We start from the raw sequence: 57,671 nt of genomic DNA, 5'->3' as shown, positions 1-57,671 counted from the left end.
TACCCGAACTGATACGCGCGCTCCCAGAGCTCAGGTTTAAGGAGCAAACGGTGCTGGTAAAGGGAGCCAGCCGGGAGGGCATGGACCAGGTGGCCGACATGCTGAGCCGGCAGCTCCACCGTACCACGCTGGAGGTCGACCTCACCCGGATGAGCCAGAACTTTCGATCGTATAAAAACGGCCTCCCGCCGGAGTGCAAGGTTATTGTGATGGCCAAGGCCTCGGCCTACGGCAGTGGTGCCCTGCCCGTTGCGCGTAGGCTGGAGGATGTCGGCGCGGACTACCTGGCCGTTGCTTATCCCGAGGAGGGCCGTGAGCTGCGCCAGGGGGGCATCCGGCTTCCGATTATGGTATTGAACGCTGAGGCCTACAGTTACCCCCTGCTGGCCGAGTACGACCTGGAGCCGGTGGTACACCGCACCGAACAGCTCCGGTGGGCGGCTACCCTGAAGCTGCCCGTCCATATCGAAGTGGATACCGGTATGGGGCGCCTCGGTTTCCCGGAAGCGGAATTTCGTCAGCTCCATAGCGGGCAGCCGGGGCTCTCCGGAGTACAGGTTGCCAGCATCTTTACCCACCTGGCGGCCAGTGACGACCCCGTACACGACGCTTACACGGTGAAGCAGCTTAGCGACTTCGACCGGCTCTACGAGGAGTACCTGAAGGGCGGCGGCGCGCGGGTGCAACGTCATGCCCTGAACAGCAACGGCATTTCCCGCTTCCCCCAGAATGCTTACGATATGGTCCGCCTGGGGATCGGTCTCTACGGCATCGGCGACGAAAGCATGCGCATGCACCTGCAGCCGGTACTCACCCTGACCACTACGGTCACCGCCCTGCAGAACCGCAGCGCCGGGGAAACGGTCGGTTACGGGCGCCGGGGCGTCATCGACAGCGACAAGCGCCTGGCCGTACTCAGCATAGGCTACGCCGACGGGTTGCCCCGCCTGGCGGGGGGGGGGCGCTTCGCCGTGCGGATCCACAACCGCTACGCCCCCACGATCGGAAGTGTCTGTATGGATATGTGTACGGTGGACGTCACCGGGATACCCGATATCAAAGTAGGCGATGAGGCCGTCATCTTTTCTCCCGACCACCCAATCGAGTTACTGGCCGGGGCGGCGCGCACCATCCCGTACGAGATACTTACCGGGATCGGCAGTCGGGTCCACCGGATCTACGTAGGGGAGTGATCCGCTCGCCCGCCTGCGTACCTTGGGGCCATGAAAGTGATATTCCTAGACCCCGACGCCCACCCCTTCCTGCGCGAGCAATTACGGGCGGACGGGCACACGGTCGACGTTCACAGCACCTGCGATCGCGCCACGGCCCTGCGGTTGTTGCCCGACTACGACGGCCTTATGATCCGCTCCCGCTTCGATATTGACCGCGAGATGCTGGACGCCGGCGGCGACCGGCTGAAGTTCGTGGCCCGTTGGGGAGTGGGTACCGACCACATCGACCTCGCATACGCCCGCGAACGGGGAATAATCGTTTTCAATAGCCCGGAGGGCAGCAAGCATACGGTCGCCGAGCACGCCGTCGGGATGTTGCTCATGTTGCTTAATCACCTCGGACGGGCCGACCGGCAGGTCCGGGCGGGGGAGTGGGTCCGCCGGGGTAACGTGGGGACCGAGCTCCAGTACCTGACGGTAGGCCTCGTCGGTTACGGCAATATGGGGCAAATGACGGCGCGACGCCTGCAGGGCTTCGGCTGCCGGGTGATCACGCACGACAAGTTCCGTACCGCGTACGGGGACGCGTACGCCGAGGCGGTTTCCCTCGAGCAGTTGCAGCGAGAGGCGGACGTGGTGAGCCTGCACATGTTTCTGGAGGGCAACCGGTACTACGCGAATGCCGACTGGTTCGCCGCCTTCGCCAAACCGGTATACCTGATCAATACGGCCCGCGGCCTGCTGGTAAATACCGCCGATCTGGTCGACGCCATGGAAGCCGGCCGCGTACTGGGAGCCGGACTGGACGTGAACGAATACGAGGAGCAGAGTTTCGTGAAACTGGAGCCCGACGCCCTGCCCGAGCCCTACCAGTATCTGCGCCGTAGCGACCGGACCGTGCTCACCCCCCACATCGCTGGCTGGAGCCACGAGGCCGAAGAGGGCCACGCCCGCACCTTATACAAAAAGATCACTGAGGCGTTTACGGGGGTATAATCCCCTCCGTCATGCGTCATATGCTCGTCTTACTGCTTTCCTGTCTTTCCCTGACTGCCCTGCGCGCGGGTGGCGGTATGTGGCTTCCCCTTCTGCTGGAGAACCTTAACGAGCAGGAGATGCGCGATATGGGCATGGAGATCACGGCCGAGGACATCTACAGCATCAACCGCGGAAGCCTGAAGGATGCTATCGTCCACTTTGGCGGCTTCTGCACGGGCGAGGTGATCAGTAACCGGGGACTGGTGCTGACCAATCACCACTGCGGTTACGGGGCCATTCAGGACCACTCCACCCTGGAGAATAACTACCTGCAAGACGGTTTCTGGGCTATGCGGGAGGCAGAAGAACTGCCCAACGAGGGACTCTTCGTTACCTTCATTGAGCGCATCGAGGAAGTGACCGACCGCATCCTGGACGGCGTCACGGATGCGACGAGCGAAGCGGACCGGGCACGGATCGTGCAGCGAAACACCGAAGCCCTCCGCGGCCAGTTTCCGCTCGGCACCTTCGAGGAAGTGCTCGTCAAGCCCTTTTACGCGGGCAACCGCTACTACGCCTTCGTGACCCGGACCTACCGGGACGTCCGGCTGGTCGGAGCGCCGCCCTCCTCGATCGGTAAGTTCGGAGCCGACACCGACAACTGGGAATGGCCACGCCATACCGGCGATTTCAGCCTGTTCCGCATCTACACCGCACCGAACGGAGATCCGGCCGAGTACGCCGCGGAAAATGTCCCCCTGCACCCCAAGCAGCACCTGGAGATCAACATCGGCGGAACGAAGCCCGGAGACTTTTCCATGATCTTCGGATTCCCCGGTACGACCGACAGCTACCTGCCGGCGGGGGCGATGGAGCAGCGCACCGAAGTGATCAACCCCATCCGGATCGGCCTGCGGGACCTGAGCCTGGCCGTGATCGACAGTGCCATGCGGGCCGACCCCCAGATTCGTATCGACTACGCCAGCAAGCAGGCGCGCATCGCCAATGCCTGGAAAAAGTGGCGCGGGGAAAGCCAGGGCGTGGAAGCGGTCGGGGCCGTGGAAGAACGCCAGGCGCTTGAGCGGGAATTTCTGCAGCGCGTTGCCGCTAAACCCTCCGCAGTAGAGAAGTACGCTCATCTGCTCCCCGGACTGGATTCGCTGTACCAGGCCCGCGAGCCCCTGGAAATTGCCCGCGCTTACGTTGGGGAGATCAATTACAACGTCGACCTGTTTCGGCTGGCCAACGTGCTGGCTGCCCAGCTCAAGCGCGTCGACAACAACGGCCTGGAAGATTTTCGGCAGCGGGCGCCGGCGCTGATCGCCTACCTGGAGAACTATTTTCAGGGGTACAGTGCGGAGGTGGACCGCGAGGTCGCACGGGCCCTGCTGCCCAGCTACTTCGAAGAGGTAGAGACGGAATACCAATCCCCGTACGCCGTTGATCAACTGGCCTTCGCCGGTTCCTACGACGCCCTGGTGGAGGACCTGTTCCAGGGCAGCTACCTCACCCATCCCGACCGCATGATCGACCTGTTGCGAATGGATCCGGCAGCCTTCGTGGAACACCTCAGCGCCGACCGTTCCCTCCAATTCGTTCGCCAACTCAACGGCTATAATGAGGTGCGTGTGGTGGACCCCTACAACGCCTACGCCGAGCGCATCAACGCCCTGCAACGGGAGTACATGGACGGCCTCCTCCGCTTCTTTCCCGAGCGAAACCTCTATCCCGATGCAAACTCCACCCTGCGCGTCAGCTACGGGAAGTACGAAGGCTTTACGGGTCTGGACGGCGAGCGCTACGCGGACCAGACCTACCTCGAGGGGGTGGTGAAAAAATACGTGCCGGGCGACTACGAGTTTGACGTGCCCGAACGGCTGCTTGAGCTGTACCGCGCCGGGGATTACGGTCGCTACGCCACGCCGGAGGGCAAGATGCCGGTCTGTTTGCTGGGCTCCAACCACACTACCGGTGGCAACAGCGGGAGCCCGGCGCTCAACGGCCGGGGCGAGCTGGTGGGGCTGAACTTCGACCGTACCTGGCAGAGTACGATGTCGGACGTCTACTACGACCCGTCCATCTGCCGCAACATCATGGTAGACATCCGCTACGTCCTCTTCCTGATCGACAAATTCGCGGGGGCCACCCACCTGGTAGACGAAATGACGATCGTCGGGGATAATTAGGGGGTGACGATCACCCGGCGGGTGAGCTGGCGGCTGTCGAGTGTTACTCGGACCAGGTAGATGCCGGCCGGCAGGTCAGCCGTGGCAAACTCCAGCTCGAACGAGCCGCTGACCCGTTGCCGGGGCTGCTCGGCCCGCACCCGGCCGGACAGGTCGATCAGCTGGGCGCTCAGCTCCCCGGATCCGATGCCTGCCGCGCTGAGGCGCAGGGGGTGCCGCGCGGAAACCGGGTTGGGGGAAAGCCGCACGGCCGCCGCGAGTAGGGCATCCTGCCGGGTGGCAGTGGAAAGCTCCCGTCCGTTGACGAACTCCCGCACGCCGGAGAAGTCGCCGGTGACGTCGTAGCGGTTGACCGCGCGTACCCGCCAGTAGTATTTGGTGCGGGGAAGAAGAATGTCGGTAATCGCCACGGAGGTGTCGGAGGTGAAGAAGGAAGTGAGGGGGTTGCCGGAAAAGTTAGCGCCGCGGTTGAGCTGGACGAGGTAGAAATCGGCGTTGGGCACCTTGTTCCAGATCAGTTGTACGCTGTCCGAGAACCGGACTCGCTCGTTGTTGGCCGGGCTGAGGAGGGAGAGATCTTCCACGCGGGCGGCGGTGAATACGGGCGCGTCCGCGTCGGCCAGGCCGGAGCGGCCGGCCAGGTTGGCGTTCATGGCCGCTACCTGTTCGGGGGAGAAGGCTTCCACGCAGCCGTCCTGTGCGTAGCTCATGATGTTCGCGCCGTAGACGGCAAAGCGGGTCGAGTCCGGGTCCAGCAGGCTATCCTTGTAGATGCCCCCCGTTTCGCAGTTCCACCGCTCGGGAAGGTAGTCGGGCGGCGTGTCGCAGAACCCGTCGGCGGCATCCGCGCAGTTGCTGCGGTCGACCCGTTCCACGGCGACGGTCCGCCCCGCGTACCGCAGGCTGGTGGGGGCGGGTTTGTTAAAGGCTTCCACCTTGGCGATGTCCCCGACGCTCTCCCATCCGAAGAAGGTGTGCGGCAGACTGAGGTAGTGGCCCACTTCGTGGCTCCAGGTGTGGTTGCCGGCGTTGATGCAGTTGATGCCCAGGGCGATAGCGTCGCCCCGCGGGCTGTAGTACCCGCAGGCCTCGCTGGGGTTGCCCACCACGTAGCTGTTGAGGGTGTTGCGCCGGTTGAAGTTGCGCATCAGGTCGTAGCCCCCGTCGAAGTCGTGGTCATAGTAGAAGGTACTGCTGAGGTAGTCAATGTCACTGTCGATGTAGAAGCGGACGTTCACCTCGGCGAAATCGTCGTTCAGCAGTTCGAAGCTGTTGAGGAGGGTCAGCGGATCTGCGTAGCCCGCCCCGTTGTCGTCGCCCACCAGGGTGAGGTGAATGGGCACGAAGCGCGTCTCCAGCGACTTGGGCACCGGAGCGATCTTCCCGGCCTGGTAAGCGTCGAGCCAGGCCGAACGCCCTACCGTGGCGCAGCCGCGATAGTCTTGGGCGGTAAGGAAACAGAGGGGAGCGAGAAGAAAAACTAAAGTGGTGAGTAGTCGTGCCGGCATCGGAAGGCGTTGAGGTGGACCGTAAAAGTACCCAACGTTTGCAGGGCTGCGGGTCATTACCGCGGCATTTCGGCGGGTACCGCGAAATTTGGCTACTTTCGCCTCCCCGATATTTTACCAACACCCAACTTCCCCCGACCGCGTGCGGCTCCGGCCGGAAGTCACTTAAACGAACCGTATACATGAGTAAAGTAACCGTAGTCGGCGCCGGAAACGTAGGCGCCACCGTAGCCAACGTGCTGGCCCATAACGACCTGGTCCGCGAAGTGGTCGTGCTCGATATCAAAGGCGACATGGCCCGGGGCAAAGCCCTCGATTCCTGGCAGCAGGCCAGCATTGACGGGTACAGCACCCGCCTGACGGGAACCGAGAACTACGCCGACACCGCCGGCAGCGACATCGTCGTCATCACCGCCGGTATCCCCCGCAAGCCGGGTATGAGCCGCGATGACCTCATCTCCACGAACGCCAAGATCGTGACCATGGTGACCAAGTCCATCATGGAGCACTCCGACAACCCCATCATCATCGTCGTCTCGAACCCGCTCGACGTGATGACCCACGCGGCCTTCAAGGCCAGCGGCCTGCCCAGCAACCGCGTCTTCGGCATGGCCGGTATCCTCGATACCGCCCGCTACCGCGCCTTCCTCGCCACGGCCCTCGACGTGAGCCCCAAGGACATCCAGGCTATGCTCCTGGGCGGTCACGGCGACACCATGGTGCCGCTTCCGCGCTACACGACCGTAAGCGGCATCCCCGTCACGGAGATGATCTCCGACGAGGACCTCGACGCCATTGTCGACCGCACCAAGTCGGGTGGGGGAGAGCTCGTCAAACTGATGGGTACCTCTGCCTGGTACGCCCCCGGTGCCGCCGCCGCGCAGATGGTGGCCAGCATCATCCGCGACGAGAACCGCATCTTCCCCTGCTGCGCCCACCTGAGTGGCGAGTACGGACTGTCGGACCTCTTCCTGGGCGTTCCCGTCAAGCTCGGCAAGGAAGGCATCGTCGACATCATCGAGCTCAAGCTCAACGACGCCGAAATGGACCTCCTCAACACCAGCGCCGATCACGTACGTGAGGTGATGGAAGTGTTTGAGGGCATGGACATCAACTAGTTCGTCCGTACCCTATAAGGTGCCGCGCTGCCCGTCGGGCAGCGCGGCATTTTTGTGTCCCGGCAACCCAATCCGCCCCGATGTTGTATACTAGGCTCCACCCACCGCCCCAGTATGGAACCTATCAAGCCTACCGTAATCAATCCCCAGGAAGCCGAAAAGCTGGAGCGGATCGCCTTTATCCTGAAGACCGTCGCCCACCCCCTGCGCCTCGGTATCGTGCACCTTCTGGAGCAACACCCGCGCCTCAGCGTCACCAATATCACCGATGCGCTGGAGTCCGAACAGTCCCTGGTCAGTCACCATCTGCAGACGATGAAGCTGAAGGGGATCCTGAGTGCCAAGCGCGACGGACGCTCGGTCATGTACTCGCTCAAGGAGCGGGACGTGAGCCTCATCATCGAGTGTCTGGAGAATTGCCAGTGTAATATGTAAGCCCGAATGGGTGAGGGTATTATCTATATTTCGTCAATATTAAAGGTTATCCCGTATAACAATATATTGCCCCGAACACCTCCTTTTTCCGGTACATTTTACCGGAAAAAAGAGCCATGGAAACTTCAACCGTTTTTATTCCCAATGCCGCTACCAGCGGGCTGATTGCAACGGTCACCTGGTACTTTATGGTCGTCGCGATGTTCGCCTTGCTGGCGTCGCTGATTTTCTCCATGCAGACACGAACCCACGTCGCGCCGGAACACAATACCAGCCGGGTACTGACCGCCTGCATCGGGCTGGTGGCGGGCATCTCGTACTTCTTCATCCAGAACTATTACCGCTCCTTCCTCGCGACCATCAATGGGGTGCCGAGCTACGCGGAAAGCAAGCAGGCCTTCCTCACGATCGGCCAGTTGCGGTACATGGACTGGACCATCACCACGCCCTTGCTGCTCGTCAAGATGTTCATGATGGCGGGCGTACGCGGGCGCCGCGCTTACAGCCTCCTTGCCATTGCACTGATTGGGGACTTCTGGATGATCGTAACCGGCTACATCGGTGACCAGCAGCTGTCGGCCGCCGGCGAAATTCTGGTAGGCCCGCGCCTTATCTGGGGAGCCATCTCCACCATCGGTTACCTGGCTGTCGTGTACGCGCTCTACCGGGCCTGGAAAGAACTGGCCTCGGCCTCCCTGGCCATCGAGCAGCGGGGCTTCCGCTGGATGGCGGGTACGGTAGTGACCCTCTGGGGCGTCTACCCGATCGGCTACATCCTCATTGCCGTAACGGGCATCGACGGCAACATCCTGCAGATCGCCTACTCGGTAGCCGACGTGATCAACAAGGCCGGAGTCGGCATCATCGTATACCTCGTAGGTTCCCACGTGCTGATGCACCGCATCGACACCAAGTCGAAGGAATACGCCATGAACGTCGGGTAATCCGTCCCGGCGTACCCGTCCTGCAGGCGCCCCGCGGGCGAAACTTTGCACCCGCGTCCGCGCCCAAGGGCGGGTACGCTATATTTGCGGCATGACGGAAAAGGTGCTCATTCTCGACTTCGGCAGCCAGTACACCCAGCTTATCGCCCGCCGCATCCGGGAGCTCAACGTGTACAGCGAGATCGTTCCCTACAACAAGATTCCCGAGCTTGACGACACCTACCGGGCCGTCATTCTGAGCGGCAGTCCCTTCAGCGTGCGCGAGGAGCGCGCCCTTCACCCCGACCTCGAGCGGGTCGTCGGCAAGGTGCCGGTCCTCGGTATCTGCTACGGTGCACAGTACATTGCCCAGCACTACGGCGGCACCGTCAGCCGGAGTTTGAAGCGAGAGTACGGCAAGGCCAATCTGGGGCGGGTACGCAGGTCCGATGGTCTCTTCGAAGGGATTGAAACGGGCTCACAGGTATGGATGTCCCACGGGGATACCATTCAGGACCTCCCCGAAGGCTTCGAACTGCTGGCCTCTACCGCCGACGTAGAAGTGGCGGCCTTCGGGGCCATCGGCGACCGCTTCGCGCAACCCGTATTCTGTATCCAGTTCCACCCCGAGGTCTACCATAGCCTCGACGGCAAGCAACTGCTGGAGAACTTCGTCATCAACATCGCCGGCTGCACCGGCGACTGGACGCCCGCCCACTTCATTGAGGAAACGGTGGACGCCCTCCGCGAGCAGATCGGGGAGGACCGCGTACTACTGGGCCTCAGCGGTGGGGTGGACAGTTCCGTAGCGGCCATGCTGCTGCACCGCGCCATTGGCGACCGGCTGTTCTGCTTCTTCATCGATAACGGACTGCTGCGCAAGGGGGAGTTTGAAGAGGTGGAACAGAGCTACGAAGGCATGGGGCTGAACGTGACGGCCATCGACGCCAAACAGGATTTCTACTCAGCCCTGGCCGGGGAGTCCGACCCTGAAAAAAAGCGCAAGGCCATCGGCCGCGTCTTTATCGAGGTATTCGAGCGGGAGGCCAAGAAGCTGACCAACATTACCTGGCTGGCCCAGGGTACGATCTACCCCGACGTCATTGAGAGCGTAAGCGTGCACGGCCCTTCGGTCACCATCAAGAGCCACCACAACGTAGGGGGGCTTCCCGAGAAGATGGGCCTTAAGATCGTGGAGCCTCTGCGTAACCTGTTCAAGGACGAGGTACGTCGCGTCGGGGGCGAGCTGGGCATGCCTGCCCACCTGATCGGCCGCCACCCCTTCCCCGGTCCCGGCCTGGCCATTCGGATCCTGGGCGACATCACGCCGGCGAAGGTCCACCTGCTCCAGGAGGCCGACGCCATCTACATCGACAAGATGCGGGAGTACGGCCTCTACGACCAGGTCTGGCAGGCTGGAACCATCCTGCTGCCGGTACAGTCGGTCGGTGTGATGGGCGACGAGCGCACTTACGAACAGGCGGTCGCGTTACGGGCGGTAACGTCCACCGACGGCATGACGGCCGAATGGAGCCACCTACCCTACGATTTTCTGGCCGCCGTCTCCAGCTCCATTATCAATAACGTAAAAGGAATTAACCGCGTCGTTTATGACATCAGTACCAAGCCGCCGGCTACCATCGAGTGGGAATAGCCCCCTGTTATACTGTCTGCTGGCGCTACTGCTAACGACGGTCACCACCTCCTGCGAGCTCTTCAAGCCGGTGGACACCACCGGGCCCACCACCACGACCCGCCCGGGCCGCGGCGACGACGACCTCGATCCCGTACAGAGCCGCCGCGTCTTCGACGAGGAGACCGGTACCTACATCGTCATCAACGCCCCGACGCAAACGATGGATACCATCGTCTGGCAGGACGGGCAGGGTGCCGCCCCGATCACCGAAGACGGGCAGTACGCCTACGTACCCCCGGCACCGACCGCTCCCACGGCTCCGGGCCTGCCGCCCGTCACCCAGACGGGCACCGGCCGCAACGGATCGCGGCTACTCAGCGGTTACGGCGTAGACTTCGTCCTTCCCTTCCTTTCGGATCGCTACGCCGAGGGTGCCACCGCCATCGACCCCAATTCCCTCTGGGCGCTGCACTTCTACAGCGGGGCGGAGCTGGCCCTGGACGAAGTTCGGGAGGGCCGGGTAGCCTTCGATGTACGGGTACAGGACAGCCGGGCGAACGCCACCAAGGTGAAGGCCATCCTCAATTCTCCCGAGTACCAGCGGTCGCAACTCGTGATCGGCCCCTACCTCAAGGATAACGTTACCCTGGTAGCAGATGCCGTGCGCGGGCAGGAGAAGGTGCTCATCTCCCCCTACAGTGCCTCTACCGGCGTCAGCGAACGCAATACCAACTACGTACAGGTGAACCCTACCCTGGAGACCCACCTGCGGCAGTTGCTTGCCCACGCCTACAACACCCAGGGGGCCGACCGCATCGTGCTGGTGGCTCCCGCCGGCGAGCGCGAGCGGCTGGCTTACTTCCAGGACGAGTACCGTCTGCTGAGTGGCGACCCCGACGTCGAGCCCCTGGAAGAAATGATCATCAGCGGGGAGGTGCCCGACCTGTCGCTGTACCTGCAGGGTCGGCGCACGGTATTTATGGTCCCGGTGTACCAGGACCAAGTGTTCGTATCCAACTTCCTACGGCAGGCCTACATGGCCACCCAGGCGGAGAACGGCGACAACGTGGCGATCTACGGTCTGCCGCAGTGGGCCGACTTCGACCGGCTAAACGCCGAGTTCGTGCAGGCGACCAACGTGCACATCAGCAGCAGCGTATTCATCGATCCGCTGGATCCCCAGGTGCGGGAGTTCCGCCGCAAGTTCTACGACCGCTTCGCGACCCTGCCCCGCGACGAAGCCTACATCGGTTACGACGTCACCCGCTACTTCCTGCGCATGATCGCGCGTTACGGGACCCGCTTCCAGTTTGAGCTCGAGGATCACCCGGAAACGTTGATGCACACCAGTTTTCGTTTCGCGCCGGTGGCCGTCATCCCCGCCGACGCCACGAACCTGGAGGAGGCCGTGATCGATCGCTTCGAGAACACCTTCGTCAATATCCTGCGGTACACCGACTACGCGTACCAGCGGGTGAACTAGCGCCGGTGCGCGTCGCCTACAGTCCCGTATACCGCTACCAGCTGCCGCCGAAGCACCGCTTCCCGATGGACAAGTACACACTGCTGCCCGAGCAGCTGCTGTACGAAGGCACCCTCACGGCGGCGCAGTTCTTTACCGCGCAACCCCTGACGGAGGAAGCCATTCTGCGGACGCATACGCAAGCGTACTGGGAAAAGCTCCGCGACGGCGGCCTGAGCCGGAAGGAGGCCCGGGCCATTGGATTCCCCATGCGACCCGAGCTGGTGGCCCGCGGGCGGGTGATCGCCCAGGGTACGCTGGACTGCGCGCGCTTCGCCTTCCGCGACGGGGTGGCGCTGAACGTGGCCGGCGGCACCCACCATTCATTCGCCGACCACGGGGAGGGTTTCTGCGTATTCAACGACATCGCGATCGCCGCCAATGAGCTGCTCAGCACCGGAGAAGTAAAGAACGTGCTGATCGTGGACCTGGACGTGCACCAGGGTAACGGTACCGCGCGGATCTTCCGGGAGGAGCCGCGCGTCTTTACTTTCTCCATGCACGGCGCCCGCAACTATCCGGCCCGCAAGGAAAAATCGGACCTGGACATTGGCTTGCCCGACCAGACCGGCGACGAGCTGTACCTCACCACCCTCCACAATCACCTGCCCGGGCTGCTTGACGGTCTTCGCCCCGATCTGGTATTCTACCTGAGCGGGGTCGACGTGCTGGCTACCGATAAACTGGGGCGATTGGCGATGAGTCTGCAGGGCTGCCGGGAGCGCGACCGCTACGTACTGGAAAACTGCCGCAGCCGCAACGTGCCCGTGGCGGTGGCGATGGGCGGGGGATACAGCGACCGGTTGGCCACGATCATCGAGGCCCACGCCAACACCTACCGCGTGGCGGCGGGGCTGTACGATTAGCGGAAATAGAGCATCAGCGCGATGATGGCCGCGACGACAAGCCCGACGGCCAGCAGGGGGAACTGGCTGTTGCGGTACTTGTCCACCAGGCGCTCGAGCGCTTCGTTCCAGTTGAGTCGCGTGCCAATGGCTTCGCGGCAGAAGAAGAGGTACCGCTCGGAAATATTGGCGGCGTTGCCGTGGCGGCGCAGGATCAGAAAGTCGCTGTCGATGAAGGAGAGCTCGTAAAGGAAGCTGTCGCGCATGACGCTCATGCCGACGATGATGCGTGTCCCACTTTCCTCCACCTCGTAGGCCTTGGCGTCCACCTTGCCGTCGACCACGACGCGGATCTCCCCCTGCATATATCCCTGAAAGGTGTAAAGCTCGACCTCGGTGGCGCCGGGGCGGTCGGTCATTTTGACCCAATTGACGGTGTAGAGCGGGCCGTCTTCCTCCAGCAGGTTGGGCTCTCCGAACTGGGCGACGGCCGGCAGGATACCGTCGATCATCGCCTCCAGCGTGGCGTACTCGGGAAGTTGCAGGTTAAAGGGCTCGGCGATTTTATCCAGTAGGCGGTCCTCCATACGCCGCTAAATTACGCCTTACTATCCTGGCGGGCCCACTCCGTGCGCTTGCCGAAGTACTTGCGCGCGACAACGAGAAGGCCGAAGCTTTCGGCTCCGTCCTTTTCCGTGATGGCGTGGTGGTGACCGTGCGCGCGGAGGATGGCCCGGCTGTACTTGTTATCCAGTTGCCGGAACCAGGAGAACCGCCGGTGAATATATACGTCGTGGATGAGGAAGTAGATCGCTCCGTATATGCTGATGCCGACCCCGACGAAGGTGAGCCAGAACCAGCCGTCCGCGTTCAGGCCGATAATGTAGGAAGCGGCGCTGGGCACGGCGAAGACGAGGAAGAAGAGGTCGTTCTTTTCGAAGAATCCCTCCTTATCGTGGTGGGGGCGGTGGTGATCCTCGTGCCAGTTCCACAGCAGTCCGTGCATCAGGTACTTGTGGGCCGCCCAGGCTACGAATTCCATGCCGGCGACGGTAGCAATAGTAATGGCGGTGTATAAAAGGATCTCCATATCGACGAAAACAGCGGGTAGGGGGGATGGTTTACCCACAATTTACCACCATACAGCCCTGGTGAAAAGGTAAGATAATTCAAAACAATTTGCGTTCTTTGGTAAAGGGTAACCAACCCGCATACGCCAAACATGAATATTTGAGGGAGTAACAGCAGATTAATGCTATTGTCACGCGATTGTCAGGCCGGGAGGAGCAAATCGCATCCGTGGGGGGAAATTATGTGGGTAAAAGTGGTAAGATGTGTCACAAGGTGTTACCTTAGCGCATACGGTAGGCAAGCGTGCCCGCCGTCGATCGTTTTATGACACAGCAGTATGACTTACTGGGCGAATATTACGTAGCACTTGATTCCAAGGGCCGTTTTCGTCTTCCGAGTGCACTGTTGAAGGACCTGGGCGACCGCGATACGTTGAAGTTCGTTGTTAACCGCGGCTTTGATAATAGTCTCACCCTCTACCCCAAGCCGGTGTGGGACCGCATCAAGACCGAAGTTGACGGCCTCAACAAGTTTAACCGCAAGAACCTGACGTTCACCCGGTTATTCTACCGCGGCGCCAGTGAGCTCGTCCCGGATTCCGCCGACCGCCTGCTGCTGCCCAAGCAGTTGCTGGCCTGGGCGAAGGCCGAGAAGAACCTGGTCCTTAACGCCATGAACGACCGCATTGAAATTTGGGCGGAAGCCGAATACGAAGCGCTGTTCAGCGAGGAGATGGAAGACTACTCCCAGCTGGCGGAAGAAGTACTCGGCGGTTCGAGTTACACGGGACAGGAGCCGGAATAATGGCCTACCACGTCCCCGTACTGGCCGACGAAAGCGTCGGTTTACTGAACCTCCGCCCGGGAGGAGTTTATGTTGATGCTACCTTCGGCGGCGGCGGCCACAGCCGCTTCATCCTCGAACAGGCCGGGTCGAAAGACCTGCGGCTGTTCGGCTTTGACCAGGATGAAGAAGCAGCGGCCAATGCCCTGGACGATAGCCGGTTTACCTTCGTAGCCGCCAACTTTCGCAGCCTCACCAATTTCCTGCGCCTGTACGGCGTCGAACGAATCGACGGCCTGCTCGCCGACCTGGGGGTCTCCAGCCACCAGTTCGACCAGGCCGAACGCGGATTCAGTTTCCGCTTCGACGCCGAGCTTGACATGCGCATGGGAACGACGGCCGACCGCACGGCCGCCGACGTGGTGAATAACTACAGTCCCGAGGACCTGCAGAAAGTTTTTGGCGAATACGGCGAAGTCCGCAACGCCCGTTCCCTGGCCCAGGCCATCGCCGAAGCCCGGGAACAAGCACCCATCGCCACCATCCAGGACTTCCTGCAGGTGGTCAATCCGTGGGTGCGGGGGCAGCGCCCGCGCTACCTGGCGCAGGTGTTTCAGGCACTACGCATCGAGGTTAACGACGAGATCGGCGCCCTTACTGATTTATTGGCCCAGGCCACCAACTTACTGATACCAACACACGGCCGACTCAGCGTGATCAGCTATCATTCACTGGAGGACCGCATCACCAAGAACTTCCTCAAAACCGGCAACGCGGAAGGAACCGTCGCCAAGGACTTTTACGGGAAAATTGACCGACCCTATAAGATCCTGACGAAGAAACCCGTATTGCCGTCCGCCGAAGAACTTCGGCAAAACTCCCGGGCCCGCAGCGCCAAGTTGCGTGCCGGAGAGCGGAGCAAGTAGCTCCACCCCCGTCCTCCCCGGTTCATTGGAGGCGCCCCACCGGGTGCCTCCAATGAACCGAAGGGGCCGGTTGTTTTGGCCCGTCAGGGTCGCTAAAAGGTGTGAATTAATCATGGCAGCAAAACGCAAGCGCGCCGCGGTCCCCTCCGTGCCCGCCCTCATTCTGGACAACCTCGGCTACCTCTCTTTTTTGGGAGTCTTGGCGCTGCTCTATATCGGCAACGCCCATTACGCCGAATACAACGTCCGCCGTATCCAGGAACTCGAATCCGATATCAAGGAAAAGCGCTGGCTGTATATGTCGCTCGAAAGCGAAAACATGTACAACGGCCTGCGCTCCGAAGTGGTGGACCAGGTCAGACCGGCTGGCCTCCGAATGCACCGCGGTAAACCCAAGAAGATCTACGCTCCCGTAGCGAAGTAACCGCCCCCCGCCCACCACTTTTTCCCACCCTATTCATCCCTTTCCGTGGCCGTCAATTTCAAAGACGAGGTTCTTATCCGCATCTTCGCCATCCTGGCGGTAGCGATCGTGCCCGTGGCGGCGCTGCTGATGTACCGTACCGTGGACATCGCTGTGCTGCGGCAGGCGGAGTTTCAGGAACTCGGGCGGGAGCGTTTCCGGATCGTGACGGTACAGGCCGAACGCGGCAATATCTACAGCCACAACGACAACTTGCTGGCAACGTCGGTCCCTTACTTCAGTTTGCACTTCGACCCCTACGTGGCCAGTCCCCGCGACTACTACGACAACATCGACAGCCTGGCGCTGCTGCTGTCCCGCCACGTCGACCGCGACCATACGCCCGGCGCGTGGCGCGACAGCCTGCTCATGATGCGCGACAGCGTAAGCGGCTCCGCCAACCACTACTTCAAACTCGCTGAAAGTGTCAGTTACAGCGAGCTCTCCCGTATCCGCCGTTTCCCCATCTTCAACCAGGGACGCATGGGCGGCGGCCTCATCGTGGAAAAACGCGCAGCCCGCAAGCGGCCCTTCGGCTGGCTGGCCCGCCGCACCATCGGCTACAGCCGGGAAGAGGGCGCCAAGGTTGGCCTGGAAGGCGCCTTCGACGAGCAGCTCGCCGGCGAGAGCGGCAAGCAGGAGATGTTCAACATGGGCGGCGGTATATGGCTGCCCACCGAAAACCTGGCCATCGTGGAACCCACTTCCGGGGCCAACGTATACACCACCCTCGACGTCAACATCCAGGACATTACCGAAAACGCGCTGGAAACCGGCGTTCTCCGTAACCGCGCCGAGTGGGGCGCGGCCATCGTTATGGACGTCAAGACCGGCGCCATCCGGGCCATGGCCAACCTGGGCGCGGTCAATGCCAAGCGAAACCGTTACGCCGAACAGTACAACTACGCCATTTCCCGCTCCAACGAGCCGGGCTCCACCTTCAAGCTGGCCACCATGATGGCCCTGCTGGAGGACGGCTACGTGGACCTCGACAGCGAAGTGGACATCGAGAACGGCGTAAAGAAGTTCTATGACCTGACCATGGAGGACGCCAGCGCCGCCAGCCGCAACTGGCGCATCGTCTCCGTCCGCGACGCCTTCGAGCAGTCGTCGAACGTGGGGATGGCAAAGCTGGTCGACAGTCTGTACCACGATAACGAGTTCAGCGAACGGCTGCGCGACTTCCACCTCGACGCCGAGAGCGGCATCGAACTGGAAGGCGAGCGGGCCCCCTTCATCAACGATACCAGCCGCAGCGAATTCTCCGGCATTTCCCGCGCCTGGATGGCGATCGGCTACGAAAGCCGCCTGACCCCGCTGCAGATGCTGACCTTCTACAACGCGGTGGCCAACGGCGGCCGCATGATGAAGCCCTACCTCGTCACCCAGGTGGAGCGCGGCGGCCGCGTGATGGAGGAGTACAAACCGACCGTCATCGACCGGCAGATCGCCAGCGCCCGCACCATCGAGCAGCTGCAGTCGCTGCTGGAGGGCGTGGTGGAGCGCGGTACCGCCAAGCGCCTGAAGTCGGACCAGTACCGCTTCGCCGCCAAAACGGGCACCAGCCAGCAGAACTACGGACAGCGGAACCGGAAAAAGGAATACCAGGCCAGCTTCGCCGGCTACTTTCCGGCCGAGAATCCTACCTACAGCATCATCGTGGTGGTCAAGGACCCGACGAACGGGGCGTACTACGGGGGCGACGTGGCCGGCCCCATTTTCAAGGAGATCGCCGACAACATCTACAACAGCATGATCGAGGTGCACGAGCCCCTCAACCGCGGTCCCCGCCCCGTGCTCTACGCCAACGAATTGCCGAGCCGCGACGCCGGCTACCTGCCCGAATTGCTGACGGTGCTCGACTATGTCAACGTTACGGTCGATACCCTCCCCGAATCCGAACTGGCCGTGGTCAGTGCCGGCGAGGCCGCCGTGGAACTCGCCGCCATCAACCCCGCGGGCCAGAAGTTCCCCAACGTGCGCGGCATGCGCCTCCGCGATGCCCTCTACGTGCTCGAAAACGATGGCTACGTGGTGCACCCCCGGGGGGTCGGCCGCGTAGTAAATATGCGCTGGCAAAGCGACGGCAACGGCAACCGGGGCCGCGACGTAGAACTCATCCTCAAGTAATCATGCAGCTCGACCGCCTCATACAGCCCCTGACCCTCCGCTTCCGCTCCGGCGAGACGGCGGGCCGCGACGTGGCAGGACTGGCCTTCGACAGCCGGAAGGTAGCAGCGAGCTTCCTGTTCGTAGCGGTACCCGGTACCCGGGTGGACGGGCACGATTACGTACGGACGGCGGTTGACGCAGGTGCGGTGGCCGTAGTGGCCGAACGGGGCCGCCTGGCTCCGGACGCCCTCGACGGTACCGGTGCCGCGCTTTTCCTGGTGGACGACAGCGCCGCCGCCCTGGCCACCCTGGCCGATACGTGGTATGAATCGCCGAGCCGCGACCTTACGCTGGTGGGCGTCACCGGGACCAACGGCAAGACCACGGTGACCACGCTGCTCCACGAACTGTTCACCGGGCTCGGCTACCGCGCCGGGCTCCTGTCTACGGTGGAGGTACGCATCGGCGAGGAGCGCCGTACGGCCACCCATACCACCCCGGATGCCCTGGCCATTCACGCCAACCTGGCCGAGATGCGCGATGCTGGGGTCGATTACGTATTTATGGAAGTCAGCAGCCACGCGGTGCACCAGCGGCGGACGCTGGGACTGGACTTCGACGGGGGCGTCTTCACTAACCTGACCCACGACCACCTCGACTACCACGGCTCCTTTGCCGAGTACATTAATGCCAAGAAGGCGTTCTTCGATCAACTCGACGCCCGGGCCTTCGCGCTGACCAATGCCGACGACCGCCGCGGCGCGGTCATGGTACAAAATACCCCCGCCCGGATTTACCGGTACAGCCTGCGGACGAACGTCAACTTCCACGCCCGGCTGGTGGCCAACACGCCCCAGGGGCTACAGCTCGACCTGGAGGGGACCGACGTCTTCTTCAAACTGATGGGCCGCTTCAACGCCTACAACCTGCTGGCTGCCTACGCCACCGCCACCCTGTTGGGGGTTGACGGTCAGGAAGCCCTGGTGATCCTGAGCGGACTGCGTGGAGCCGACGGACGAATGGAGCACGTGGCCGATCCGGCCGGGCGCATCACCGCCCTGGTCGACTACGCCCATACCCCGGACGCGCTGCGCAACGTTTTGGAAACGCTGCGCGCCCTGCTGCCCGAAGGACACCGGCTGACCTGCGTGGTCGGGGCCGGCGGCGATCGCGACCGCAGCAAGCGACCCGAGATGGCCCGTATTGCCGCCGAGCTGGCCGACCAGGTGGTCCTGACCAGCGACAACCCCCGCTCCGAGTCGCCGGAGGCCATCCTGGACGAAATGGAGACCGGCCTGACGCCGACAACCGCCGGCCGCGTGCTGCGCATCACCGATCGCCGGCAGGCCATCCGGACCGCGGTTCGCATGGGTCACGAAGTGGTACTGGTGGCCGGAAAAGGACACGAAACCTACCAGGAGGTCCGGGGCGAACGGCAGCCCTTCGATGACCGCCTCGAATTAGCGAACGCCCTTAAAGAATCCGCCCGTGCTAATTGAACTCATTGACTGGCTGAAGGCCAGCTTTGGCGATTTTCCGGGCGCTAACCTGCTCGACTTCCTCAGCGTGCGCGCCGGGGTAGCCATCATTACGTCCCTGCTGCTGAGTATGGTGACGGGGGGGCGGATCATCCGCTACCTGCGGCGCAAGCAGATCGGAGAATCCGTGCGCGACCTCGGCCTGCAGGGGCAACTCGAGAAAAAGGGCACGCCAACCATGGGCGGACTGATCATCCTGCTGGCCATCCTGCTGCCGTGCCTGCTGTTCGCGCGGCTTGACAACGTCTACCTCATCACCATGCTGGTGGCGACGGTCTGGATGGGGGCCATCGGCTTCATCGACGACTACCTGAAGATCAAGCACAAGAACAAGGACGGGCTGGCCGGCAAGTTCAAGGTCGCCGGACAGATCGGCCTGGGCCTCCTCATTGCTCTGATTATGCTCTTCAGCGAGCAGATCGTGGTGCGCATGACGCCCGCCGAGGCGGAATCCGTAGGGATCGTCGATGCGCAGCGGGTAGGGGAGTTCACGGCCGTTACGCTGGAGAACGGTACCACCGTCGAGCGGGCCAACTACCAGACTACCCTCACCAACGTACCCTTCCTGAAGAACGGCGTCATGACCTACGCCGACGTATTTGATATCGGGCGGCAGCTGGTATGGATCATCTTCGTACCGTTGATCATCTTTATCGTTACGGCGGTTTCCAACGCGGCCAACCTGACAGACGGGCTCGACGGACTGGCCACGGGCACCTCGGCCATCATCGCCGGCACGCTGGCGGTATTCGCCTACGTGGGGAGCAACGCCATCGCCGCCAACTACCTGGGTATCCTGCACCTGCCCGGCAGCCAGGAACTCATCGTCTTCAGCGGGTGCCTGCTGGGCGCTTGTCTGGGCTTTCTGTGGCACAACAGCTTCCCGGCCGCGGTATTCATGGGGGATACCGGTTCGCTGGCCCTCGGGGGCATCATTGCCGCCCTGGCTATCCTGCTGCGCAAGGAGCTGCTGATCCCGATCCTGTGCGGAATTTTCGTAATCGAAAACCTATCGGTCATGGCACAGGTAGGATACTTCAAGTACACCCGAAAGAAATACGGTGAGGGCCGCCGCATCCTGCGCATGTCGCCGCTCCACCACCACTACCAGAAGGGAGGGATGTCGGAAGTCAAGATCGTCATCCGCTTCTGGATCATCGGTATCCTTTTGGCCGTTGCCACCATCCTGACCCTCAAAATTCGCTAACCCGATGCCCAAGCAACTCGTCGTCCTCGGAGCCGGAGAATCCGGAGCAAGCGCCGCCCGCCTCGGGCAGCGCGAAGGGTACGCCGTGTTCGTAAGCGACGCGGGTGCCGGCAGCAACCGCTATTTGGCCGAGCTGGATACGGCGGGTATTGCCTACGAGACCGGCGGCCACACCATGAGCCGCCTGCTACAGGCTGACGTAGTAGTGAAGAGCCCCGGGATACCCGATACGGCACCCCCCGTGCGGGAACTCGCCGGGGCGGGGATCCTCGTAGTTTCCGAGATCGAGTTCGCCTACCACCACGCCGACCGGGGCGCCACCATTGTCGGCATCACCGGCAGCAACGGCAAGACCACCACCACGCTGCTCACCCACCACCTGCTGCAACAGGCCGGGGAGAAGGTGCTGGCCGGCGGCAACCTGGGCGACAGCTTCGCCCGCCTGCTGCTGGACGAGGAGCCGCAGGATATCTACGTGCTCGAGCTGAGCAGCTTTCAGCTCGACGGCATAGTCGACTTCCGGCCCGATATCGCCACGGTGCTCAACATCACCCCGGACCACCTCGACCGCTACGGCTACGAACTCGACCGCTACGCCGACAGCAAGCTTCGCATCGGCCGGAACATGCAGGCCGGCGATCACCTGCTGGTACTGCGTGATCCCCAGACCCTGGCACCCGCGCTCCGCCGCAACCCCTCCCGCGCCGCGGTCACCGAGGTGGTTCCCGAAACGGACATCGAGGGCAGCCTGCTGCACGTGGGCCCCTCGACCTTCGACCTGGGCGGCGGCCGCCTCACCGGGCGGCACAACGCCATGAACGCCCTGTTCGCCGTACGCATCGCGAAGCTGCTGGGCGTGAGCGACGAAGAAATACAACTGGCCCTAGACAGCTTCCAGCCGGCGCCCCACCGCATGGAGGTCATCCCGACCACCGACGGACGCACCTGGATAAACGACAGCAAGGCTACCAACGTAGACAGCACCTTCTTCGCCCTGGAGGCCATGGACGGCCCCACCGTCTGGATCGCCGGGGGTACCGACAAGGGCAACGACTACGCCGCCCTCCGCGCGGCGATGGGGGAGAAGGTGCACACCCTGATCTGCCTCGGGGCGGACAACAGCAAGCTGCTTGCGACCTTCGCCGACCTGGAGCGGGTGGTAGAGTGCCGCAGTGCGGAAGACGCCGTGCGGCTGGCCGACGAATACGCGGCCCCGGGCGACCGGGTGCTGCTGAGCCCGGCCTGCGCCAGCTTCGACCTATTCAAGAACTACATGGACCGCGGGGATCAGTTCCGCGACCATGTCCAACGCCTCGCCGCATGAATATCTCTACGCGCATAGCGACCGAACTGCGGGGCGACCGCGTACTATGGGCCATCATCGTGATCCTGTCGCTGGTGTCCATGGTGGCGGTGTACAGTGCCGTGGCGAACCTGGCCTACCGCAACTCCGGCGGGGCCGTAAGCGGGTACCTCTTCAAGCACGCGATCATCCTCGGGTTCGGGCTGGTGGTGATCTACATCGGCCACTTGCTGGCGTATACCAAGTATTCCCGTTGGGCGCCCAGTTTACTGGTGGTGGCCATCACCCTGTTGGTACTGACCCAGGCCTTCGGTACGGAGATTAACGGCGCGCGCCGGTGGCTCACCGTACCCGGCATCAACCTGACGTTTCAGAGTTCCGATTTCGCCAAGCTGGCGCTGATCCTGTTCGTGGCGCGGGCCATCGGGTCGAAGCAGGACGTGATCAAGGATTTCAAGGAAGCCTTCATGCCGATCATCCTGCCGGTGCTGGCGGTGTGTCTGCTCATCGCTCTGAGCGATTTGTCTTCCGCCATCATGCTGTTCGTGATCTGCATCCTGATGATGGTAGTAGGCCGCGTGGCGATGCAGTACATCGTGATGCTCATTCTCTTGGGCATCAGCGTCTTCAGCATCCTGGTCATGGTCGGCGGCAAGTATCCGCAGCTGGTGCCGCGGGCGGCCACCTGGGAGAAGCGCATCGAGACCTACTTCAATCCCGCCGCCGCCAAGGTCGACGACCGCCGGCAGATCACCGGGGCCATGATCGCCATCGCCAACGGGGGCGTGGTCGGCGTGGGACCGGGCAACTCCACCCAGCGGCATACGCTCTACAGTGCGCAGAGTGACTTCATCTACAGCATCATCGTGGAGGAGTACGGGGCCGTGGGGGGCATCCTGCTGATCAGTATCTACCTGCTGTTGTTCTTCCGGGTCATCCGACTGGTGACGCGCAGCAGCAAGGCCTTCGGGGCCATGGTAGCCTTTGGGATCGGCTTGTCGCTGCTCCTGCAGGCCTTCCTCAACATCGCCGTCAACCTGGACCTGCTGCCCGTGACGGGCCTCACGCTGCCGCTCGTCAGCATGGGGGGTACCAGTACCTTGTTCACCTGTATTTCGCTCGGCATCCTGATGTCGGTATCGAAGTACATAGAAGCCGTGACCGCCGATGCAACCTGACCGTGCCCCCAAGTTCGTGATTAGCGGAGGTGGCACCGGAGGCCACATCTTTCCCGCCATCGCCATTGCCGACGAGCTGCGCCGCCTGCGGCCGGACGCCGAGTTCCTGTTCGTAGGAGCGAAGGGCCGTATGGAGATGGAGAAGGTGCCCGCCGCCGGTTACCCGATTGAGGGCCTGTGGATCAGCGGGCTGCAGCGGCGCCTGGCCGTGGACAACCTCAGCTTCCCCGTCAAGGTGCTTAGCAGCCTGTTCCGCTCGCGGACCATCCTGCAGGAATTCCGTCCCGACGCGGTGGTGGGCACGGGCGGCTACGCCGGGGGCCCCGTGCTGTACGCGGCCGCCCGCATGGGTATTCCGACGCTGATCCAGGAGCCCAACGCCTTCGCCGGACTGGCCAACAAGTGGCTGGGCGGCAAGGTGGACAAGGTGTGCGTGGCCTTCGGGGGCATGGCTGAGTTCTTTCCCGCCGATAAGCTCGTCATTACCGGCAATCCGGTGCGCGAGCAGCTGCTTGACCGCGCCCGCGAGCTGCCGGGTGACGCGCGGCCCACCGTACTGCTGATGGGCGGCTCGGGCGGGGCCCGCTCCCTCAACGAGGCTATGGCCGCAAGCACCGACCAACTGGCGGCGCGCCCGCAGGTGCAGTGGGTGTGGCAGTGCGGCAAGCACTACCTGGACCAGTTCCGCGACTGCGCCAGCGCCCGATTGCCGAACGTCACCATCTCGGCCTTTCTGGACAAGATGGACGAAGCCTACGCCAACGCGGACGTGGTCATCGGGCGGGCCGGGTCCACCACCATCGCCGAAATTGAATACCTGGGCAAGCCCGCCATTCTGGTGCCTTCCCCCTGGGTAGCCGAGGATCACCAAACCAAGAACGCCGAAGCGCTGACCCGGGCCGACGCGGCCCTGCTGGTCGCGGACGATCGCGTGAGCCAGGACCTGGTGCGGACCGCCCTGGAACTACTCGACGACGACAATCGCCGGCGAAAGCTCGGCGACAACGCCCGTGCGCTGGCGAAGCCCGGGGCCGTACACCGCATCGCCACGGAAGTCCTGAACCTAATTTCCTCGCCCACAAAAAATTCCCTACATGCGGCTGTCTGACGTCAAGCGGGTATACTTCATCGGGATCGGCGGCATCGGCATGTCGGCACTCGCCCGCTATTTCCGCTACCGGGGCGTGCCGGTGACGGGCTACGACCGTACGCAGACCGACCTGACCCGGCGCCTCGAGGCGGAGGATATGGATATTCACTACCACGCCGCCCCCGAGCTGCTGCCCCCGCCGGCGGACGATCTGCTGGTCGTCTACACGCCGGCCATCGCGACGGACTTTCCCGAATTGATGAAGGCGCGCGAAGGTGGCTATACCCTGCTGAAGCGCTCGGAGGTGCTGGGGCTCATCAGCCGGGACATGCGCTGCGTCGGCGTGGCCGGCACCCACGGCAAGACCACCACCACTACCATCACGACCTACCTGATGGTGACCGCCGGCCTGGATCCATCGGCTTTTCTGGGCGGAATTGCCCGGGACTTTGACGGCAACTACGTGCACGGCGACAGCGACTGGGTAGTGGTGGAGGCCGATGAGTACGACCGTAGCTTCCTGCGGCTCACCCCCGAGATCGCCGTGGTGCTGTCCACCGATCCGGACCACCTGGATATCTACGGAGACCACGGGCAGATGTTGGAAACCGGCTTCCGGGCCTACGCCCGCAAGATCCGGCCGGGCGGGCAGCTCGTGGTCCGCTACGACATCGAAGAGCACTTCAGCGGGCTGGAAAACGTGATGGTATCGACCTTCGGCATTGGCCGCGGAGACTTCTGCGCCCAGAACATTCACGTACGCGACGGCGCTTTTCACTTCGACCTGCGCGAGCCCGACGGCCACCTTATTACCGACCTGCGGACCTCCCTGCCGGGGCGGCACAACGTAGAGAATGCCATAGCGGCCTGCGCCGTGACCCGGTTGGCGGGCGGCGACGAGGATCACCTCCGGGCGGGGCTGGCCAACTTCCAGGGTATTGCCCGCCGCTTCGAGACCGTGTTGAAGAACGGGTCGCTCGTAATCATCGACGACTACGCCCACCACCCGACGGAGCTGACCGCGGCCATCACGGCGGCCCGGGAACTGTACCCCAACCGTACGATCCGCGGCGTCTTTCAGCCCCACTTGTTCAGCCGGACGCAGGACTTCGCGGCGGGCTTCGCCCGCGCGCTCGACCTGCTGGACGAGGCCATCATCATCCCCATCTACCCGGCCCGGGAAAAGCCGATCGAGGGAGTCACGAGCCAGCTGGTCTACGGATTGATGAAGAACGAAAAGCGGCGCCTCCTCAGCGAAGTACAGATGCTGGAGGCGACCGCGGAACTTAAAGATGGCGTCCTGCTGTTGCTCGGAGCGGGCGACATCGACGCCCTGGTGCCGCGCGTAGTCGCCCAGCACCGCAAACCGCAGAAGCATGACCACTAAACGACCGGCCGGCGCGATCAGCCGGTTTTTCGCGGGCATTTTCATTGCGATCCGGGTCTACGGGTGGATCTTCGTAGCCCTGGCCGTCGCGGTACTTGCCGTATCGGCCATCACCGAACGGGAGGCCACGCACATCCAGGCCATCCGGCCCGAGGTACGCCCGCTGGCCGACAACGCCAACCTCGTGGAGGCCGACGAGCTGCTGGCCCTGCTGGCTACCAGCTTTACCAAACCGCTCGACGAACTGCGGCTTTCGGACATCGACGTCGAGCGCGTGGAGGAGGTACTGGAGGAACAGGCCTTCGTCGGCGACGCCGAAGCCTACGTCGATAACGATCTGGTACTGAACATCACCGTCGATCAGCGGGTACCCCTGCTGCGCATCATCGCCGACAACGGGCAGAACTACTACCTGGATCGCGAGGGCGTACGGCTCCCCCTCAGCGCGAACCACACCGTACGGGTGCCGGTGGTGACGGGCAACGTGGTGCCGTGGTCCGACGACTATGCCGAGCAGCCGAACCACCAGCTCGCACAACTTATGGAATTGGGCGGTTTCCTGCGGGCCGACGACTTCCTGGCGGCGCTGATCGAACAGATCAACGTCACCGATTCCGGAGAGCTTGTGCTGGCCCCGAAAGTGGGCGACCAGGTCATTTACCTGGGGCGCTACGACCCGAAAATTACCCTCGAGCGCCTGCAGCGGCTCAAGACATTTTACCGCGAAGGACTTCCCTACGAGGGCTGGCGGAAGTACCGAAGCTTTGACCTGCGCTACGCCGATCAGGTAGTAGCCAAAAAGATCTAACCACCATATTTTAGGAGTGGAATGACCCTACCCACTCCTTCACGTTTCGCTAAATAATTGGATATAATGACTGATACCACTCAAATACAAACCATTGCCGCACTCGACATCGGCACCACCAAGGTATGTGCCCTGGTCGGCAGGCGCGACCAGCACGGTCGCGTAGAAATTCTCGGTACCGGGAAGGTCGAATCGGAGGGCGTCATGCGCGGCGTCGTCTCCAATATTGAGAAAACGGTTCGCGCCATCTCGGAAGCCCGTCGGCTGGCCGAGCAGGCTAGTGGCGCGACCATTGACACCGTCCACGTAGGCATCGCCGGACAGCACATCAAGTCGCTGCAGCACCGCGGCATGCTGATGCGCGACAACACCCACTCGGAGATCGGCCAGCGGGATATCGACCGCCTGATCGCCGACATGCACAAACTCGTGTTGCCCCCGGGCGACAAGATTCTACACGTGATCCCCCAGGAATATACCGTCGACAACGAGCAGGGCATCGTTGATCCGATCGGCATGTCGGGATCGAAACTGGAGGCTAACTTTCACATCATTACCGGCCAGATCACCGCCAGTAACAACATCAACCGCTGCGTGGAGCGGGCCGGGCTGCACATGGCTAACGTGACGCTCGAACCGATCGCCAGCGCGGCATCCGTACTGTACGAAGATGAGAAGCACGCGGGCGTAGCCCTCGTTGATATCGGAGGTGGTACCACCGACATCACCATCTTCCAGGAAGGCATCATCCGCCACACCGCCGTCATCCCCTTCGGCGGACACGTGATCACCAAGGACATCAAAGCCGGCTGTACCGTCATGGAGCAGCACGCCGAAAAGCTGAAGGTCAACTACGGCAGCGCCCTGGCCAGCGAGATGTACGAGAACCGGGTCATCGTCATTCCGGGGCTCCGGGGCCGCGAGCCCAAGGAAATCGGGGAGAAGAACCTCGCCCTCATCATCCAGGCGCGGGCCGAGGAAATCCTCGACCACGTTATGTGGGAGATCCGCCGCGCCGGCTTCGACGGCAGCCAGCTCATCGGCGGCATCGTACTTACCGGCGGCGGCGCGCTGTTGCGGGACTTCGACAAGCTCACCGAGTTACACACCGGTATGAGCGCCCGGATCGGATCGCCCGTCGAGCACCTGGCGCACGGCTACACCGAAAAACTCACCAGCCCCATCTACGCTACCGGCGTAGGCCTGCTGCTGCAGGGTTTCGCTGATATCGACGCCGGACGCGTCACCCCCCGCCCGGTCAAAAAGGAAGAGCCCGTAACGGAGCAGGAACTCGAAGAACAGATCAAGGAAGAGGCCAACAGCCCCAGCTGGTTCGACAACGTATTCAAGCGAACCAAGGAATGGTTCGAAGCTGAGCCGGACCGCGACTTCTAGACCTACCTGCGAGACCATCTATCAACAACCATCCCGGAGTACGCTCCGGACTCAAGAATATAACCATGACTATTGACTTTCCACAGGGGGAATCCCCCATCATCAAAGTAATCGGCGTCGGCGGCGGCGGCAGCAACGCCGTGAATCACATGTACAACCAGGGCATCGTCGGGGTCGACTTTGCCATCTGTAACACCGACCACCAAGCCATGGAGTTGAGCAACGTACCGACCAAGGTGCAGCTCGGCCCCAACCTCACCGAAGGCCGCGGAGCGGGCAGCAAACCGAACGTGGGCAAGCTCGCCTGCGAGGAGAGTATCGAGGAGGTAAAAAAATACCTCGACAACAACTGCCGCATGCTTTTCGTCACCGCCGGCATGGGCGGTGGTACGGGTACCGGAGCCGCTCCCATCATCGCCCGTACCGCACGGGAGATGAATATCCTAACGGTGGGTATCGTGACCCTGCCCTTCACCTTCGAAGGACGCCGGCGTGCCAACAACGGCATGGACGGACTCCAGGAACTGAAGGACAACGTGGACACCCTCATTGTGATCTCCAACGACAAGCTCCGGCAGATCCACGGCAACCTGAACCTCAGCGAGGCCTTTTCCAAGGCCGATAATATCCTGACCACCGCGGCCAAGGGCATCGCGGAGATCATCACCGTAGCCGGCTACGTCAACGTCGACTTCGAGGACGTCAACACCGTCATGCGCGACAGCGGCGTGGCGATCATGGGTACCGCCAGCGCCGACGGCGACGACCGCGCCCGCGTGGCCGTCGACCAGGCACTCCATAGCCCCCTGCTCGAGGACAACGACATCCGCGGAGCCAACCACATCCTGCTCAACATCACCAGCGGTACCCGTGAAGTGACGATGGACGAGATCTTCGAGATCACGGAGTTCGTACAGGAAGAGGCGGGCTACGGCACCGACCTGATCTGGGGTAACTGCTTCGACGAGGCGCTGGGCGACAAGATCAGCGTCACGGTAATCGCTACCGGCTTCGGTGACAAGAAGGCCGCCAACCGTAACGTGGCGCCCGAACGGCAGATCGTACACCTCGACGAGGAAAAGGACGCCCCCAAGGCACCCCGCCGCAGCTCCCTGGAGGAGATTACCGGTGAGACCGATCCCGCGGGCTACGGCAAGCCGGCCCAGTCGAACACCTTCGAATTCGAGGATATGGAAGAAGCCAAGGCCCGGCTGCGGGCCCGCCGCCGCGACGGGGGCAGCTTCACCCAGAACTTCATGCAGGAAGAGGAGGACGCCCGCCGCGAGGCCCAGCGCCGCGAGATGGAAATCCGCGACCAGGAGCGCCGCGAGGCCCTGCGCCAGCGTACCGAGCTGCCCAAGCTGAGCAACCCCAAAGTGGTCAACGAGCTGGAAAACCAGCCCGCCTACCTGCGCCGCAACATTCAGCTCGACAATACCAAGCCCAGCAGCGACCAGCACGACCTGAGCCGCTGGAATATTACCGACGACGAGGACGTCCCGCTGCGCCGCAACAACTCCTTTCTGCACGACAACGTCGACTAATTAGTACTAAAGAGTTTTCGTCTATTATATCCTGTTAACGCTGGTGCCACCTGTGCATCAGCCTTAGCAATTCACACCGTTTTAGCTTTGGAAGCGGGTAGCGAGGGGTCAATCTCGCTGCCCGCATTTTTTTGCCGGTTGGTGCATAAAGACGTCTCTGGCCAGACTTCACGAGCCAACTGCCCTTGACTGAAAAGCCGGTTGCCGGCAATCTACCGGGAGTACTTAGTGACCCAAGGCGGCGGCGCGCAGGTGCAGGGCCTACGAACGCTCCCAAGCTCGGGTGACATCCATACGTACACAAAATTGAAATCAACGAATGTCTGGTTGACTCTTATTCATAGTATTGATGGGTTTTGGCTTCTTTACCTGCTCCGGTGACGACGACCTTTCCGAGCTGCAATCGATTCGCGACGCCCTTACGGCACTGGCCGAAACTGCACTCCCGCGCTAGACAGCGATCCACGGTACCCGCTCCGGCCTTACGGGGATCGGCAGGAATGCTTCGTTTTCCCGGCTAAGGCTTACCTTAGGCCACTCCCCATGAAGAAGAAAGCAGTAACGATATACGACATCGCGCAGCGATTGAACATCAGCCCGTCCACGGTATCCCGCGGACTTCGCAACGACGAACGTATCAATAAGGAAACCCGCCGCCTCATTAGCAAGACCGCCAGGGAACTGAATTACCACCCCAACCGCGTGGCGGCCGGGCTGCGTGGGGGGGCTACCGGCACCATCGGGGTGATCGTTCCCCGCATCAGCCGCAGCTTCTTCGCAACCGCCATCAGTGCCATTCAGCGGGTAGCGCGCAGCCGTGGCTTACAGGTCATCATTACCCAAAGCGACGAGCGGCTGGAGCGGGAAATGGAAAGCGTAGCGGCACTCACCTCCGCCCGGGTAGACGGTATCATTGCGAGTATCTCGGAGGAAACCGCGCAGACCACCCATTTCCAGGAGTTGCTTCGGCGGCAGTTTCCGCTCGTATTCTTCGACCGGGTGGTGCAGGACGTACCGGTCCACCGGGTCGTGCTGGATGACTTCCAGTCGGCGCGCCGGGCCGTGGCCCACCTCGTGGAGGGCGGAGCCAGCCGGATCGCCTATTTCGGGGGGTCCCAGAACCTCAACGTGTACCGCGATCGCTACGCGGGGTACCGTTCGGCCCTGGCGGAGGCCGGTCTCTCGCAGGTAGATGCCTTCGTAAATCACAACTGCCTGACCGAGGAACGGGGCGCCGAGGAGCTGGCGAAGATGTTCACCCACGCCAACCCCCCCGATGCGGTGCTGGCTACGTCTGATTTTGTGGCTCTCGGTGTCCTCACCTACTGCCGTGAGCGGGGAATTTCCATTCCCGAGCAGATGCGGGTGGTGGGGTTCGCGAACGAACCGTTCACCCGCCTTACGGAGCCGGCCCTCAGCAGTGTCGAGCAGTTCAGCGACCGCATGGGTACCCTTGCCGCGGAATTACTGCTGCGGCTGATTGACGACGGGGAAAAGCTTCCGGGATTTCAGGAGATCGTGGTATCCGGTGAGTTGAAGATTCGCACGTCTTCCCTCGTTCATGCCGCGGCAACTACGAACAAAACATAGGCGGGCCGACCTTTAGTTGTAACACCTACTGAGGGATTCATTCCTAAACCCCGCTACTTACCGGGTCAACGACCTACTGTTTTCAACCCGGATTTACTCACCGGATATGTAAAAGCCCCCCGTCAACACGTTGGCGGGGGGCTTTCTGTTTTAGCTGAAGGAAGGATCGCTAGTTCAGCGTGTATTCCAGGGTAATGTTGGTGTCGAGCACTTTGGAGATCGGGCAATTGACCTTCGCGTCGTTGATGATCTTGTCGAATTCGTCTTTTTCGATACCATCTACGCGGGCCTTTACCTTAAGGTGGCTCTCCTTGATGGTCTGATCCTGAAAGTCTACCGAACAGTCCGTTTGCAGTTCGGTAGCGGTGTACCCGGCTTCTCCGAGCTTGGCACTGAGGGCCATCGTGAAGCAGCCGGAGTGGGCAGCGGCGATCAGTTCTTCCGGGTTGGTACCCTTGCCGTTCTCGAAGCGACTGTTGTAGGAGTAGGAGGTGTGCTCCAGTACGGTACTCTTAGTGGTTAGGTGGCCCGAGCCTTCCTTTACGGAGCCCTGCCAGACGGCGGTTGCGGTGCGTTTCATGGTAGTTGTTTTGTACCAGCCTTACGAGTGGATCGGTCCTTTTGTTCATAGCCTTACCTTCGCCGCATGAAGAATGCAGTAGTCACCGGCGGAAACCGCGGACTGGGCCGGGAAGTGGTCCGGCAGTTGGCAGAGGAAGGGTACCGCGTCGTGCTGACCAGCCGGTCGGCGGCGGGTCGCGACGTCGCCGAAGCGTTCCGGGCGGGGGGGCTCTCGGTCGACTTTCACCCCTGCGACGTCGCCGACCCGCGGAGCATCGACGAACTGGCTGCCTACCTGCGGGAGACCTGGGGCACCGTCCACGTGCTCGTCAACAATGCCGGCATTCACTACGATACCTACCAGACCACGCTCGATGCGGACCTGGCGATCGTAGAGGAGGCCCTGCAGGTAAATACGCTCGGCCCCTGGCGGATGGTCAAGGCCCTGCACGCCCTGTTCTCGCGAGCCGGAGACGGGCGTATCGTTAACGTATCCAGTTCCAGCGGCTCCTTCGTCAATTCCTGGCCCGGAACGCCCGCGTACGCGGTGTCCAAGACGGCCCTGAACATGCTGACCGTTAAGCTCGCTGCCGACCTGAGCGACGACAACATCCTCGTCAACGCCGTGTGCCCCGGGTGGGTACGGACACGCATGGGCGGACCGGAAGCGGAGCGGGACGTATCGGAAGGCGCGCGCAGTATTTGCTGGGCGGTCAATCTGCCGGACGGCGGTCCGACGGGTGGCTTTTTTAAGGACGGTGAGCCGGTGGAGTGGTAGCCTCTTCCCCCGGGGGTGTCCGGTACACAACGCTGACCAGCAAGGCGTGGGGAAGGGTGATCAGCGAAACAAGGATGAACAGGTGACTCAGGGGCAGCGCCGTGCCGTCGGCTTGACGCAGTACGAACCAGTACACCAGCGCGAGCGTCACGAAGGCCCCCAATGTCAGTGGCAGCAGCTGCAGCAGATAGGTTGAGAGGCGCCCGGAGAGGGAATGCTGTCGGAGGTACAGCCACTGATCCCGTGCGGCCGGCAAGGAATGCCAGAGTAAAAAGTATATGGCGAAGCCGAGCAGCAGGTCCACGGAGAGGAAAACGGCCGCGAGGAGGGCGAGATCCAGCAATCGCTCGTAGTCGTCGCACCGGATAGCCACCGCTCCCACCGAAAGAACGAACAGGGAAGGCAAATACGCCGTCACCCACCCCGGTAGGTCCGGGGAGAAGCCGATCATCCCCGCGATGACCGGTTGGGCCTGCGCGAAATGCCCCAGCACCGGGAAGCCCAGCACGAAAAGCCCCCACAGCAATTGCTCGACTGGATCACCCGCCCGTGACTGACCGAAGTGGTACACCGAAACCGCCAGGAACAGTATCAGCGCCAGCAGGGGAACCAACAGCCAGAGCAAGGCATAGGCGGCAATCAGTAACAGGTAGTAAGCAGAAAAGCGAAGGCTCCACGAAGTACCGGTGCCGGCGTGCTGGCTGCGGTAAATGAGGTGGTCGGCCGCTCCGTGCGGAATACCCAGGGCCACCAGAATCAGCGCCACGACCGCGCCACCTCCGGAGGGAGCGAGCAGGAGCACGGTCAGGGTCAGGCCGCGGATGATCCACGGCAGGGGACGCAATCGGGTGGTGGAAGTATTCAGGGGACGGGGGGTACCTCAGGTGTTTGGATGGGTCCGCCGGGGTTAAGACGGGCAAGAACGGACAAATTGAGTACAATTACAACGAATTGTGCGTTATTATCGCATCAGCCTGCTGAATTGTTCAGGCTTGACCTATGGCCGGCAGACCGTCTGCTGACCGGCCACTCCCTTACCGGTGGAGGGTTGCGTAGTCGTAGCCTTCCTCACGGCTCATGATCTGCGCCAACTGGGTAAGCAGAATCCCGTAGATCACTTTCGAAACGATATCGGCTACCGTGTAGGTCATCTGCCGGGCAACAATGCCGGTTTCGTTGAAGAAGCCGCCCTCGATGCCCAGCAGGTGCGGCATCAGGTAGGCTCCCGGATAGAGAAACCAGGACACGAGGAAGACGATCCAGATGCGGTTCAGGACCGCGCGGGCCGGCTCGGAGAGGCCTTCCTTTCCCTCCTTGATGACCCGGTTCATAACCCAGAGTACGTGCAGGAAAAACACGGTAGAGATCGCGCCCCACACGAAAAAGGCGGTAAGGTTGGTCACCTCGTAGTACTGCCCGACGTAGCCGGTCAGGATCATCAAGACGCCCGAAAACCAGAACTGATTGCGGATACTGCTGAAACTGCTCTTGGTCAGGGATACCACGAACAGGATCTGGAACAGCAGCATGGGTACATCGATCAGCCAGTTCAGGTACCGGTATCCGTTGTTGAACAGATCGTCGCCCGTGGCGAGGACGTACTTGCCGCTCTCCAGGTCGAAGTTGAAGGTGTTGTTCCAGTTCTGTGACTGCACGTAGAGCAGGAGAAATGCGGACACCATCACCACCCCGGACAACACCGAGGAGATGCGAAAGCGGGGGGCGGAATACCGGGTAGTGACCACGAAGTAGAACAGGGCGGCCAGCATTACTGCATAACCGAGCGTGAGGCAGTGGGCCACCATCTGGTAGGCCATCTCGGAGATTCCGTCCCGCAGGGCGACGTAATTTTCAAAGTTTGCATTTCCTAGCTGGTCCATATCACGTGTGTTGCTTGTATCGGTTAAATTCAGTTAGGCAAAATTTGTTGCGGAGACGCGTTGTTACCTGAATTAGCCGGAATCCACTAGATCGGCGCAACTAAATTCGGTTCTCTTCCCTTTCAGCGGGTGTGAACCTGTACCGCACCAAGGCGACGCCCCTGCAGAAGCTGCTGATCGGCTACTTCGTGCTGCTCGCGGTGGGGTGTGGGGCGCTCAGCCTGAATATCTGCACTTCACAATCGCTCTCCTGGCTGGACTCCTGCTTCACGGCAACCTCGGCGCTGACGACGACCGGCCTCACGACCCTCAACGTGGCCGATACCTATTCCTTCACGGGGCAGGTCGTAATCCTGCTGCTGATCCAGGTAGGGGGGCTGGGGTATATGTCGCTGGCCGGCTGGCTCCTCATGGATAGCCCTTACGGGGTAAAGTCGCCCGATCGGGAAGAGGCGGAGATGGTAGAGAATGATTACACCGTACCCGAGGGCTCCGACCACCGCACGTTCCTGATCAAGCTCCTCTGGTTCACGGTCGCGTGCGAGCTCATCGGCGGTATCGTGCTGTCGTTCGCCTTTTCCGCCCACGGAGAGAGTATGCCGGTCTGGAAGGGCATCTTCATCGCGGTCAGCGCTTTCTGCACCGCGGGATTCCACCTCTTTACCGACAGCCTGCAGGGCTTCACGGACAGTGTTGCGGTCAACGTGACCGTCTCCCTGCTCAGCCTGGCCGGTTCGTTCGGCTTCCTCTTCTTCGTGGACGTCTACGACCGGCTGCGGGGTACGACCGAGCGGCTGGGCATCACGACCCGGGTGATACTGCTGGTCATGTCCGTCAGCCTGGTGGGCGTGACGGCGACGCTGCTCCTCTACGATCCCTACTTCCGGGGCGGCGGTCGCTGGCAGCAGGACCTCATGGCGGGAGCATTTCAGGCCGTAAGCACCATCTCCACCACGGGCTTCAGCACCGTGCCCATCGACCGCCTGAGTGCCGCCAGCTACCTGTTGCTGACGGTCTTCATGTTCATCGGGGCGTCCCCCTCGGGTACGGGTGGCGGCATCAAGAACACCACGGCCGCCACGGGGGTGGCCTACGTCGTATCGGTCGTGCGCCGCCGGCGCGACGTGGTGCTGCTCGGGGCCCGGCTCACCCAACAGCGGGTCCACCTGGCGGTGGCCCTGTTGATTGCCAACCTGATCGCAGTGGTCACGGCGGGTTTCGTGCTGCTCGTTCGCACGCCCGACGATAGCCTGGCCCCCATCTTTGAGGTGGTCTCCGCCCTCGGAACGGTAGGGCTCTCGCTGGGTACGACGGGGGAAGTGGGCCCGTCCGGGAAGGTGCTCCTGATGGTGCTGATGATTCTCGGGCGATTAGGTACACTGTCCGTGATCATGGCCGTCTTCGGCCATTCGCCGCAATCCGGTGAGGTGGCCGACCCCGGTGACGGGCAGGACGGGGATATTGCGATTGAGGGGTAGGCCCCGCACCCGCGCCGCGCCGCCTAGAATCCGAACTGAGCCGGGAGCCAGGTGCTGAGGCCCGGCACGAGCGTCACGATCAGCAGGGCGACGAGCATAGCTACGAAAAAGGGCAGCATCGGGCGGACGACCTTCTGGATCGTCGTACCGGCCACGCCAACTCCTACGAAGAGTACCGCACCCACCGGGGGGGTACAGAGACCGATGCAGAGGTTGAGGATCATGATGATGCCGAAGTGAACCGGATCGATGCCGATCTGCTGCGCGACCGGCAGGAAGATCGGGGTGAAGATCAGTACGGCCGGCGTCATGTCCATGAACACGCCCACGAAGAGCAGGATTAGGTTGATGATGATCATGATCACGATCGGGTTATCGCTGGTCGCCAGCAGGAAGCTGGTGATGTCCTGGGGAATGTTCTCGAAGGCCATGATCCAGGACATCGAGATGGACGTGGCGATCAGGATCATGACGATCGAGGTGGTCCCGACTGCGTTGAGGAAGACCTGCGGTAAGTCCTTCAGCTTGACTTCCCGATAAATAAAACTCAGTCCCAGGCAGTACAGCACCGCGGCGGCCGAGGCCTCCGTGGCGGTGAAAACGCCGGCAACGATGCCGCCAATGACGATAACGAGCAGCAGCAGGCTCGGAAGCGCCCCGACGAAGGTGCGGCCGATCTCACCGAGGGAGAAGGTGCCCCGCGTGGTGTACCCCTTTCGCTTGGAGATGATGGCGGCCACGATCATAAGCAGCAGGCCCACCAGCAGGCCCGGGATGTAGCCCGCCAGAAAGAGCGCCGCGATGCTGACGCCGCCGCTGGCGAGGCTGTAGACGATGAGGATATTGCTCGGCGGAATAATCAGCCCCGTGGTAGAAGAGGTGATATTGACGGCCGCGGAGAACTCCTTACTGTAGCCTTCTTTTTCCATGGCCTTGCCCACGGTTTCCCCGATGGCCGACGCCGCGGCCGCCGCCGAGCCGGCGATGGCCCCGAAGAGCATCGCTGCGATGACGTTGACGTGCGCCAAGCCGCCCGGAAGGCCGCCCACTAATGAGCGGGCAAAGGCAATGAGCCGGCGGGCGATGCCACCCTGGTTCATGATCTGCCCGGCCAGAATGAAGAAGGGGATAGCCAGCAGACTGAAACTGTCGAGGCCGGTAGCGGTCTGCTGGGCCACGGTGGTCAGCGCCGGAAGGGTAGGGATGCTCACCAGCATCGTCACGGTGGCGCTGATGCCGATACACCAGGCAATGGGCATGCCCAGACCGATCAGAACGACGAAGGTGAGTACGAGGATGGCGACTTCCATCAGGTGGCTTTAAAGTCCGACAGGCGGTAGTAGATAATGAGAAGTCCGCTGATCGGCACGACGGAGTAGATGAGCGACATCGGGATGCCCAGGGCCGGGGACCGCTGACCCAGTTCGGCGGTCAGCAGTACGAGGCGGGAACCGCCGAGGACCAGCACCCCGAAGGCGAACAGGATGATCAGCACCGCGATCAACCGCACGGGCTTATTATTCAGCAGGTCGATGGAGAGGTGCAACCGTTGTCCGCTGGCGTAGGCGGCCCCGAGGATACCGATCCAGATGAGGAGGAAGCGGGCCAGTTCTTCGGACCAGCTCGCCTGATTGCTCATGACGTACCGGGTGAAGACCCCCCACAGCACGTCGAGCGTCATAACGGCGAGCATGATCACCAGGGCGTAGCCCAGTACTTTGTCAACCTTATCCTTCATCTTCGGGGGCCATTGCAATGATCTGTTGAATCAGCGAGTACAGCCGCGGCTGACTGCGGTAGCTTTCCAGGATGGGCGCCGTCTGCTCGATGAAGGGGCCCTTGTCCGGGCGGATGATCTGTACGCCTTCGGCTTCTACCTTGGCCAGGGCATCCGCCTCGGCTTCCTGCCAGAGCTCCCGCTGGTAGACCACGGCCTCGTCCGCCGCGGCCTGTAGCCACGACCGTTCCTGCTCGCTGAGCCGCGCCCAGGCTTCGGTGCCGATCATCAGCACGTCGGGGACGGCGGTGTGCTCGTCGAGGGTATAGTACTTGCAGACCTCGTAATGCCGGGAGGTGTAAAAACTGGGCGGGTTGTTTTCCGCACCATCCACGACGCCCTGCTGGAGGGCAGTGTAGAGTTCTCCGTAGGAGATGGGGGTGGGGGAGCCGCCCAGCGCCTGTACCATCGCGATCGCGGTGGCGCTGAGCTGCACGCGGATCTTTTCGCCCTGCAGGTCGGCGGGTACGTTGATGGGGTGGTCCTTGGTGTAGAAGGAGCGCTGTCCGGCGTCGAAGTAGACTAGCCCCCGCAGCCGGAACTCCTCGCTGGCGCTGAGCATTTCCCGGCCCAGGGGGCTGTCCTGAAACTTGTAAATGTGTTCCCGGCCGCGAAATACGTACGGCAGGGAAAGCACGGCGATCTCGGGCGAAAAGTTCTCGAGCACGGCGGCCGAGACCTTAGTCATGTCGAGGCTGCCGATCTGGAGGAGTTCGAGGCACTGCCGCTCGCTGCCCAGCTGGTTGTTGGGGTAGATGCTGATGGTAAGCTCTCCGTTGGACAGCTCGGCCAGCCGCTCGGCCATATAGACCATGCCGAGGTGAACGGGGTGGCCCGTATCCAGTCCGTGGGCCAGCCGCAGGACGCGGTTTCCCTCCAGGTCCTCGGCGCAGCCGCTCAGCAGCAGGGTCAGTAGGCAGCAAATAGACAGTAGCGTTCTCATGCGCGCAGCTCTTTGGCTACTCTGAGGGCCTCCCGCACGCTGTCGGTGAGTTCGGAGAACTTGCCCTCCTTGAGCACCGAGTTGCCGATGAGTTGGGAACCCAGCCCTACGCACACGGCGCCGGCCGAGAACCAGCCTTTCAGGTTGTGGAGTTCGGTGGTCACGCCGCCGGTGGGCATGATGCTAGTCCAGGGTTGGGGACCGCGGATGGCCTTGATGAATTCGGGGCCGTAGACGCTGCCCGGAAAGAGCTTCACGATCTCGCAGCCCAGTTCCTCGGCGCGGCCGATCTCCGTGAGGGTAGCGCAGCCCGGCAGGTAGGGCACCTTACGGCGGTTGCAGACCAGCGCTACGTCTTCCCGCAGCGAGGCGGAGACAATGAAGCTGGCCCCCAGCTGCATGTAGAGGGCAGCGGTGGCCGCATCGTTGACGGAGCCTACGCCCAGGACCATTTCGGGCAGTTCCTGGCGGGCGTAGAGGTTAAGCTCGCGGAAGGTCTCGTGGGCGAAGTCGCCCCGGTTAGTGAATTCCAGCAGGCGGCCACCGGCGTCGTAGCAGGCCTTCAGGACTTGCTTGCCGAGCCCGGCGTCGTGGTGGTAGAAAAGTGGCATGATGCCCTGGTCGTGGATAACAGACAGGGTTTGCAGGCGGGTATGTACGGACATAGGGGTATTGCATGACGAATCCGGAGGCCGGCGCGCCGGCCTCCGGAGTTCAATATACGCTTAGCGGGCGACGCGGCCGGAGCCGTCGCCTTCGATGAGTTTATTTACTTCGTCTACGGTGACCAGGTTGGCGTCGCCGTAAATGGTGTGCTTGAGGCAGGAGGCTCCTACCGCGAAATCCAGGGCTTTTTGCTTGTCGTCCTTGAAGGTGAGGAGGCCGTAGATGAGGGCGGACATGAAGCTGTCGCCGCCGCCGACGCGGTCCACGATGTCGGTGATCTGGTAGGTCTCGGTCTCGTACAGCTTATCGCCGTCGTAGAGGACGCCCGACCAGCTGTTGTGGCTGGCGCTGACGGACCCCCGCAGGGTGGTGATGGTCATCTTGCAGCGGGGAAAGCGGTTCATGAGTTCCTTCAGCACGGGCAGGTACTTCTTGCCGTCCATTTCACCTCCGGCGGTGACGTCCACCTCTTCGGGGTGAAGGCCGAAGTGCTTCTCGGCGTCCTCCTCGTTGCCCAGGATGACGTCGCAGCCCTCGACGAGGTCGGGCATCACCTCCTTGGGGTCCTTGCCGTACTTCCACAGCTTGGCGCGGTAGTTGAGGTCGGTGGATACGGGCACGCCCAGGCGGTTGGCGGCCTGGATGGCCTCGAGGCAGGCGTCGGCGGCTCCCTGCGAAAGGGCCGGCGTGATGCCGGTCCAGTGGAACCAGTCGGCGTCCTTCAGGACGGCATCCCAGTCGACCATGCCCTTTTCGATGGTAGCCATGCCCGAGTAGGCCCGGTCGTAAACCACCTTCGAGCCCCGCTGAACGGCGCCCATTTCCAGGAAGTAGATGCCCAGGCGCTCGCCGCCGCGGATGACGTGGTCGGTCTTGACGTTGCGCTTGCGCAGTTCCATCAGCGCGCACTCACCGATGTCGTTATCGGGCAGACGGGTCACGAAGTGGGCGTCGAGGCCATAATTAGCGAGGGCCACGGCTACGTTGCTTTCTCCGCCACCGTAGACGACGTCGAAGCTGGAGGCCTGGCTGAAACGCAGGTGTCCCGGGGGGGTAAGGCGGAGCATGATCTCTCCGAAGGTGACAACTTTCATGCGGGGAAATTGAAATAGTTTTTAGCGTTGGTGTAACAGATGTTCTCGATCAGGCCGCCGATGAACTTGCGGTCGTCCGGCAGCAGTCCGCGCTCGATGTCCTGTCCGAACATATTGCAGAGCAACCGGCGGAAGTATTCGTGGCGGGGGAAGGAAAGGAAGGAGCGGCTGTCCGTGAGCATACCGACGAAGCGGCTGAGCAGGCCCATGTTGGACAGGGCGTTGATTTGTTTTTCCATGCCGTCGAGCTGGTCCAGGAACCACCAGGCGGAGCCGTACTGCATTTTGCCGGCGACGCTGCCGTCCTGGAAGTTGCCCATCATGGTGGCGATGACCTCGTTGTCGGCCGGGTTCAGGTTGTAAACGATGGTCTTGGTGAGCTGGTCGCTGCTGTCGAGGGTATTGAGCAGGCGGGCCAGGCCGCGGGCCTGCAGGAAGTCGCCGATGCTGTCCACGCCGGCGTCCGCGCCGAGCTTGCGCAGGATGCGGTCGTTGTTGTTGCGCAGGGCACCGAGGTGGAACTGCTGCGTCCAACCCAGGCGGTGGTACTCCTTGCAGAGCTCGACCAGCAGGGCCGTCTGGAACTGCTCGGCCTCGATACTGCCGACGGCCATGCCGGAGCGGATCTGGGAGAAGATGCTGCGGATCTCCTTATCGGTATACTCCGTGTCGCACAGCTCGTTGAGGCCGTGGTCGGAGATCCGGCACCCCAGTTCGTGGAAGTACTCCATGCGGCTGCGGAGCGCGTCGACCAGGTCGTCGTAGGTCCGGATATCGATATCGGCCACCTCGCCCAGCCGGTCGAGGTAGTCGGTATAGCCCGGCGCAGCGATGAGGATGGCCTTGTCCGGCCGGAAACCCGGCAGTACCTGACAGCCGAAGGGGTCCTCGCGGATGGCCCGGTGGTGGGCCAGGTCATCGGTGGGGTCGTCGGTGGTGCAGATCACCTTCACGTTCATACGCTTCACGAGGGAGCGGACGCTGAAGTCCGGCTGCTGCAGCTGCTCCGTACAGCGGTCGTAGACGGCATCGGCATTGTCCGGCCCCAGGAGGTCACTGACGCCGAAGTACCGGTCGAGTTCGAGGTGCGACCAGTGGTAGAGCGGATTGCGCATGGTATAGGGCAGGGTGGCGGCCCAGTTGCGGTGCTTCTCCCGGTCGGAGGCCGAGCCGGTGATGCCGTCCTCGGGGATGCCGTTGGCCCGCATGGCCCGCCACTTGTAGTGGTCGCCGCGCAGCCAGACGTCGGTCAGGTTCTTGAAGGAATGGTCGTTGGCCAGCTGAGCCGGAGGCAGATGGCAGTGGTAATCGATGATGGGCGCACCCGCGGCGTAAGTATGGTAGAGGTCGCGGGCCACGTCTGATTCCAGAAGGAAGTCGTCGGCGACAATAGGATTTTGCATGCGGTTAGGTGACGTTATCCGGCCAATATAGGAATCGAATACTGATCGATTGGCCGCCGCCGCCTTCTTCTGCGTCAAAAACACACAAATGTGGAAAATTGGGGTCTATATGTGTGATTCGGCTACCCCGTCCGCGGTCCGGTCCCTCAGATTTCTTCCCACATCACCTCCAGATTGACGTCGCGCAGCCGCTCGCCGAACCGCCATTCCGGGGCTCCGGGGATGGTTACCGTCTTTGCCTTCAGCGCCTCCAGGGAGGTGCCCTGCCGCTTTTCCTTTTTTACGTAGCGGCGCAGGCTCTTCAGGTAATTTTCGAAGGATTTCAGGTCGGCGCGGTCCCCGGTCACCGGGTAGGACTCCGCGGCGTGGCCGAAGATGAAGACCGTATCGCGGTCGTAGTGGCGGCGTATTTTCCGCATGACGGCGATCCAGTTGGTCAGGCTGCCGCCCGCGGCCGGATCGACGTAGGGGAACCGGCGGTTGAACAGCAGATCGCCCACGTGGGCCACGTTGGCATTTTCAAAGTGGATGACCGCGTCGCCTCCCGTGTGGGCGGGACCGAAATGCCGCGCGGTGACGGTCTCGTTGCCCTCCGGCAACACCAACTCCCAGTCCTTCGCGAAGGTGGTTTTCGGCAGCGGTACGGCCTCCCCCTCGGTCCGCGCGGCCTCCGCCGTTTCCAGGTTCTGCCGCGCCCGCTCGTGCATCACGTATTCCCGGGCCAGCGGGGCCACCACGCCATTGCCCCCGGTGTGGTCCCCGTGGTGGTGGGTGTTGATGAGCAGGTCGAGCCGTTTCGTGACGCCGTATACTTCCTCCAGCAGGGCCGCGGCCGGTTCCGGAAACTGCGAATCGACCACCACGCCCCCCACGCCGCCGTCCGGGCGGAAGTAACCGATCGTACCGCCACGGTTAGTGTAAAAGCCCACGTTGTTCCGGATGGGCGTCGAGGTCAGCGGTCGCGGCCCGGACCGCCCCAGCAACGATGTCAGCGGTGCCCCAAGGGCCAGGGCGGTAGACGTGGTAAGGAAGCGGCGGCGTTGCATGCAATCGGTATTTGCCGAAAAGGTAAGCATTGCAGACGCGAAGCCGGGCCGGGGCCGCAGGTGCGGTGCGGACCCGTCGGAAGATCACCAACTGGCTGGCGAACCGAAAAAGGAGGCGAAGCGACACCTGGGAAAACTAAACATTTTGTTGTTTTTTAGAATAATTGTATCTTTGTGCGTATATGACTATCAAGCTGCTCCACTGCGACGCCATCCGTCCCGACCGTCGCGCCATCGCCCGTACCCTCGAAGACATTGCCGACGACCTCGACGGCAATCTCGCCGCCGAATACACCGATATTCTTCTCGCCGGCTCCCCCGTTGAGGTGGAGGTGAGCTTCAACCAGAGCTCGGCCTACCGCGCCCTGCGGAAGCTGGACATCGAGTACGAGATCCTGGAATAGGGAGAAGTGGCCGCTGCGTTCCGGGGACCACGTGGATGCGCGTCCCGGAGTTTGCACGATCAAGTTCACCGTTCGGCCGGGGGGACCGGGTAGGGGACCGTACCCGCCATTTTGTGCACCTTGGCACCGAGCGCGGCCGTGTAGGCGGCCGCCGCCATCCACCAAACCCACTCAACACACCCTATGGATAAAGTACGTATCGACAAGTGGCTGTGGGCCGTCCGCATCTTCAAGAGCCGGACGCTGTCCGCCGACGTGATCAAGAAAGGTAAGGTCCGCCTGAACGGCGACCCCGTGAAGCCCAGCAGCAACGTGACCGTCGGCGACCGGCTGCTGGTGCAGAAGGAGGGCTTCAACCTCGACCTGGAAGTCGTCAAGTTACTGAACAAGCGCGTGGGCGCCCCCCTGGCGGTAGCCTGCTACGTCAATCATACCTCGGAGGACGAAATGAACAAATACAAGGACTGGTTCGTCGGCAAGTCGCAGGGCGAATTCCGCGAGAAGGGGCAGGGCCGGCCCACGAAGCGCGAACGCCGTGAGATCGAGACCTTCAAGGAGCAGCCGCTGTGGGACGACGGGGACGATAGCGAATAGACCGTACCTTCGCCCCCTTATTCCCCAATTATGGCAAAAGCCGAACCCGTAGGCGTCATCGGGGCGGGTACCTTCGGGACCGCCATGGCCAATCTGCTGGCCCGCAACACCGACGTACTCGTCTACAGCCGGAATCCGGAACTGACACAGCGCCTGAACCGCGAGCGCTTTCGCTTCGGCGTGCCGCTCCACGACCGCGTGCGACTGGTCAACGATTTCGGTGAGGTGGCCGACCGCTGTCAGCTCATCCTTCCCATCGTGCCCTCGGACAACTTCCGGGCCATGATGCGGGGCGTCACCGATCACCTGCGTCCGAGCCACGTGCTGATCCACGGTACCAAGGGACTGGACGTGACGGGGATCGACGAGCGGGACATCCCCACGACCGGCATCGAGCGCAAGAACGTTCACACCATGACCGACGTAATTCGCCAGGAAAGCGTGGTCGTGCGCGTCGGCGCGCTTACCGGTCCCAACCTGGCGCGGGAGCTGCTGGACGGGCAACCCTCCGCCTCCGTGATCGCCAGCAAGTTCGACGAGGTCATCAACCGCGCCAAGGTCGTGCTGAAGTCACGGCAGCTGCACGTTTTCGGCACCCATGACCTGCTCGGCGCCGAGCTGGCCGGCGTACTCAAGAACGTGATCGCGCTGGGCTCCGGCATCCTTAAGGGCGTCGGTCTGGGAAAAAATATCCAGGCCATGCTGATCACCCGCGGCCTGGTGGAGATGGTGCACTTCGGGCAGGCCCTGGGCAGCGACAAGCGGGCCTTCTTCGGTACCGCCGGCGTAGGTGACCTGATCGCCACGGCCACCTCGAAGAAGAGCCGCAACTATATGTTCGGCTACCGCATCGGATGCGGGGAGAGCCTGGAGGAGGTGACCGCCACCAGTCCGGAGCTCGCCGAGGGCGTGCGTACCCTGATGATTACCCGCCACCTGGCCCGCAGCCTGCGCCTGCGCGTGCCGATCACCGAAATGCTCTACCAGATCGTCTTCGAGCAGTACCCGGTGGCCGAGGCCATGAATTACCTGATAACCTACCCCTACGACGTCGACGTAGACTTCCTTTAAGCCGACCGCATGAAACTCAAGCCGCTCCTCCCGCACCTGATCGCCCTGCTCGTATTCTTCGTGACGGTCGTCGTAATGTTCTTGCCCCAGTTCCAGGGAAAAGGGTTGCAGCAGGGCGACATCGTACAGTACCGGGGCGCCTCCCGCGAATTCAACGAGTTCCGTGACCAGACGGGGGAGCGTACCAACTGGACCAACGCCATGTTCGGGGGGATGCCGACCTACCAGATCGCCCGCGTAAGCGCCGGCAACCAGCTGCGGCTGGCCGACCGCGCCTTCTTCGGCTTTATGGGCGGACCGGCCGGCTACGTCTTCTGCGGCATGCTCACCTTCTACCTCATGATGGTACTGCTGGGCGTCAACCCCTGGCTGAGTCTCGCCGGGGCGGTCACCGTCGGGATAGCCACCAACAACATCGTGCTGTACGGCGCGGGGCACGTCAGTAAGCTCGGCGTCATTATGTACTTGCCCCTGGTGGCTGCGGGTGTTCTCCTGGCGTTTCGCGAACGCTACCTGCTCGGCGGGGCCATCTTCGCCCTGGGAATGGGACTGGCCATTCTGGCCAACCACCCGCAGATGCTGTATTACTTTGGCCTGACGTTGCCCTTCCTGGGCGTTGCCGAGTTCATCCGTCACCTGCAGGCGGGCACGCTACCGGTATTCGGTAAGGCCATGGGCGTGCTGCTGGTGGGCCTCGGCCTGGCTATGGGGGCCGGTGCCAGTAACCTGCTTACCACCAGCGAATACCTGCCGCAGTCCATGCGCGGGGGGGCGGTACTGACGAGCGGGGCCGACGTCCCCGGGCAGGGCGAAACCGCCGACCCGGAGGGCGGCCTCGACTACGCCTACGCCATGCAGTGGAGCAACGGATTCAAGGACATGCTCGCCACCTACGCCCCCCTGGCCGCCGGTGGGGGTAGCGGACAGGAGATCGACCGCGATACCGACTTCGGGCAGGCCATGCGCCGGGCGGGCTTCCAGGTGCCGGCGACCTTCCCCGCCCCCCTGTACCACGGCAGCCTGCCGTTTACGGAGGGGCCGATTTACCTGGGCGCTGTGGCCTGGGCCCTGTTCATTTTCGGCCTGTTCGCGGCGGGGACCGGCGCGCGGGTCTGGCTGGGCGGCGGTACGCTGCTGATCTTCCTGCTGAGCCTAGGCAGCAACGCGGGGGCCATCAACCGCCTGCTCTTCGATCACCTGCCGCTGCTCAATAACTTCCGTACCCCCAACTCGGCCCTCAGCGTGGTAGCCTTTCTCATGCTGGCCCTGGGCATTCTGGGCGTCCAGCGGTGGTACACGCTCTACGAGGAGGATTCCGCAGCCGCCGGCCGGCAGCTGCGGTGGGCCGGCCTGACCGCGGGCGGCCTGGGGCTGCTGGTGATCGTGCTGGGCTTTACCCTGGACTTCTCCGCCGCCCAGGACGCGGCCCAGATCGCCCGCTTCACCGGGGGGCAGGGCGATGTCGGCCAGCTCGTCCCGGCGCTGGAGGCTACCCGCGCCGACGCCTACTTCTCCGATGCCATGCGCAGCTTCCTCTTCGTCGGGCTCACCTACGGCGCGCTCTACCTCCTCTGGAAAGGGACTCTGGGCCTCACCGTGGCCGCCGTGGCGGTCGGTGTGTTCGGGGTGGCGGACTTCGCGGGCATCGACGGCCGCTACCTGAGCCACGACGATTTCAAACCGGCGCGTGCCGTCGTCAACGCCGTGCAGCCGTCGCCCGCCGACCAGCAGATCCTGCAGGATCCCGACCCGAACTACCGCGTCCTTAACCTGTCGCGTCCCCTGGATCAGGACGCCTTCACGAGCTACTTCCATAAGAGCCTCGGCGGCTACTCGGCCGTCAAGATGCGCCGCTACCAGGACCTCATCGACGGCTACCTGGCCCCCCGGGATATGGACGTGATTAATATGCTGAACACCAAGTATATCCTGGTGCCGGGAGAAAACGGAGCGCTTACCGCCCAGCGCAACCCGGACGCCTACGGCAACGCCTGGCTGGTCGACGAGATCGACTACGTAGACGGACCGGACGCCGAATTCGCCGCGCTGGGTACGGTGCCGAACCTGCGTAGTACCGCGATCGTGGATGAATCCTTTGCACCCGCGCTCGCCGCCCTGGAACCCTCCGGCGAGGGAAGCGTGGAGCTGACCAGCTACGCGCCCAACAACCTCGAGTACCGCTTCTCCTCAAAGAGCGACCAGCTGGTGGTCTTTTCCGAAATATGGTACGGGCCCGACCTCGGCTGGGAGGCCACCATCGACGGGCAGCCCGCCGACCTGCTCCGGGCCAACTACGCCCTGCGCGCCCTGCGGGTGCCGGCCGGGGACCACATCATCACCATGACCTTCGCGCCGCGGAGTTATTCCCTGGGCCGTACCATCTCGCTGATTTGTAGCGTTCTAATTCTCGTGGGCGTGATCGGTGCCATCGTTTACCAGTACCGCACGCCCGTGAGAAGCTAGTACGCATGAAAAATTACCCCGAGCCCCTGTTCTTTTGTCTCATCCTTCTCCTGCTCGGCTGCGCGGAAGAGACCCTCGCTCCGCCCGCGTCGGATACCCTGGCGGAGTATTACCCGCTGGAGCTTAACCGCCCCGCCTACTACGCCGTCGATAGCGTGGTCCTGGTACCCGTACTCAACGGCACGCGCTACGATACTGCCCATCTGGAGGCCCGCGAGACCCTGGTGGAGACCTTCGTCGGCCCCGACGGGCGCACCGTATACCGCGGCGAGCGGTGGGAACGCGCCGACGATACCGCCCCCTGGACCTTCAAGCAGACCTTCACCGTCAGGCGGGCGGGCAATACGGTACAGCGCAGTGAGGACAACCTGACCTTTACCAAGCTCGTGCTCCCACTGCGGACCGGAGTGACCTGGGACGGCAACCGGGCCTTCGACGACACCCGCGACCTGGCGGTGGGCCCCGAATTCCTCGACGTGTACAACGGCTGGCAGTACGGCTACGCCGCTACCGATCTCTCGCTCACCCTGGATACCGGCCTGGCCCTCGACAGCGTGGCCACCGTCGCCCAGGCCAATACCGACAATCTGATCGACCTGCGGCAGGCCTACGAGCGATACGCCCCCGGCCTGGGCCGCGTGGAGCGCTACATCGACGCCCGCCATACCCAGTGCCGCACCTGCTGCGGAGGCAACACGGGAGAATGTGTCGACCTGGCGTGGGACCAAAAAGCCGAAAAAGGGATCGTCCTGCACGAAGTGCTTATCCGCAGAGACTGATGGGGGAAGGGGGCGCGGCGGCACGGATGGCCTACCGGGTGGCGCTGGCCGTGCTGCTTCTGCTGCTGACCGGCGCGGCCCTTACCTACCGGCAGCGGATGTTGTTCCTGGACCCGGCCTTTCTTACCTACGAGATCCTCGACGGCGGGTGGCCCGTCATATCGGAGCACCGCTACGGCGCCTACGTCACCCAGGCCTTTCCGTGGCTGACGGGCAGGATGGGGCTGCCGCTCCCTGCAGTGCTGTTGGCGTACTCCCTTAGCTTTTATCTTTTCTACACCGCGGTGGTGTTGGTCGTCGGGGGACGCTGGAAGCAGTACGGTCTGGCGACGCTACTGGTATGCTACCTCACCCTCATCGTGTCCGATGGCTACTACTGGCCCAACAACGAGATCCACCAGGCCGTAGCTTACCTCATCCTCTTTCTGGGCGCATACACCTACGTGGATACCCGCAAGCAGGGCGTTACCTGGTGGCAGTACCTGCTGCTTTCCCTACTAGTGGTCTTGGCCACCAATACCCACCTGCTGGTGGCGCCGTCCCTGGCCTACCTCTGGATATACCTCGGTCTGGAAGGCGTCCACCAACCGTGGCGGCGCGCGCAGGTGCGGCGCTGGCTGTGTTTTTCGCTGGTCATCGGCTGCGGCGGTGTGGCGCGCTACGCCTGGAGCCGCGACAGCTGGTACGACGGGCATAAACTGAAGGGGGTCGCTAATCTAAGCTGGGACACCCTTACCGCAAGTCTGACCAACGGGCAGAGCACCACCATGCAGCAGTACCTGCTCCACGACTACTGGCTGTTGCTGCCCGTGGCCCTGCTCGGCGCAGCTGCCCTCTTGCGGGAGCGGCGCTGGTGCCAGCTGGCCGCCACGGTCGGCGCGGCGGCGGGCTACTACCTGCTGGTATGCCTGACCTACCCGGGAGCCTTCGACCGGGATATGCTTTTCTACGTCGAGAGTGAGTGGATGGGCTTCGGGCTTATCTTGGCTACCCCCTTCGTGCTGCACTTTATTCCGCTGCTGCGCAATCGCGCGAAAGTGGCCGCGCTAGGGATGCTACTGGTATTCGGTATTCGTCTGGCGGCGATCGCCGGGAGCTATGGGTACTTCGACCGGCGGCTGACCAACCTTACGACCCTGGTCGGAGAATTGCGGGAGCTGCCTGGTACCAAGTTCGTCCTGGAGCCGGCGGATGCTTACGCACCCTACTTCGGCATGCACTGGGGACTACCGAACGAAACGCTGTTGCAGGCGACGCTCGGGGGGCAGGAGCCCGCGGTGACCCTCAAGCCACTGAGCCCCGGCCAGTACGATACCCTCTCCCCGCGGGTGTACCTCGGCAGCTTCCGCATTGAACCGATCCGCGCGATGAACGGTACCTACTTTAGCCTCGATAGCCTGCAACCGTACCGGAACCTCACGGCCCGGGAGCGGGACGCCATCGCGGCAAAATTGCAGAAGCTGCCCGATCGCTGACCGGAAAGCCGGTCAACTTTTGGGGTCCCAATGCCTTTTACCTACTTTAGCCAGCGAATTTTCGCTAAACGATCATGATATGACCTCCACTCCCTCCCGTCACATTCGCCGCGTCGCGGTCTTAGGTTCCGGCGTCATGGGTTCCGGCATCGCCTGTCACTTCGCCAACGTCGGCCTGGAAGTGCTGATGCTCGACATCTTGCCCCGCGATATGGATGCGACCGAGACCCGCTCCGCCGTACGCAACTCGGTAGCCGCCCAGGCCCTGCAGGCGGCCATTAAGTCCAAGCCCGCCCCGCTGTACGATAAGGACTTCGTCAAGCGCATCACGGTGGGCAACTTCACCGACGACATGGAGCAACTCGGCGACTACGACTGGATCATCGAGGTGGTAGTCGAGCGGCTGGACATCAAGCAGAAGGTGCTCAAGCAGGTGGATGAGGTGCGCCGCAGGGGCAGCCTGGTCACCACCAACACCTCGGGTATCCCCATCCGGATGATCCAGGAGGGGATGAGCGAGGATTTCCGGCAGCACTTCTGCGGGACCCACTTTTTCAACCCCGCGCGCTACCTGCGGCTGTTCGAGATCATTCCCGGTCCCGATACCAAGGAGGAGGTGCTCGACTTTTTCATGCGGTACGGGCAGCTTTACCTGGGCAAGACGACCGTCATGGCGAAGGATACCCCCGCCTTCATCGGTAACCGCATCGGGGTCTTCAGCCTCTCGAAAAGCTACCAACTCACCGACGACCTCGGCCTGCGGATCGAAACGGTGGACAAGCTCACCGGTCCCGCCCTCGGGCGGCCGAAGACCGGCACCTTCCGGCTGGGCGACCTGGTGGGCCACGACACCGGCGCCCACGTGATGACCGGTATTCGCGAGAACGCCCCCGACGACGAGGCCAGCGCGGTGATGGAGATCCCCCAGTATTACCAGTTCCTGCTTGACAACGATTTCCTGGGCAACAAATCCGGGCAGGGCTTTTACAAAAAGACCACCGACGACGAGGGTAACCGCGTCATCCTCGGCCTGAACCTGAAAACCCTGGAGTACGAGGCACCGCAGCGGGAAGACCTGCCCAGCCTGAAGACCGCCAAGCAGATCGACGACCTGCCCCGCCGGGTACAGGCCTTGTTCAAGGCCGAAGACAAGGGTGGGGAATTCGTCCGCCGCATGCTGGCCGGGCTGTTCGCCTATTCCGCCAACCGCATCCCCGAGATCAGCGACAACATCTACAGCATCGACGACGCCATGCGCGCCGGTTACGCCTGGAAGATGGGGCCCTTCGAGTACTGGGACGCGGTAGGCCTCCAGGCCGGTATCGACGCCGCGGAAGCCGACGGAGCTACCCTGCCGCAGTGGGTGAAGGACATGCAGTCCGCCGGCCACGACACCTTCTACAAGCGGGAGGACGGCAAGCTCAAGTACTACGACCTGGAGAGCCAATCCTACAAAGTAAAGCCGGGTACGGAGGCCTTCATCATCCTGGATAACTACCGCGAGCAGACGCCGGTCTACCAGAACAGCGAGGTGACCCTCCACGACATCGGCGACGGCGTAGCCTGCCTGGAATTCACCAGTGCCCACAACAGCATCGGCGAGGGCGTACTGCGCGGCTACCAGGAGGCCATCACGAAACTGGAGGAAGAGGGCTGGCGCGGCATGGTCCTCGGTAACAACGCCGACAACTTCAGCGTGGGCGCCAACCTGATGCTCATCGCGCAGCTGGCGTACCAACAGGAATTCGACGAGCTCAACCAGGCCGTCAACCTCTTCCAGCAGAGCGTGATGCGGCTGCGCTACTCGGCCATCCCGGTGGTCGCGGCGACGCAGGGCTACGTCTTCGGCGGCGGCTGCGAAAGCCTGATGCACTGCGACGCGGGCGCCGTGGCCGCGGAAAGCTACATCGGACTGGTGGAAGCCGGCATCGGCGTGATCCCGGGCGGGGGCGGCACCAAGGAATTCGCCCTGCGCGCCAGCGACAGCTTCTTCGAGGGCGACGTGATGATCCCGACGCTGATCGACCGCTTCAAGACGGTCGCGATGGCTTCCGTCTCCACCAGCGGCTACGAAGCCTACAACTACGGGTACCTGATCGAGGGCCGCGACAAGATCGTGGTCAACAAGGACCGCAACATCACCGAAGCCAAGAGCATGGTCCTGGACCTGGCCAACGACGGCTACACGATGCCCCGGCAGCGCGACGACATCACCGTGCTCGGTCGCGGTGGACTGGCCGCCCTCTACGCCGCCGCCAACGAGCTGCAGAAGGGGCATTTCGCCAGCGCCCACGACATCAAGATCGCCAAGAAGATCGCCTGGGTACTCTGTGGCGGTGACCTCACCGGCACCCAGCAGGTAAGCGAGCAGTACCTCCTGGACATCGAGCGGGAAGCCTTCCTGAGCCTCTGCGGCGAACAGAAGACGCTCGAGCGGATCCAGCATATGTTGCAGACGAATAAGCCGCTTCGGAACTAGGGGACCTAGAGACTCAGGGACTTAGGGACTTAGGGATTAGGGACCTGGGGATTGTCTGACGATGGATTTCAGTCGCTCATCGAAATTTTTAAATGCGTGATTTGGGGGGTACCAAGATTAGCAGCTTTTCACCTCCAAATTTTGAGTCATGCATCAGTTTCAAAAATTAAATGTCTGGGAAAAAGCTATGGAATTGACCACCGCAGTTTATGAATCGACTAAATGCTTTCCGCGGGAAGAGACCTACGGACTCACCCAGCAGCTGCGGCGTGCGGCAGTATCTATTCCCTCCAATATCGCCGAAGGGGCGTACCGAAATTCCGATAAGGAATTTAATCACTTTCTGGGAATCTCTGCAGGCTCAGCGGGGGAAGTCTATACACAGTTGGAATTGGCCAAACGGTTGGGCTACCTGCCCGGCGAGCGCGCCGAATACCTCATGGCGGAATCGGATAGCATCAAACGCATGCTCTACAATTTTCAGCGACACCTGAAAGCAAAACAGTAAGCAAGTCCCAATTCCACAAATCCCTTGGTCTCAGATCCCAAATCTTGTAGTCCCTTAATCTCAAGTCACAGAATCTCTTAGTCCCACCTATTCAATCCAAACCAAAACTTAAAGATCAACCATCATGCGAGAAGCATATATCATAGACGGACTGAGAAGCGCCGTAGGCAAAGCCGGTCGTGGCGGGTTTAAGAACTTTCGCTCCGACGACCTCGCCGTGCGGGTTATTAAGGCGCTGTTTGAGAAGAACGACAAGATCGACCCGCAACTGGTCGACGACGTCTTCGTTGGCTGTGCCAACCCGGAAGGGGAACAGGGCCTGCAGGTGGGCCGGCAGATCAGTCTGCGCGCCCTCGGTAAATCCGTGCCCGGCGTGACCGTCAACCGCTACTGCGCCAGCGGCCTGGAGACCATCGCCATGGCAGTGGCCAAGGTAAAGGCGGGCATGGGTGACGTCTTCGTCGCCGGCGGGGCCGAGAGCATGAGCCATATTCCCATGACGGGCTACAAGCTCGCCCCCAGCTACGAGGTCGCCAGCACCACGCCGGACTACGTCGTCAGTATGGGCATCACCGCCGAGGCCGTAGCCAAGAAGTATAACGTGACCCGCGAGGAGGCCGACCGGTTCAGCGTTCGCAGCCACGAACGCGCCGCCGCGGCCATCGACGGGGGCCGCTTTGCGGACCAGATCGTGCCCATCGAGGTGGAGGAGGTATTCGTCAAGGACGGTAAGCGACAGACCAGTTCCCACACCGTGGAGGTGGACGAGGGCGTACGCCGGTCCACCAGCATGGAAGGCCTGGCCAAACTGCGGCCCGTTTTCCAGCAGGACGGCGTCGTGACCGCCGGTAACAGCAGCCAGACCAGCGACGGCGTCGCCTTCGTCATCGTGATGAGCGGGGAGATGGTCCGTCAGCTCGGCCTAGAGCCCATCGCCCGCCTGGTCAGCTGCTCCGTGGGGGGCGTCGACCCGCTGTACATGGGCATCGGTCCCTGCGTGGCCATCCCCAAGGCACTCAAGCAGGCCGGCCTCGACCTGAGCGACATCCAGCTGGTCGAGCTCAACGAGGCCTTCGCTACCCAATCCCTGGCCGTCATCAAGGAAACCGGGCTGGACCCCGAGATCGTCAACGTCAACGGCGGCGCCATCGCGCTCGGCCATCCCCTGGGCTGTACGGGAGCGAAGCTTTCCATCCAGCTGCTCGACGAAATGAAGCGCCGTGACCTGAAGTACGGCATGGTCACCGCCTGCGTCGGCGGCGGCCAGGGCATCGCGGGTATCTACGAACGGCTCTAGTGTACCAGGAACCGGCGGCGGTACAGCCCGTCCTCCAGCCGGAGGGTGAGGTAATACATCCCCGACGGCCAGGACCGCACGTCGAGTCTCAGTAGGGTAGTGGGTCCGGTACCGGCGTCGCCGGTGACGACTAGCCGGCCCCGCCCGTCGAACACCTCGAGCCCCATCACCCGCTGTTCGGGGAAGGTGGCCTGCACCCACTCCGTGGCGGGGTTGGGGTAGAGCGCGAGGTCGGCGTCGATTCCATCGTGGCAGGGGGCAATGTGCGCCAGTAGGCGGTTGACGGGGACGGGCTTCCCGTCGAATTCCACCGGATGGACGACGTCCTGCCCGTTTTGGTGAATGATCCGGTAGACTAGGCCGCCGAAGCCCCAGAGGGTATAGAGGTCTTCCGGAGTATTCGGGGGGAGCTGCGTCACCGAAGTACGGTTGGTAGGTACCGCAGGGAAGCCGACCAGGTATTCCACGCCCGGCTCGAGGTAATCGATGGGGCCATTGCAGTCCCAGCCGTCACCCGACCAGAGGTAGATCACTTCGCCCGCACGGAACGGCCCCGCTTCAGATTCCAGAATGCGTACCTGGAAGACCGGGGCGTAGGAGCTGCCGTCGGCTTGCTCCTCCCACCGTACGGCTTCGCCCCGCAGCCGGACCACGGCCTGCTGCGCGGCACCGGCTTCGGCGAGTTCCTCCGCCCTTCCGCAGAAGGTGTCCACGGTCACCCAGCTGCAGCTCCGGCCGGAAGTGGAAGCGAGGAGGAAGGTGAGTAAGAGGAGCCTGAGCATACTGGACTTTATTGGGTAGACGGTACAGCGTCTGGCCGGCGTTGGTACGTTAGGGAAAAGTATCCCGATCATTCAACCGACCATGGAACGCGATCGCACCGACCACCTGCGGCGGGAACTGCTCGAGCTCGCCAACGACCACTTCCCGGCCGCCGCCCGCCGGGGCGGGTACCCCATCGTCCACAACCACTGCTTCCTGCGGGTGGTCTACGATAATTTATTTTCCGAAAAGTGGCAGCGGGTGCTCGATCCTAAAAAAGCCGCCATCCGGCAACTGGACGAAACGCAATTGCGACGGGCCATCGACCTGGGCAAGCAAGTACTGGCCGACCCCGCAACCTGCAAAATCCTCAACGAGCGATCGCTCCGCTGGCGGCGCGGCGGGTAGGCAACCTGCCCACCCGGCGGGGCGTTTTCAGCTCCATGATTAGCTTCTTCTTCGCCACGCTGGGTTCCCTCTTTTCCGTCGTCAACCCCTTCGGCGCGGTACCCATGTACCTTACGCTGACCAACGATTACAGCGCCCGGGAACGGTCGAACACCGCCCAGCGCACGGCCCTGTACTTCATGATGATTCTGATCGTGTTCTTCTTCGCCGGTACGGTGATCCTGAGCTTCTTCGGTATCTCCCTCAACGCGCTCCGCATCGCGGGCGGCCTTATCATCGTCAACAGTGGGTATGGCCTGCTCAACAGCAAGGCCGAGCGCCGGCGCATCTCCCACGAGATCGAGGAGGAAGCCCAGGCCAAGGAGGATATTAGCTTCACGCCCATGGCCATGCCCATGCTGTCCGGACCCGGCAGTATATCCCTACTGATCGGCCTTTCCGCCGCTGACCTCGGGTGGGAAAACAGCCTCCTCATCGTGGGGGTCGTGGCGGTGATGGCCCTGCTCGTCTTCGTCACCCTCCACTATGCGCCCGTGCTCTTCCGTCTGCTGGGGCGCGCAGGCCTTTCCGCCCTCAGCCGCATCATGGGCTTTCTGGTGATGGCGATCGGTATCCAGTTGCTCGTCGGGGGCATCGTCAGCCTGGTGGGCGATATCTGGCCGCAGGTGGAACTATCCCGGAAGTAAACTTTATTTGACCGCTCCCGGAAGCTTCTATCGCGCGAAATTATCGTGTAGGTACAGGCATTTGCGGGGGTGGGCGACGACCGCTTCCGCCGACCGCCCCCCAGCCTGGTGCGGCGCGGCCGCAGGAGCAGTGAACTATGCGGGACAGCCTGACGTATTGGTAGGGCGTTCGGCATCCTGCGTGGTGCCCATTCCGAACCGAATTTGACCCCTTGAAGACTACCCTTATTCTAGGCGCTACGCCCAACCCCACCCGGTATGCTTACCTGGCCGCCGAACGGCTGACCGCCCGTGGTCACCCGATCGTCCCGGTAGGCATCAAGACGGGAAAGGTCTTCGGTCAGGAAATTCTGAACGGAAAGCCGGACGTTCCCGCAATCGATACCGTAACGCTTTACCTTAGTGCCCGCCACCAGCCGGAGTACTACGACTGGCTACTGCGCGTCGCCCCCAGGCGGATCATTTTTAACCCCGGCACCGAGAATCCCGAATTGAGCCGACTGGCCCGGGAGGCCGGGATCGAAGCCGTGGCTGGCTGTACGCTCGTCATGCTGGCGGGGGGCAACTACTGATCCCCGGAGCCGCCCGGTTTTCGTGAACGTAGTCTCTGCTTCACCGTTGTGAAGTGAATCGATTTCACTAAGTATACTTTCCAGCCGCTTATGCCGGCTGCGTAATCACACCCCATGATAAAAGAAGAATCCATTGCGCTGCTCCAGCGTAAGAAGCCCTATGGCAAGTTTGGTGACATTGAGATCTGGCCCGGCCGCCCGTATCCACTCGGCGCGACCTGGTCGGAGGAAGGGGTGAACTTCGCCGTATTCAGCGAACGCGCCGACCGGGTAGATTTATCCCTCTTTCGTCGGGAAAGCCCGGACGTGGAGGAATACCGTATCCAGCTAATGGAGCAGACCGACCAGATCTGGCACTGCTTCATTCCGAACCTGGAAACGGGCTGGCGCTACGGCTACCGCGCCCACGGTGCCTGGAACCCCAAGGAGGGTTGTCTCTACAACCCCAATAAGTTGCTCATCGATCCCTACACCAAGGCGATCGATGGGACCATCGACTGGCACCCGGCCGTATTCCCGTACCCCATTGAGGACAAGGACCCCCTGCGCTACCTCGAGATGGACGAGCGCGACAGTGCGCCCTACATCACCAAGGGCGTGGTCATCGATACCGCCTACGACTGGGAAGGCGACGTGCAACTGGAAACCCCCATGCACGAAACCGTGATCTACGAGATGCACGTGAAGGGCCTTACCGAGCAACATCCCGACCTTCCGGAAGATATCCGCGGTACGTATTCCGGGCTGGCCCACCCCGCGGTGATCGCTTACCTGAAGGATCTGGGTATCACGGCGGTGGAGCTGATGCCGGTGCACCATTTCGTGCAGGACAGCCACCTCATCGACAAGGGCCTTCGCAATTACTGGGGCTACAACTCCCAGTCCTTTTTCGCTCCCCATGCCGACTACGCGGCCTCCGGGCGCGCGGGCGAGCAGGTGAAGGAATTCAAGGACATGGTCAAGGCCCTGCACAAGGCCGGGCTGGAGGTTATCCTCGACGTCGTCTACAACCATACCGCCGAGGGCAACCACTACGGCCCCATGCTGGGCATGAAGGGGCTCGATAACCAGGTATACTATCGCCTGGTCGAAAACGACAAGGAATTCTACATGGACTACACAGGCACGGGCAACACCGTGAACATGGTCCATAACCGTTCCCTGCAGCTCGTAATGGACAGCCTGCGGTACTGGGTCACGGAGATGCACGTCGACGGCTTCCGCTTCGACCTGGCCAGTGCGCTGGCCCGTGGCCTCTACGAAGTAGGCAAACTGAGTACCTTCCTGGATACGATCCACCAGGACCCGATCATCAGCCAGGTCAAACTGATCGCCGAGCCCTGGGACGTAGGCCCCGGCGGATACCAGGTAGGTGCCTTCCCCGTCCTCTGGTCGGAATGGAACGGCAAGTACCGCGACAGCGTACGGGAGTTCTGGAAAGGGGACGCCGACGGCGTAGCCGACCTTGCCTTCCGTCTGACCGGCAGCAGTGACCTCTACGAACTCAGCGGCCGCCGCCCCGCGGCGAGTATCAATTTCGTGACCGCCCACGACGGCTTCACGCTGCGCGACCTCTACAGCTATAATGAAAAGCACAACGAGGCCAACGGGGAGGATAACCGCGACGGCGAAAGCCACAACAGCAGTTGGAACTGCGGCGTCGAAGGGCCCACCGATGACCCCGAGATCAATGCCCTGCGGCTGCGCATGCAACGCAATCAGCTGGCGACCCTGATGCTGAGTCAGGGCGTACCGATGATCAGCATGGGCGACGAGTACGGCCGCAGCCAGCAGGGTAACAACAACGCTTACTGCCAGGACAACGA

General features: G+C 62.4%; 52 protein-coding genes (2 of these 52 running past the window's edge). 38 read left to right on the top strand and 14 right to left on the bottom strand.

The window, feature by feature from the left end:
* The 3 genes in view from alr to DQG19_RS03565 are tightly spaced (at most 30 nt apart) and all read left to right on the top strand, a layout consistent with a single transcriptional unit that may run on beyond the window.
* A protein-coding gene (gene alr, locus DQG19_RS03575) for an alanine racemase (RefSeq protein WP_116124826.1) crosses the window boundary here: on the top strand, nucleotides 1-1,193 show its final stretch. It extends 1,201 nt beyond the left edge of the window; only the last 1,193 of its 2,394 coding nucleotides appear in the window; its start codon lies off the left edge, out of view; the stop codon is at nucleotides 1,191-1,193.
* A 30-nt stretch (nucleotides 1,194-1,223) separates the two neighbouring features.
* Entirely contained in the window at nucleotides 1,224-2,171 is a 948-nt protein-coding gene (locus DQG19_RS03570) for an NAD(P)-dependent oxidoreductase (RefSeq protein WP_116124825.1), read from the top strand.
* 11 nt (nucleotides 2,172-2,182) lie between these two features.
* Nucleotides 2,183-4,339, top strand: coding sequence for a S46 family peptidase (locus DQG19_RS03565; RefSeq protein ID WP_116124824.1), 2,157 nt, complete (start codon nucleotides 2,183-2,185; stop codon nucleotides 4,337-4,339).
* Here the strand turns inward: DQG19_RS03565 and DQG19_RS03560 are convergent.
* Entirely contained in the window at nucleotides 4,336-5,847 is a 1,512-nt protein-coding gene (locus DQG19_RS03560) for a T9SS type A sorting domain-containing protein (RefSeq protein WP_157974293.1), read from the bottom strand. The genes DQG19_RS03565 and DQG19_RS03560 overlap by 4 nt on opposite strands.
* Nucleotides 5,848-6,029: 182 nt before the next feature.
* On the opposite strand from DQG19_RS03560, the gene mdh reads away from it, so the two are divergent.
* From mdh to DQG19_RS03530, 6 genes are all read left to right on the top strand, one after another.
* A complete protein-coding gene (gene mdh / locus DQG19_RS03555; RefSeq protein WP_116124822.1) occupies nucleotides 6,030-6,965 on the top strand; it encodes a malate dehydrogenase in 936 nt (311 codons plus the stop codon).
* 114 nt (nucleotides 6,966-7,079) lie between these two features.
* Nucleotides 7,080-7,400 carry an ArsR/SmtB family transcription factor gene (locus DQG19_RS03550; RefSeq protein ID WP_116124821.1) on the top strand — a complete coding sequence of 107 codons (321 nt, stop codon included), beginning with the start codon at nucleotides 7,080-7,082 and terminating at the stop codon, nucleotides 7,398-7,400.
* Between the two features lie 116 nt (nucleotides 7,401-7,516).
* Nucleotides 7,517-8,344: a bacteriorhodopsin gene (locus tag DQG19_RS03545; protein WP_116124820.1), complete on the top strand. Its 828-nt coding sequence runs from the start codon at nucleotides 7,517-7,519 to the stop codon at nucleotides 8,342-8,344.
* Between the two features lie 91 nt (nucleotides 8,345-8,435).
* A complete protein-coding gene (gene guaA / locus DQG19_RS03540; protein ID WP_116124819.1) occupies nucleotides 8,436-9,977 on the top strand; it encodes a glutamine-hydrolyzing GMP synthase in 1,542 nt (513 codons plus the stop codon).
* On the top strand, nucleotides 9,934-11,442 hold the full coding sequence (locus DQG19_RS03535) for an ABC transporter substrate-binding protein (protein ID WP_157974292.1): 1,509 nt from the start codon (nucleotides 9,934-9,936) through the stop codon (nucleotides 11,440-11,442). The genes guaA and DQG19_RS03535 overlap by 44 nt, the downstream gene beginning before the upstream one ends.
* 65 nt (nucleotides 11,443-11,507) lie before the next feature.
* Complete coding sequence (locus tag DQG19_RS03530) at nucleotides 11,508-12,347, top strand: histone deacetylase (RefSeq protein WP_116125192.1); 840 nt, start codon at nucleotides 11,508-11,510, stop codon at nucleotides 12,345-12,347.
* Here DQG19_RS03530 and DQG19_RS03525 read toward each other — a convergent pair.
* Nucleotides 12,344-12,913 (bottom strand): hypothetical protein, encoded by a 570-nt coding sequence (locus tag DQG19_RS03525; RefSeq protein WP_116124817.1) that lies wholly within the window; start codon nucleotides 12,911-12,913, stop codon nucleotides 12,344-12,346. The genes DQG19_RS03530 and DQG19_RS03525 overlap by 4 nt on opposite strands.
* An 11-nt stretch (nucleotides 12,914-12,924) precedes the next feature.
* Nucleotides 12,925-13,416, bottom strand: a complete 492-nt coding sequence (locus tag DQG19_RS03520; protein ID WP_116124816.1) for a fatty acid hydroxylase — start codon at nucleotides 13,414-13,416, stop codon at nucleotides 12,925-12,927.
* A 305-nt stretch (nucleotides 13,417-13,721) separates the two neighbouring features.
* On the opposite strand from DQG19_RS03520, the gene DQG19_RS03515 reads away from it, so the two are divergent.
* The 14 genes from DQG19_RS03515 (at nucleotide 13,722) to DQG19_RS03450 (ending at nucleotide 30,721) form a co-directional block, all read left to right on the top strand.
* Nucleotides 13,722-14,201, top strand: coding sequence for a division/cell wall cluster transcriptional repressor MraZ (locus tag DQG19_RS03515; RefSeq protein WP_116125191.1), 480 nt, complete (start codon nucleotides 13,722-13,724; stop codon nucleotides 14,199-14,201).
* On the top strand, nucleotides 14,201-15,106 hold the full coding sequence (rsmH, locus tag DQG19_RS03510; RefSeq protein ID WP_116124815.1) for a 16S rRNA (cytosine(1402)-N(4))-methyltransferase RsmH: 906 nt from the start codon (nucleotides 14,201-14,203) through the stop codon (nucleotides 15,104-15,106). Before DQG19_RS03515 ends, rsmH begins: the two co-directional genes overlap by 1 nt.
* 112 nt (nucleotides 15,107-15,218) lie before the next feature.
* Entirely contained in the window at nucleotides 15,219-15,530 is a 312-nt protein-coding gene (locus DQG19_RS03505; RefSeq protein ID WP_116124814.1) for an FtsL-like putative cell division protein, read from the top strand.
* A gap of 45 nt (nucleotides 15,531-15,575) precedes the next feature.
* Nucleotides 15,576-17,699, top strand: coding sequence for a penicillin-binding transpeptidase domain-containing protein (locus tag DQG19_RS03500; RefSeq protein ID WP_116124813.1), 2,124 nt, complete (start codon nucleotides 15,576-15,578; stop codon nucleotides 17,697-17,699).
* 2 nt (nucleotides 17,700-17,701) lie between these two features.
* The gene (locus tag DQG19_RS03495; RefSeq protein ID WP_116124812.1) at nucleotides 17,702-19,180 is read left to right on the top strand and encodes a UDP-N-acetylmuramoyl-L-alanyl-D-glutamate--2,6-diaminopimelate ligase; all 1,479 of its coding nucleotides are present in this window, start codon (nucleotides 17,702-17,704) and stop codon (nucleotides 19,178-19,180) included.
* Entirely contained in the window at nucleotides 19,170-20,426 is a 1,257-nt protein-coding gene (mraY, locus tag DQG19_RS03490; protein ID WP_116124811.1) for a phospho-N-acetylmuramoyl-pentapeptide-transferase, read from the top strand. The genes DQG19_RS03495 and mraY overlap by 11 nt, the downstream gene beginning before the upstream one ends.
* 4 nt (nucleotides 20,427-20,430) lie before the next feature.
* The gene (murD, locus tag DQG19_RS03485; RefSeq protein ID WP_116124810.1) at nucleotides 20,431-21,750 is read left to right on the top strand and encodes a UDP-N-acetylmuramoyl-L-alanine--D-glutamate ligase; all 1,320 of its coding nucleotides are present in this window, start codon (nucleotides 20,431-20,433) and stop codon (nucleotides 21,748-21,750) included.
* Entirely contained in the window at nucleotides 21,747-22,907 is a 1,161-nt protein-coding gene (locus tag DQG19_RS03480; protein WP_116124809.1) for an FtsW/RodA/SpoVE family cell cycle protein, read from the top strand. Before murD ends, DQG19_RS03480 begins: the two co-directional genes overlap by 4 nt.
* Entirely contained in the window at nucleotides 22,897-24,015 is a 1,119-nt protein-coding gene (gene murG / locus DQG19_RS03475; RefSeq protein WP_116124808.1) for an undecaprenyldiphospho-muramoylpentapeptide beta-N-acetylglucosaminyltransferase, read from the top strand. The genes DQG19_RS03480 and murG overlap by 11 nt, the downstream gene beginning before the upstream one ends.
* Nucleotides 24,002-25,384, top strand: a complete 1,383-nt coding sequence (gene murC, locus DQG19_RS03470) for a UDP-N-acetylmuramate--L-alanine ligase (RefSeq protein WP_116124807.1) — start codon at nucleotides 24,002-24,004, stop codon at nucleotides 25,382-25,384. Before murG ends, murC begins: the two co-directional genes overlap by 14 nt.
* Nucleotides 25,374-26,192 carry a cell division protein FtsQ/DivIB gene (locus DQG19_RS03465; RefSeq protein ID WP_116124806.1) on the top strand — a complete coding sequence of 273 codons (819 nt, stop codon included), beginning with the start codon at nucleotides 25,374-25,376 and terminating at the stop codon, nucleotides 26,190-26,192. The genes murC and DQG19_RS03465 overlap by 11 nt, the downstream gene beginning before the upstream one ends.
* A gap of 66 nt (nucleotides 26,193-26,258) precedes the next feature.
* Entirely contained in the window at nucleotides 26,259-27,587 is a 1,329-nt protein-coding gene (ftsA, locus tag DQG19_RS03460; protein ID WP_116124805.1) for a cell division protein FtsA, read from the top strand.
* A gap of 65 nt (nucleotides 27,588-27,652) precedes the next feature.
* A complete protein-coding gene (ftsZ, locus tag DQG19_RS03455; protein WP_116124804.1) occupies nucleotides 27,653-29,131 on the top strand; it encodes a cell division protein FtsZ in 1,479 nt (492 codons plus the stop codon).
* Nucleotides 29,132-29,674: 543 nt separating this feature from the next.
* Nucleotides 29,675-30,721, top strand: a complete 1,047-nt coding sequence (locus tag DQG19_RS03450; RefSeq protein ID WP_116124803.1) for a LacI family DNA-binding transcriptional regulator — start codon at nucleotides 29,675-29,677, stop codon at nucleotides 30,719-30,721.
* Nucleotides 30,722-30,890: 169 nt separating this feature from the next.
* Here DQG19_RS03450 and DQG19_RS03445 read toward each other — a convergent pair whose 3' ends face one another.
* On the bottom strand, nucleotides 30,891-31,301 hold the full coding sequence (locus tag DQG19_RS03445) for an OsmC family protein (RefSeq protein ID WP_116124802.1): 411 nt from the start codon (nucleotides 31,299-31,301) through the stop codon (nucleotides 30,891-30,893).
* Between the two features lie 66 nt (nucleotides 31,302-31,367).
* Here DQG19_RS03445 and DQG19_RS03440 point away from each other — a divergent pair, with 66 nt between their 5' ends.
* On the top strand, nucleotides 31,368-32,060 hold the full coding sequence (locus DQG19_RS03440) for an SDR family NAD(P)-dependent oxidoreductase (RefSeq protein ID WP_116124801.1): 693 nt from the start codon (nucleotides 31,368-31,370) through the stop codon (nucleotides 32,058-32,060).
* Here the strand turns inward: DQG19_RS03440 and DQG19_RS03435 are convergent.
* Together DQG19_RS03435 and DQG19_RS03430 are read right to left on the bottom strand one after the other, a co-directional pair.
* Complete coding sequence (locus DQG19_RS03435) at nucleotides 32,032-32,904, bottom strand: Brp/Blh family beta-carotene 15,15'-dioxygenase (RefSeq protein ID WP_157974291.1); 873 nt, start codon at nucleotides 32,902-32,904, stop codon at nucleotides 32,032-32,034. The two genes, DQG19_RS03440 and DQG19_RS03435, sit on opposite strands and share 29 nt — an antisense overlap.
* Before the next feature lie 190 nt (nucleotides 32,905-33,094).
* Nucleotides 33,095-33,940, bottom strand: coding sequence for a bacteriorhodopsin (locus DQG19_RS03430; protein WP_116124799.1), 846 nt, complete (start codon nucleotides 33,938-33,940; stop codon nucleotides 33,095-33,097).
* A gap of 131 nt (nucleotides 33,941-34,071) precedes the next feature.
* Between DQG19_RS03430 and DQG19_RS03425 the strand changes: the two genes are divergently transcribed.
* Nucleotides 34,072-35,418: a TrkH family potassium uptake protein gene (locus DQG19_RS03425; RefSeq protein WP_157974290.1), complete on the top strand. Its 1,347-nt coding sequence runs from the start codon at nucleotides 34,072-34,074 to the stop codon at nucleotides 35,416-35,418.
* 23 nt (nucleotides 35,419-35,441) lie between these two features.
* Here DQG19_RS03425 and DQG19_RS03420 read toward each other — a convergent pair whose 3' ends face one another.
* The 7 genes from DQG19_RS03420 to DQG19_RS03390 all read right to left on the bottom strand — a co-directional run bounded on the left by DQG19_RS03420 (nucleotide 35,442) and on the right by DQG19_RS03390 (nucleotide 42,347).
* Entirely contained in the window at nucleotides 35,442-36,728 is a 1,287-nt protein-coding gene (locus DQG19_RS03420; protein WP_116124797.1) for a TRAP transporter large permease, read from the bottom strand.
* On the bottom strand, nucleotides 36,728-37,156 hold the full coding sequence (locus tag DQG19_RS03415; protein ID WP_116124796.1) for a TRAP transporter small permease: 429 nt from the start codon (nucleotides 37,154-37,156) through the stop codon (nucleotides 36,728-36,730). The genes DQG19_RS03420 and DQG19_RS03415 overlap by 1 nt, the downstream gene beginning before the upstream one ends.
* Nucleotides 37,146-38,138, bottom strand: coding sequence for a TRAP transporter substrate-binding protein (locus tag DQG19_RS03410; RefSeq protein ID WP_116124795.1), 993 nt, complete (start codon nucleotides 38,136-38,138; stop codon nucleotides 37,146-37,148). The genes DQG19_RS03415 and DQG19_RS03410 overlap by 11 nt, the downstream gene beginning before the upstream one ends.
* A complete protein-coding gene (locus DQG19_RS03405) occupies nucleotides 38,135-38,803 on the bottom strand; it encodes a bifunctional 4-hydroxy-2-oxoglutarate aldolase/2-dehydro-3-deoxy-phosphogluconate aldolase (RefSeq protein WP_116124794.1) in 669 nt (222 codons plus the stop codon). Before DQG19_RS03405 ends, DQG19_RS03410 begins: the two co-directional genes overlap by 4 nt.
* 60 nt (nucleotides 38,804-38,863) lie before the next feature.
* Nucleotides 38,864-39,898: a sugar kinase gene (locus DQG19_RS03400; RefSeq protein ID WP_116124793.1), complete on the bottom strand. Its 1,035-nt coding sequence runs from the start codon at nucleotides 39,896-39,898 to the stop codon at nucleotides 38,864-38,866.
* On the bottom strand, nucleotides 39,895-41,301 hold the full coding sequence (gene uxaC, locus DQG19_RS03395; protein ID WP_116124792.1) for a glucuronate isomerase: 1,407 nt from the start codon (nucleotides 41,299-41,301) through the stop codon (nucleotides 39,895-39,897). The genes DQG19_RS03400 and uxaC overlap by 4 nt, the downstream gene beginning before the upstream one ends.
* Nucleotides 41,302-41,447: 146 nt before the next feature.
* Nucleotides 41,448-42,347 carry an MBL fold metallo-hydrolase gene (locus DQG19_RS03390; RefSeq protein WP_116124791.1) on the bottom strand — a complete coding sequence of 300 codons (900 nt, stop codon included), beginning with the start codon at nucleotides 42,345-42,347 and terminating at the stop codon, nucleotides 41,448-41,450.
* A gap of 182 nt (nucleotides 42,348-42,529) precedes the next feature.
* Between DQG19_RS03390 and DQG19_RS03385 the strand changes: the two genes are divergently transcribed.
* From DQG19_RS03385 to DQG19_RS03345, 9 genes are all read left to right on the top strand, one after another.
* Nucleotides 42,530-42,751, top strand: coding sequence for a hypothetical protein (locus DQG19_RS03385; protein ID WP_116124790.1), 222 nt, complete (start codon nucleotides 42,530-42,532; stop codon nucleotides 42,749-42,751).
* A gap of 183 nt (nucleotides 42,752-42,934) precedes the next feature.
* Nucleotides 42,935-43,345 (top strand): RNA-binding S4 domain-containing protein, encoded by a 411-nt coding sequence (locus tag DQG19_RS03380; RefSeq protein WP_116124789.1) that lies wholly within the window; start codon nucleotides 42,935-42,937, stop codon nucleotides 43,343-43,345.
* A gap of 30 nt (nucleotides 43,346-43,375) precedes the next feature.
* On the top strand, nucleotides 43,376-44,416 hold the full coding sequence (locus DQG19_RS03375) for an NAD(P)H-dependent glycerol-3-phosphate dehydrogenase (RefSeq protein ID WP_116124788.1): 1,041 nt from the start codon (nucleotides 43,376-43,378) through the stop codon (nucleotides 44,414-44,416).
* A 9-nt stretch (nucleotides 44,417-44,425) separates the two neighbouring features.
* Nucleotides 44,426-46,879, top strand: coding sequence for a YfhO family protein (locus tag DQG19_RS03370; RefSeq protein ID WP_116124787.1), 2,454 nt, complete (start codon nucleotides 44,426-44,428; stop codon nucleotides 46,877-46,879).
* A 5-nt stretch (nucleotides 46,880-46,884) separates the two neighbouring features.
* Complete coding sequence (locus tag DQG19_RS03365) at nucleotides 46,885-47,658, top strand: hypothetical protein (RefSeq protein ID WP_116124786.1); 774 nt, start codon at nucleotides 46,885-46,887, stop codon at nucleotides 47,656-47,658.
* Nucleotides 47,658-49,133: a hypothetical protein gene (locus DQG19_RS03360; RefSeq protein ID WP_116124785.1), complete on the top strand. Its 1,476-nt coding sequence runs from the start codon at nucleotides 47,658-47,660 to the stop codon at nucleotides 49,131-49,133. The genes DQG19_RS03365 and DQG19_RS03360 overlap by 1 nt, the downstream gene beginning before the upstream one ends.
* 79 nt (nucleotides 49,134-49,212) lie before the next feature.
* Nucleotides 49,213-51,612 (top strand): 3-hydroxyacyl-CoA dehydrogenase/enoyl-CoA hydratase family protein, encoded by a 2,400-nt coding sequence (locus DQG19_RS03355; protein WP_116124784.1) that lies wholly within the window; start codon nucleotides 49,213-49,215, stop codon nucleotides 51,610-51,612.
* Between the two features lie 148 nt (nucleotides 51,613-51,760).
* Complete coding sequence (locus tag DQG19_RS03350; RefSeq protein WP_116124783.1) at nucleotides 51,761-52,120, top strand: four helix bundle protein; 360 nt, start codon at nucleotides 51,761-51,763, stop codon at nucleotides 52,118-52,120.
* Nucleotides 52,121-52,244: 124 nt separating this feature from the next.
* Nucleotides 52,245-53,417, top strand: coding sequence for a thiolase family protein (locus DQG19_RS03345; protein WP_116124782.1), 1,173 nt, complete (start codon nucleotides 52,245-52,247; stop codon nucleotides 53,415-53,417).
* Here the strand turns inward: DQG19_RS03345 and DQG19_RS03340 are convergent.
* Nucleotides 53,414-54,199 (bottom strand): T9SS type A sorting domain-containing protein, encoded by a 786-nt coding sequence (locus tag DQG19_RS03340; protein ID WP_157974289.1) that lies wholly within the window; start codon nucleotides 54,197-54,199, stop codon nucleotides 53,414-53,416. The two genes, DQG19_RS03345 and DQG19_RS03340, sit on opposite strands and share 4 nt — an antisense overlap.
* 82 nt (nucleotides 54,200-54,281) lie before the next feature.
* Between DQG19_RS03340 and DQG19_RS03335 the strand changes: the two genes are divergently transcribed.
* From DQG19_RS03335 to glgX, 4 genes are all read left to right on the top strand, one after another.
* Nucleotides 54,282-54,587: a hypothetical protein gene (locus tag DQG19_RS03335; protein ID WP_198661641.1), complete on the top strand. Its 306-nt coding sequence runs from the start codon at nucleotides 54,282-54,284 to the stop codon at nucleotides 54,585-54,587.
* 35 nt (nucleotides 54,588-54,622) lie between these two features.
* On the top strand, nucleotides 54,623-55,273 hold the full coding sequence (locus tag DQG19_RS03330) for a MarC family NAAT transporter (RefSeq protein ID WP_116124780.1): 651 nt from the start codon (nucleotides 54,623-54,625) through the stop codon (nucleotides 55,271-55,273).
* Between the two features lie 212 nt (nucleotides 55,274-55,485).
* The gene (locus DQG19_RS03325) at nucleotides 55,486-55,845 is read left to right on the top strand and encodes a CoA-binding protein (protein ID WP_116124779.1); all 360 of its coding nucleotides are present in this window, start codon (nucleotides 55,486-55,488) and stop codon (nucleotides 55,843-55,845) included.
* Between the two features lie 114 nt (nucleotides 55,846-55,959).
* Nucleotides 55,960-57,671, top strand: the 5' portion of a protein-coding gene (glgX, locus tag DQG19_RS03320) for a glycogen debranching protein GlgX (protein WP_116124778.1). It continues 565 nt past the right edge of the window; the window shows 1,712 of its 2,277 coding nt (coding positions 1-1,712); the start codon lies at nucleotides 55,960-55,962; its stop codon lies beyond the right edge, outside the window.

The organism is Lewinella sp. IMCC34183, from assembly GCF_003390915.1.
Classification (GTDB): domain Bacteria; phylum Bacteroidota; class Bacteroidia; order Chitinophagales; family Saprospiraceae; genus Neolewinella.
Note: the sequence above shows the minus strand (reverse complement) of the source record. Positions and strands in the feature narration are given on the sequence as shown.

Coding starts and splice junctions, on each gene's coding strand:
- DQG19_RS03430 (WP_116124799.1), bottom strand. CDS start 33,940: ATGGACCAGCTAGGAAATGCAAACTTTGAAAATTACGTCGCCCTGCGG.
- DQG19_RS03405 (WP_116124794.1), bottom strand. CDS start 38,803: ATGTCCGTACATACCCGCCTGCAAACCCTGTCTGTTATCCACGACCAG.
- DQG19_RS03570 (WP_116124825.1), top strand. CDS start 1,224: ATGAAAGTGATATTCCTAGACCCCGACGCCCACCCCTTCCTGCGCGAG.
- DQG19_RS03550 (WP_116124821.1), top strand. CDS start 7,080: ATGGAACCTATCAAGCCTACCGTAATCAATCCCCAGGAAGCCGAAAAG.
- DQG19_RS03355 (WP_116124784.1), top strand. CDS start 49,213: ATGACCTCCACTCCCTCCCGTCACATTCGCCGCGTCGCGGTCTTAGGT.
- DQG19_RS03360 (WP_116124785.1), top strand. CDS start 47,658: ATGGGGGAAGGGGGCGCGGCGGCACGGATGGCCTACCGGGTGGCGCTG.
- DQG19_RS03525 (WP_116124817.1), bottom strand. CDS start 12,913: ATGGAGGACCGCCTACTGGATAAAATCGCCGAGCCCTTTAACCTGCAA.
- DQG19_RS03530 (WP_116125192.1), top strand. CDS start 11,508: ATGGACAAGTACACACTGCTGCCCGAGCAGCTGCTGTACGAAGGCACC.
- DQG19_RS03365 (WP_116124786.1), top strand. CDS start 46,885: ATGAAAAATTACCCCGAGCCCCTGTTCTTTTGTCTCATCCTTCTCCTG.
- DQG19_RS03505 (WP_116124814.1), top strand. CDS start 15,219: ATGGCAGCAAAACGCAAGCGCGCCGCGGTCCCCTCCGTGCCCGCCCTC.
- DQG19_RS03390 (WP_116124791.1), bottom strand. CDS start 42,347: ATGCAACGCCGCCGCTTCCTTACCACGTCTACCGCCCTGGCCCTTGGG.
- DQG19_RS03465 (WP_116124806.1), top strand. CDS start 25,374: ATGACCACTAAACGACCGGCCGGCGCGATCAGCCGGTTTTTCGCGGGC.
- DQG19_RS03515 (WP_116125191.1), top strand. CDS start 13,722: ATGACACAGCAGTATGACTTACTGGGCGAATATTACGTAGCACTTGAT.
- DQG19_RS03520 (WP_116124816.1), bottom strand. CDS start 13,416: ATGGAGATCCTTTTATACACCGCCATTACTATTGCTACCGTCGCCGGC.
- murC (WP_116124807.1), top strand. CDS start 24,002: ATGCGGCTGTCTGACGTCAAGCGGGTATACTTCATCGGGATCGGCGGC.
- murD (WP_116124810.1), top strand. CDS start 20,431: ATGCCCAAGCAACTCGTCGTCCTCGGAGCCGGAGAATCCGGAGCAAGC.
- DQG19_RS03440 (WP_116124801.1), top strand. CDS start 31,368: ATGAAGAATGCAGTAGTCACCGGCGGAAACCGCGGACTGGGCCGGGAA.
- DQG19_RS03535 (WP_157974292.1), top strand. CDS start 9,934: ATGACATCAGTACCAAGCCGCCGGCTACCATCGAGTGGGAATAGCCCC.
- DQG19_RS03400 (WP_116124793.1), bottom strand. CDS start 39,898: ATGAAAGTTGTCACCTTCGGAGAGATCATGCTCCGCCTTACCCCCCCG.
- DQG19_RS03545 (WP_116124820.1), top strand. CDS start 7,517: ATGGAAACTTCAACCGTTTTTATTCCCAATGCCGCTACCAGCGGGCTG.
- DQG19_RS03345 (WP_116124782.1), top strand. CDS start 52,245: ATGCGAGAAGCATATATCATAGACGGACTGAGAAGCGCCGTAGGCAAA.
- mdh (WP_116124822.1), top strand. CDS start 6,030: ATGAGTAAAGTAACCGTAGTCGGCGCCGGAAACGTAGGCGCCACCGTA.
- ftsZ (WP_116124804.1), top strand. CDS start 27,653: ATGACTATTGACTTTCCACAGGGGGAATCCCCCATCATCAAAGTAATC.
- DQG19_RS03375 (WP_116124788.1), top strand. CDS start 43,376: ATGGCAAAAGCCGAACCCGTAGGCGTCATCGGGGCGGGTACCTTCGGG.
- DQG19_RS03565 (WP_116124824.1), top strand. CDS start 2,183: ATGCGTCATATGCTCGTCTTACTGCTTTCCTGTCTTTCCCTGACTGCC.
- DQG19_RS03370 (WP_116124787.1), top strand. CDS start 44,426: ATGAAACTCAAGCCGCTCCTCCCGCACCTGATCGCCCTGCTCGTATTC.
- murG (WP_116124808.1), top strand. CDS start 22,897: ATGCAACCTGACCGTGCCCCCAAGTTCGTGATTAGCGGAGGTGGCACC.
- DQG19_RS03385 (WP_116124790.1), top strand. CDS start 42,530: ATGACTATCAAGCTGCTCCACTGCGACGCCATCCGTCCCGACCGTCGC.
- DQG19_RS03495 (WP_116124812.1), top strand. CDS start 17,702: ATGCAGCTCGACCGCCTCATACAGCCCCTGACCCTCCGCTTCCGCTCC.
- DQG19_RS03420 (WP_116124797.1), bottom strand. CDS start 36,728: ATGGAAGTCGCCATCCTCGTACTCACCTTCGTCGTTCTGATCGGTCTG.
- DQG19_RS03450 (WP_116124803.1), top strand. CDS start 29,675: ATGAAGAAGAAAGCAGTAACGATATACGACATCGCGCAGCGATTGAAC.
- DQG19_RS03380 (WP_116124789.1), top strand. CDS start 42,935: ATGGATAAAGTACGTATCGACAAGTGGCTGTGGGCCGTCCGCATCTTC.
- DQG19_RS03445 (WP_116124802.1), bottom strand. CDS start 31,301: ATGAAACGCACCGCAACCGCCGTCTGGCAGGGCTCCGTAAAGGAAGGC.
- DQG19_RS03335 (WP_198661641.1), top strand. CDS start 54,282: ATGGAACGCGATCGCACCGACCACCTGCGGCGGGAACTGCTCGAGCTC.
- ftsA (WP_116124805.1), top strand. CDS start 26,259: ATGACTGATACCACTCAAATACAAACCATTGCCGCACTCGACATCGGC.
- uxaC (WP_116124792.1), bottom strand. CDS start 41,301: ATGCAAAATCCTATTGTCGCCGACGACTTCCTTCTGGAATCAGACGTG.
- rsmH (WP_116124815.1), top strand. CDS start 14,201: ATGGCCTACCACGTCCCCGTACTGGCCGACGAAAGCGTCGGTTTACTG.
- guaA (WP_116124819.1), top strand. CDS start 8,436: ATGACGGAAAAGGTGCTCATTCTCGACTTCGGCAGCCAGTACACCCAG.
- DQG19_RS03330 (WP_116124780.1), top strand. CDS start 54,623: ATGATTAGCTTCTTCTTCGCCACGCTGGGTTCCCTCTTTTCCGTCGTC.
- DQG19_RS03560 (WP_157974293.1), bottom strand. CDS start 5,847: ATGCCGGCACGACTACTCACCACTTTAGTTTTTCTTCTCGCTCCCCTC.
- DQG19_RS03410 (WP_116124795.1), bottom strand. CDS start 38,138: ATGAGAACGCTACTGTCTATTTGCTGCCTACTGACCCTGCTGCTGAGC.
- DQG19_RS03415 (WP_116124796.1), bottom strand. CDS start 37,156: ATGAAGGATAAGGTTGACAAAGTACTGGGCTACGCCCTGGTGATCATG.
- DQG19_RS03340 (WP_157974289.1), bottom strand. CDS start 54,199: ATGCTCAGGCTCCTCTTACTCACCTTCCTCCTCGCTTCCACTTCCGGC.
- DQG19_RS03480 (WP_116124809.1), top strand. CDS start 21,747: ATGAATATCTCTACGCGCATAGCGACCGAACTGCGGGGCGACCGCGTA.
- DQG19_RS03350 (WP_116124783.1), top strand. CDS start 51,761: ATGCATCAGTTTCAAAAATTAAATGTCTGGGAAAAAGCTATGGAATTG.